This is a genomic window from Acinetobacter calcoaceticus ANC 3811, assembly GCF_000399665.1.
In the GTDB taxonomy this organism is placed as follows: domain Bacteria; phylum Pseudomonadota; class Gammaproteobacteria; order Pseudomonadales; family Moraxellaceae; genus Acinetobacter; species Acinetobacter calcoaceticus_B.
The window spans coordinates 3,205,747-3,263,417 of record NZ_KB976986.1; the positions used below are offsets into that span (position 1 = coordinate 3,205,747).

Consider the following 57,671-nt stretch of genomic DNA (forward strand, 5'->3'; position numbering starts at 1 on the left):
ATGTGAGTCATCATGCCTGTAATCACGAGTTGCTCAATTTGATGTGCTTTTAAAAGTTCATCTAAATTGGTTTCTAAAAAACTGTTTGGATAATGCTTTATCACGATTAATGACTCATCGTGAGCACTAAGTTCAGGGTGAAGTAAAACCCCATCTGTATTTTCTTGGAAGAAACTCGCTTGTGGCGGGTTAATATGTTGTACATAAATAATTGGTAAATTTTTCTCGTTAAAATATTGTTCAAGCTGCTTTATTTTTTCTAACGCTTGCTCTGGTCCAACCAATTCCATTTTGCCATTTTTAAAATAATCATTTTGTACATCGATAACTAATAGTGCTTGTTTCATAAGAATAATCTTGTTGATATGAGATAAAACAAGATTATTATTTACTGGCAAAATCGGCTATAGTCAGCTGAAAGCATTACCGCCAGTTTTCTTTCACCATGAAAAATGAATATTGAATTAGACCCGATTGATCTAAAAATTATTGCATTGCTTAAACAAGATTCTCGACTAACCAATAAAGATATTGGGCAGCGGGTTCACCGGACAGGGCAGGCGGTGGGTGCTCGAATTGCTCAGTTAATGGATGCTGGTGTCATCAAAAACTACACTATTGCCGTGCAGTATTCACATAAACAATTTATTCATTTGCATTTAAATGAACAACGCGCTTTTGAAGAAATTGAAAATTTGGTCAAGCAATATGAACAAATCGATGAATGCTTTAAAGTCATGGGCAATGCGTGCTATATGATCGTAAGCCATTTTGAACCCGCAGCATTAAATGAATTTATCGAGAAACTTTCAAAATGGTGCCGTTACTCGGTTGAAACAGTGATTCGAGAAGTCGAAAAATCTTAAAAAAATAAAGGCTCCAAGCCGAGTCTTGGAGCCAATAAGTCTTTATTTTTAATTTATTGTTTTTATTCTCTTGCGCTGCTTTAAATGAAGTTTTTTAGGCTGATTTGGCTTGAATTTCTATCTCCTTTTCTTGTTGAAGTTCTAATTGGCGAACGAGTGGTAGAACTTTTTCCCCAAAATATTCTACTTCTTCAATGAAATGTAAGAATCCAGAAAGAATCAAATCAACACCGACATCTTTAAGCGCCACAATACGCTCTGCAATTTGCTGGGGTGTACCAATTAAATTGGTTTTAAAGCCATCGTTATATTGCACCAAATCTTCAAAACTTGATTTTGCCCAGTTACCTTGTTGCTCTGGAGAAGCTGCACCTGCTTCACGGGTGGCATCGCCAAAAGCATTTACCGCTTCAGTGTTGGCTTTATCAATAATTTCTTGAAGTACCGCTTTTGCTTCTTCTTCGGTATCTCTGGCAATAATGAACGCATTTACACCAATTTTGACGTGATGGTTATTGGCTTTTGCTTTAGTGCGAATGTCTTCGACTTGTTTTTGAATTTCTTCTACGGTATTGCCATTGGTGAAATACCAATCAGAAACACGAGAAGCCATGTCACGTGCAGCACGTGAGCTGCCGCCTTGAAACACTTCAATATGAGGCTTTTGCAGAGGTTTTGGTTTAAGTGTGTAGTTTTGGAATTGATAGTATTTACCATCGAAACTATAGTTATCGGTGGTCCAAATTCCTTTTAACGTACGAATAAATTCTTCAGAGCGGACGTAGCGTTGATCATGCTCTGGCCATTCTTCACCAATCGCATCAAACTCTCCTCTAAACCAACCACTCACCACATTAATGGCAATACGGCCTTCAGTTAAATAATCAATTGTTGCAAGTTGCTTAGCTGCGAGTACCGGTTTCCAGGGGCCGGGCAGAATAGCAGCAATCACCTTAAGTTTTTCAGTTTTTGCCAGTAATGCATGACTGAAACTTACTGATTCATGCTGGTTTTCTGCCCCATAGCCCGCCGTAAAACGAATTTGGGTGAGCGCATATTCAAAACCATTTTTTTCGGCAGCCTGAGCAAGTCGAACATTGTAGTCGTAACTCCAGTCTGTACGCTGTTCGATGTTACTTACTACAAGGCCACCGCTTACATTTGGTACCCAATAAGCAAATTTAATCGGTTGTTGTAATTGCGTCATGGTGTGCTCTCCCAATTCGTTATTTTTATTTAGGCAACATGCGTTAATGATTTGCCAGACTTGTGATGCAAGCGAGATTCTGCTGCATCAAGATCAGGTACAGCTGCTGAAGGTAATACTTCTTCTTGCTCAATTTGCTTGTTAATACCAAGCTCTTGATTCGCTTGCTGAGTCTTAGATTTGATCACTTCAGCACGTTTACCTTTCGCTGGCGCCCATTCTAAAATTGGTAATGCACGCGCTACTGCTAACGTAATACGATCTGATAATTGCTCGCTTTTCACCGTGTATTCAGGGGTAAAGTCACGATCGGTCGCATATACGCCAATTGGTAAAGTTTGTGCTTGGAAGAAACTGAACAATGGACGAAGTTGATGTTCAAGTACCAGTGCATGACGATCGCTACCGCCTGATGCTGCTAAAAGTACAGGCACATCGACCAATGCAGTTTGTTCAACAAAATCGAAGAAATGTTTGAAAAGGCCCGTAAAAGAAGCGCGGTAAACAGGTGTTCCTACAATTAAAGCATCTGCTGCTTCAACTGCTGCAAGATCATCTTGTACACGCTGTGGAAGTTGGTTGCGATAAAATGCACCGCCTAGTAATGGCCCAATTTCGCTTAATTTAATAAAGTGAACTTTAATATCGGTTGCTTCGGATAACTCATCAAGAATGGCTTGAACCAAACTTTCCGTTTTAGATGGGGTATTTAAGCCACCAGAAACAGCAACAATATTCAAAGGTTTTGGTGATGTGATACCAGTCATAATTTGGTTCCTAAGCCTAAAACAAGAGATTGGACTTATTAATCAACAACGACGGCAAACTGTAAAATAACGAAATTGGTCAACCTTATCAGTTTTAAATATAAAAGATAAATAGTGGATTTTTATCCTTTGTTTATATATTAAGTTGCTGTTTTTATTTTATATAATTATTGGTGATATATTTTTTATAATAAAAAGTAAGCTTATATAAAAAACAGATTAATTTTGATTAAATGTTAAAAAACATCTGAATATTTTAGCTAAGTTCTGCATTTATCAACATTTTGCATAAAAATGGATAAGATGAACGTATCTTTCAACTAAATAGTAGGGTTACAATAGGCCATACTTATGTTCAAGATTACTTTAATCGCTTATGAATATTTTAATCGTTGATGATCATCCTTTGTTTCGTCATGCTTTAATTCAAGCAGTACGTTATAGCCTGCCACAGGCACAAATTCATGAAACAGCTTCGGTTGATGAGTTTTATGAGCGTTTGGAAAATGGGGCAGAACCTGATCTAGTATTACTCGATTTAAATTTGCCGGGTGCTTCAGGCTTTTCTGCTCTAGTCTATGTACGAGCACAGTATCCAGCTATTCCAATTATTGTGGTTTCTGCGCATGAAGAAACTTCAATTATTCAGCGTGCGATTGCACATGGCGCGATGGGTTATATTCCTAAATCTGCTCATCCAAGTCATATTGGTGAAGCGATTCGCCACGTTTTAGAAGGTGAAATCTGGTTACCACCTAACCTGCCATCTAACCTTAATCTTGATCCGAGAGCGGCAGATGAAACTGCTTTAGCTGAACGTATTCAATCTTTAACACCACAACAATTCCGTGTTTTGATGATGGTTGCAGAAGGCTTGTTAAATAAACAGATTGCCTACGAACTCGATGTTTCAGAAGCAACGATTAAAGCGCATGTGACAGCCATCTTTAGAAAGTTAGGTGTACAAAACCGAACACAGGCTGTACTGGCAATTAGTGCATTAAATATTGAAGATAGAAAAATCTAAAAATTAAAAAAAAAGACCTCAATTGAGGCCTTTTTTATATGTGCAACTTAAGCAAGGCAATCTTGCTTTGGTGTTAGGCTGTCGCAGTACAAAGGATTGAGTGCACATTGCAAATCATCAATTTGATCTTGAGTCACATAACCTTTCATTTTTAAATATTCAGCCACGCGGTCATCACGCAAGCTTAAAAACGCTGCATCATAAACGCCTAAATCTACAAAAAGTGCAGCTGTTTCTAGACTATTAAAGCGATCAAGGAAAATATCATTGCCATACATCAAGAAGATATGGTCGAGTTTTGCTTTTTCATCAACATGTAGTCGTTCAGCAAGTTGATCTGGATGAGTTTTAATAAAGAGTAAGTCAGAGAGTTCATCAAACTGAGTCATATCTAACTGATTTTCTCCGTGTTTGACGTGACCAAGCCAAGCTTTGAAAACAAGTACAGCACCACCGCGAAGTAACATGCTCCAGATTTGATGACGTGTGTCATGATCAAGATTTTCACTTTCAGCTGTAAGGACTTGTAAGAACTTTTCTTCTTGTTGACCTAATTTATCAAATAGCCCTAAACCTTGTGGATGGTAGGCTGCTGGAGCAAATACATCAAAATTCAAATCATGAAAAATATTAAGTGCCAAAGGAACAGCACACTGATAAATCGTATTTAATGCCTTGATATGGGCTTCATTCAGTTTGCTATTGGGAAAAATACTTTGCCAATCTAGTTCAGGAAGTAAAGCATTGGCACTGTATTGACGATAAAACTGTTGAGATGAGAGTTGGCCTTGTGGGCTGTTATCAGAAATATTCATGGCAATTGTCCTTTGCATTAATTCGTGAGCAGGGGGGGGGGCTTAATATAGAAATCGGTTAAAAAATGGTTATACATTTATCAAATGCGTTTGGAATAGTTATGTGTCATCAAGAATGCAAGTAGAATACGACTAAAGTCGTATATAGTGGTTTTGAGTGGATAATAATTATAAAAAACAGATATTTGTTAAATTGTAACTAAGTATACAAGTGTTCACTTACAAAAAAGATGAGCTTTGCCATAGAAAAAGGGCTGTTGGAAAGTTTGGCCAATTATTTAATCAACAAAAGTAGACTTTTTGAGCAGTTCTGCCTATTGGCTTAAATTAAACCTATAACTTTTGCCAAAAATCTCTCCCAAACCTATAAAAAGGCTGGGAGATAAAATGTTTAATCTGCCGCGCTGGCAATTTTAAGTCCCGATAACCAAGCTCTTAATGAGGCTGGTTTAAGCGGTTTTTTGAGTAAAACAATGTTCAGTTCTTTCAATTGCTGAGGTAACTCTGGATGAGAGTCCGCTGTAATTAAAGCAACCGGAACATCATGCTGACGATTTTGCAAAATAAAATCGACGCCGAGTTGGTTGTTATTTAAATGCTGATCGATAAGCCAGACCTGAATATTCTCTTTTTGAATAATCTCAAGCGCTTGTTCTGGTTCAGTGGCTTTAAAAACTTGATAGCCCCATCGACCTAGTAAACTACTCATTCCCTCTAAAATAGTTTCATCGTTGTCTAAACACAAAATTCGATAGGCCTTCGTTTTTAATGGCACTGTTTGCACGGTTGGGGTAATCACTTTTGGCGCTTCTACGACTGGAACTTCAATCATAAAGCAGGAGCCTTTATCGAGCTGCGAATAAACATGAACAGGGTAATTCAACAAGCTTGTCATACGCTGCACAATAGCAAGTCCTAAGCCTAGACCTTGCTCACCCCAAGGCGATAAATGTCCACAACGTTCAAACTCTTGAAACAGTTTAATACGTTGTTCTTCGGCAATTCCGGGGCCTGTATCCCACACGCCAATTCGAATATGGTCAGGTTTTTGCGCCGAGCGTAGAACGCCGACAATCACTCTACCTTTGGCTGTATAGCGCAAAGCATTACTCACAAAGTTTTGAATAATACGTCGAATCCACTGTGGATCTGTGTCAATCCAGAACGATACATCGTGAACTTTGAGTGAAATATTTCGCTGAGCAGCAATCGATTTAAACTGTAGTTCAAGATCACTGAGTAAATCATGCAAAGGATAAGGCTGTCTTTTTGGCTGAATGCTACCGCCTTCTAAACGGGCAATATCGAGTAGGGCAGAGAGCATACTTTCTGCACCATACAGCGCACGGTCAAGCTGCTGCAAAGTTTGACGGTCTTCTTCAGTCGCAATGCTTTGTTCAAGAACTGTACTAAAGAGACGAGCAGCATGCATAGGCTGTAATAAGTCATGACTTGCTGCAGCAATAAATCGGCTTTTCGACATATTGGCCATATCAGCTTGTTCACGTGCCAGCTGTTGCTCAGTTAAAGCACCGGCAAGTTGTTGAGTTCGATCTTTTACGCGAGCTTCGAGTATTGCCTCATTTGTACGGAAGGGGGTAATGTCGGCAAATGTCGTTACAAAGCCCCCACCTGAAATAGGGTTGCCACGCATTTGAATAACGCGTCCGTCTTTACGGATTCGTTCAAATTCATGCGCGCTTCCGACTTTCATCCAGTGCAAGCGTTTACGAACATGTTCTTCGACTGAACCGGGGCCGCATTCGCCTCGCTCAGCGTTATAACGAATCAGATCGGCAATTGGACAACCCACATAGACTAAATCTTTTGGGTAGCCAAATAATTTTAAATATTGGTTATTCCAAGCCACCAAACACATATTTTTATCAACCACACTCACCCCTTGGGTCATGTGGTCAATCATGGTCATGAGCAGGTTTTGGTTGAAACGTTGCCACTGTGAGGCTTGGTCTAAAATATTCGCGACTTGTCCTAATGCAAGACCATTATTAATCATTGCTGTAGTGAGCAAAGTACGTGCAGAAGCAGCTCCGATAATGCCCGCGAGATATTGCTCGGTGAACCGCCACCACATGCCGTTGGCGATGCTATTTGGGTTGAGCGTGAGATGATTTTGCTCACAAAAGTTTTCAAATGCTTGTGTTGTGGGTTGTTCACCCGTAATTCTTTTAGCAAGAGCAAACAGGTCGCCTACTTTTAAACGTGCTGCATCGTGTGGTAAATAGGTTAAATCGGTAGAGGTATGCGGTGATGGCAAGGGTTTCGTTTCATAGTAGAAAAAGCTTTCTGCCTGAATTTGCTCAGCCACGCTTGGTCGATAAATTTTTGAAATCCAGATATATAAAACAATATTTAAACCGAGTGACCAAATAACACCATGGGTTAAAGGTGCAAATGATTCAAACCCAAGAAGTGACTCTGGACGTAATGCATTAATTCCTAATGGCCCAAAAAGCAAAATGCTTTGGGCAGTTTCTTGATAGTTTTCGGGTAAACTACGCAAAATCGTTGGACACAGTAAAGTATAACTCCACATTAAAAATCCAATGATGAGGCCAGCATAGACACCTTGACGGCTTCCGCCACGCCAGTACAAACCACCGATCAGCGCAGGGGAAAATTGAGCAACAGCACTAAAAGCCAAGAGGCCGAATACTGAAAGCTGGTTAATATCATTAAAGAAATGGAAGAATAAAAAGCCAAGTAGCATCACTGCAACAATACTAATGCGGCGGCTAAATTTAAGAACTTTAGGTAAATGTTTATCGTGGCGCGAGAGCACTTTAAAACGCCAAAGCGCAGGCATAATTAAGTCGTTACTGAGCATAATAGACAGGGCAACTGACGAAACCAGTAACATGCCTGTCGATGCAGAGAATCCACCTAAAAAAGCCAGTAAAGCCAGCCCTTCTTGGTTATAGCTCAGTGGTAATGACAACACAGCAACATCAGGTACAGTTAAGAACTTCGGTGCTGCATGCAACGCCCAGCTTGCGATCGGAATAATGGCTAAAATCGTTAAAATGAGATAAACCGCAAACCATTTACGCGCACCACGAATATGCTTTTCATCACGCAGCTCGACAACAGCCACATGAAACTGGCGGGGTAAACAGATAATTGCTAAACCTGCCAATAAGGTCTGAATCCAGAAAGTTTCAGGTACTCCAAATAGTTGAACCTCCTGAAAGGTTTGGTTCACATCGGCTGTGACTTGTACAAGATTTGCTGGTGTTTCAAAAATAAAAAATAAAGCGACACAAATCAGAGCGAATAATTTTACAAAAGATTCAAATGCGACGGCCAACATGAGGCCACCATGTTGCTCGGTATTGGCAATTTGTCTTGTACCAAAAATCATGGCCAAAATAGCCAGTACACTAGTTAAAAGCAAAACACTATTGGTGGTTGTATGGATATGAGCATTCTGTTCCATAATGACAGAAGTACTTAAAGCAATCGCACGTAACTGTAAGGCTAGATAGGGAATAATCGCGATTACAGCCAAAATGGTGACCAGTGATGCCAATACCCCACTTTTCCCATAACGTGCCGCAACAAAGTCGGCAATTGATGAGATAGCATGGTGCTGACGTACCCGACCTAAACGTCGCCAAATGTCATAGCCAAACCAGACAAATAAAAGAGGGCCTAAATAAATAGGCAAGAAAATGACACCTTCCCGAACAGCTGCTCCAGTTGCGCCATAAAATGTCCATGATGAACAGTAAACGCCGAGCGTTAAGCTGAACAAGAACATGCGGCCACGTGTACTTAAACGGCTGGCATGCTTTTCACCAAAAAAAGCACAAACAAATAAGAGTGCTATATAAAGGGTGAGTACCCCAATAATCAGCCAGCTGTTCATATGACTCACATGATTAAAACCTTGTGCCTATCATACCCCAAGCAGAAACAAAGCTATAAATTGATTAAATTTTAACGACCAAAGTCTAAGTTACGAATTACACGTAATTTTGCTAACTTTAATCCTGAGAAACTACTATTAAAAAGTGGCCAAGGCTGGGCACAGGGCAAGGAGTTTGGTTATGGATCAGAACCAAGTAGAACAGATTCTACGCAATCCAAAGTTTCAAAAGATGGTCAAGAAAAAAAGTACATTAAGTTGGACGCTCACAATCATCATGTTAGTTCTTTATGTGGGTTTTATGCTGCTTGTAGGCTACAACAAAGAATTTTTAATGAGTTCGTTTAGTGGTGGTGTAACGACATGGGGAATCCCGCTAGGTTTAGGAATTATCGTTTTATCTTTCCTACTATGTGGCGTGTATTCTTTTATCGCAAATAGGACTCTTGACCAGTTGAGTGCAGAAGCGTTGAAGGAAGTTGAAGCCATCACGCATGAGAAAGGACTACACTAATATGAAATGGAATTCATTAAAGGCGAAAGCTTTATTAGCCGCAGCATCGCTATATTCAACAGTGGCTATGGCAAGTCCAGATCTGGGTGAAGCTGAACAACAGGCAACTAACTGGCATGCCATTATTATGTTTGTCATTTTTGTTGGTTTCACTTTGTTCATTACGAAGTGGGCTGCAAAGCAAACCCAATCAACTCAAGATTTCTATACAGCAGGTGGGGGCATCAGCGGTTTCCAGAATGGTCTGGCAATTGCGGGTGACTATATGTCTGCTGCATCTTTCCTTGGTATTTCTGCACTTGTGTTTAGTTCGGGCTTTGATGGCTTACTTTACTCGCTTGGGTTCATGGTAGGTTGGCCAATCGTTTTATTCTTGGTTGCAGAACGTTTACGTAACCTTGGTAAATATAACCTTTCAGATGTGGTTTCATTCCGTCTTGAAGAAAAACCAGTACGTACTTTAGCTGCAATCAGTTCACTTGTTGTTGTGGCATTCTATTTGATTGCTCAAATGGTAGGTGCGGGTCAGCTCATCAAATTACTATTTGGTTTGAACTACAACATTGCAGTCGTCATCGTTGGTCTATTGATGATGGCATACGTAATCTTTGGTGGCATGTTGGCAACGACATGGGTACAAATTATCAAAGCGGTCATGCTACTCAGTGGTGCAACCTTCATGGCATTCATGGTAATGAAAGCAGTTGGTTTCAGCTTCAGCAACATGTTTAGTCAATCAATTGAAGTTTTCAGTAAAGTACATGACATCAGCTTGACCGATGCTGCAAAAATCATGGGGCCGGGTAAACTTGCGGCAAATCCAATTGATGCCTTGTCTCTAGGTTTGGCGTTGATGTTTGGTACAGCAGGTCTTCCACACATCCTGATGCGTTTCTTCACTGTAAAAGATGCAAAAGAAGCTCGTAAATCGGTTGTGGTTGCAACAGGTTTCATTGGTTACTTCTATCTTTTAACTTTTATTATTGGTTTCGGTGCGATCCTTTTCGTATCAAACAATCCGCAATTCATTGATGTTGCAAAAATGGCAGTAACAGGCAAACTTGAGCTTGTTGGTGGTAACAATATGGCAGCCGTGCATTTAAGTGACGCTTTAGGCGGTGACTTATTCATGGGCTTCATTTCAGCAGTAGCGTTCGCAACTATTCTTGCGGTTGTTGCTGGTTTAACACTTTCAGGCGCCTCTGCAATCTCTCATGATTTATACGCTAACGTATTCAAGAAAGGCCAAACAACGCCTGCTTCTGAGCTTCGTATGTCAAAAATTGCGACATTGGGCTTAGCAATCTTCGCAATGGTTTTGGGTATCTTGTTTGAGAAGCAAAACGTAGCATTCATGGTTGGTTTAGCATTCTCTGTAGCTTGTTGTGCAAACTTCCCAGTTCTTGTTCTTTCAATGTTCTGGAAAGGCTTAACAACTCGTGGAGCGGTTATTGGTGGTGTTGTTGGTCTTGTAACAGCAGTAACACTCATTGTTCTTTCTAAAGCAGTTTGGGTAGATACTTTAAAAATCTCTGATACACCAATCAATCCATTCAATGGTCCTGCATTATTTGCTATGCCATTGTCATTCCTTTGCTGTTGGTTATTCTCGGTAACTGACAACTCTGCACGTGCTAAGAAAGAGCGTGCTGCTTTTGATGCTCAATATGTTCGTTCAATGACAGGTATTGGCGCATCTGGTGCATCGGATCACTAAGATCAATATTGCTAGATAATCCTTTAAAAAGCCCTACGGGGCTTTTTTTATACTTATTTTATTTTCAATTTAGAGCTTAGATATTAATAAAGAGCAACTTGTTTGCCTTGTTTTGTGTACAGTATTATTTGTTAACTCTCAAAAAAGCATAATGAAACAAGGAAAATAATAATGCGATCTATTATTGATTTCTGGGCAAGTTTTCGCTTATTGCCTTCTGCATGGCTGCTATTCGTTCAGTTTATTTTATTAATTTTAGCCATGCTGACATTTGATAGTTTGCCTTACCGGACTTTAACCTGGTCATTAGGTGTCCTTGCTTTATTGTTGATTGCTAAAGTTATTCGCCAGACGCCGATGTTTACTTTTTTAGGTTTAACATTTGTGAGCGGTGCAATTCTGTCATCAGTACTTATTGTGTTGGGATATAGCAATTTATATATTCAGCTATTTGCCCATAGCTGTGAAGCTCTGGCCTATTTTTCGGCAGCTTATGGTTTATTTCGTTATATGTTCGCTGACCGATATTTAACAAGAGATGAGCTATTTGCGGCAGCAGCTGTCTTTACACTGATTGCCTGGGGTTTTGCATTTTTATATAACATCTGCCAGCTCGTTTTCCCTTATAGCTTTCAAAATCCAAATAATCCTCATGCTTTACAAACTTGGCTAGATTTACTCTTTCTAAGCTTTAGCTTGCAATCGGCTACAGGCTTATCCGATCTCATGCCAATCACTCCACCAGCGCGCGTTTTAGCCATGCTCCAAATGTTTTGTGGAGTCATGTATTTAGCTTTGATCGTCACCCGCCTAATCGCTTTACAATATATTACCCACCTCCCTAAAAAAAATTCAGATAAATAATGGAGGAGGTGTTTTAATTTATTTACACCTTTGTAACTGCAATATTCTTTAAGTTTATTTAGAGTGTTATCGGCTTTCTCTATTGAAAGCCCTAGCTTTGTTCATTCTATGAATATCTTATCGGCATTTAAGCCTGTCACTCGTCATTAAAATAACATGGAGGATTTATGCCTTCCAAACAGTCCGGTTGGTTCGCAAACGTTAATCCTAACGTATTTTTTGGTACGGTCATTATTATTGCTTTGTTTTTAGCAGTGGTTGTGATTGCTCCGAGTTCTTTTGAGCTTTTAACGCAGCAATTAAAGCAGTGGATCACTGATTCATTTAGCTGGTTCTATGTTTTATCTGTTGCCTTCTTCCTCATCTTATTGATTTACATTGCCTGTTCCTCAATTGGACGCATTAAATTAGGGCCAGATCATAGTCAGCCTGATTATAACAATGGGTCTTGGTTCGCCATGCTGTTTACGGCAGGGATGGGGATTGGGCTGATGTTCTTCGGCGTTGCCGAACCTGTCATGCATTATGTTAATCCACCAAGTGGAGAGGCTCAAACCATTGATGCAGCACAGCAAGCATTAAGAGTTACCTTTTTCCATTGGGGGCTACATGCTTGGGCAATCTACGCTGTAGTTGGGCTAGCTCTGGCTTACTTTGCCTATCGGCACAATTTACCTTTAAAGACTCGGTCTGCACTGTATCCTCTTATTGGGAAGAGGATTTATGGAGTGTGGGGCGATGGTATCGATATATTCGCGACCATTGGAACTGTATTTGGTGTCGCGACATCGCTTGGCTTTGGGGTAACCCAGATCAATTCTGGTTTGCATTATTTATTTGGTGTAGAGCAAAGTACTCATGTACAGGTTTTACTCATTATTTTTGTGAGTATATTAGCTTCCTTATCTGTATTTTTAGGTCTTGATAAGGGCGTAAAACGTTTATCGGAGCTAAATTTAGTCTTAGCTTTAATATTATTAGTTTTTGTTTTTATTGCTGGTCCAAGTATTTATTTACTTCAAACGACGATTCAAAACACTGGACAATATATTTCTAACCTGTTCACTATGACATTCAACTTATATGCCTATCAGCCAAATGGCTGGATTGGTGGTTGGACAATTTTGTACTGGGCTTGGTGGATTTCTTGGTCGCCATTTGTGGGAATGTTTATTGCCAGAGTTTCACGCGGTCGTACCATTCGAGAATTTATTGTTGGGGTTTTACTCATTCCAACAGGCTTTACCATTATCTGGATGGGCTTTTTAGGAAATGCTGCATTATTTAGCATTATTCATGAACACCAAACGACATTAATTCAGGCTGTTCAGCAAGATTCGTCAGTTGCATTATTTGAATTCTTAGGTCACTTACCGTGGTCTGGGGTGATGAATGTCTTGGCAACGATTTTGGTGGTTTTATTTTTTGTCACCTCTGCTGACTCGGGGGCATTAGTCACCGATTACTTAACGGCTAAATCTGAAAACTCACCCACTTGGCAGCGTCTGTTTTGGACGGTACTCATGGCTGTGCTCGCAATTATTTTATTGCTAGTCGGTGGCCTAGCCGCACTTCAGGCTTCCATCATTATGAGTGCATTGCCTTTTACTGTCGTCATGCTCTTAATGAGTTGGGGTTTAATAAAGGCCTTGCATCTTGATGTCACGAAAATGACAGCAATTCAAGAAGCACGCATTACACCACGTGCCATTCATAATCCACGAAGCTGGCAACAGCGTTTAGGGTTAATCATGCACTATCCTCATAATGAAGAAGAGGTTCGTGAATATATTGAGAAACAAGTAGCGGGTGCATTTGAAAATATTCAACATGAATTTAGACGTCGTCATCTTGAGGTTTCAATTAGCCAACTTGAAGATAGTATGCAACTTCGGGTAGACCATCACAATGAAATTAATTTTATTTATAAAGTTGTTCCACGTGAAACAGTACCGCCAAGTTTTTTAATTGGGCGTACTGAAGCCGAAGATGGACAATATTTTCAAGCTGAAGTTTTCTTAAGAGAGGGTGGCCAGAACTATGATGTAATGGATTGGACGCAAGAAGATTTAATTCAAGACATTATTGATCAATATGAACGTCATCTGTATTTCTTGAATGTTGTGCGAAGCTAATATTTAGGTGTAAAAAAAGGACTCAATTGAGTCCTTTTTTAATTCGATTTCTAAATTAAATTAGAAACGGAATTTAGCATTTAAGCCGATAGTTTGTGTATCGTAGCTAGACTTTTTAACGTCAGCTTTCATGTACGATGCACCAACTGCTAAAGCTGGAGTAATGAAGTAGTTTACGTTACCACCCCAAGCTTGACGGAATTCACCAAGGTCATTACCTTTGATGTCAGCTACGCCATCGTTACCGATGAAAGATGCGCCAACACTTAACTTAGGAGTTAAGTAAAGGTCAGTTTTCAAACCGTATTGGTTTTCTTGACCGAAAGCACCAGCAGCTTCAAAACCAATTGCCATGTTAGTTCCATCGATTGGACCTACATATTTAGCACGTGCAGTAATAGCATCTTGGTCATCTTGAATCGCAGCAGTTTGGTTTACAGCAGAGTAGATACCGTTGCTGATGATGCCAAAGTTGTCTAAAGCGAATTGGTTAGCAACACTTGTATAACCAACAGTCATCAAGAAGTTAGGTAACAACATAGCACCAACTTCTAATGCATAACGGTCACCGTTGTCATCTTTAGAGTTGTTGTTTTTACCATCAACATCAGTGTGGTTGTAAGTTGCGCTAGCATATACAGGAAGGTAAGGAGTAGGAACGTAAGCCTCGCCTTTAACACCGTAAGTACCAATGTGGTAGTTTACGTTGCCTTGGTCATACTGTTGGTAGCTATAACCTAAAGATACGCTAGAAGCTTGGTTCAAGAAAGCCGCTTCAGCTAAAGGACCTTTAGTGGTATCAACATTTTTTAAATAGTATGTACCAGCAACGTCACCAGTGAAGTTTTTATCGTTTGCAGTTGTGTCAACATATTCAGATTGACCTTGAACTTCAAATTGATAAGCATGAGCACCGGTCATGGCTAATAATACAGCAGTGGCTAAACCAAGTTTTTTCATAATCATTTCCAGCAATAACAAGAGATAAAGCTGGGGTCATTGTATTGTAACAATTTATGAAGTCAATAATGAAAAAAGAGAATGTTAAAGATATTTGACACTTATGTTAAAATTGGTGAAAAACTAATCAAATGAAAAGTAAATTGTCAACCTGATAAAAAAATGAACATTTACAAGAGGCTAATAATTATATTTCATAGGGAATTTAGTAGTAAATGTTAAAAAATAATTACAATTACAATTGAAAAAATAGATTAATGTAATCGGTTTTAACGTTAAGTAAATTGTAGAGTTGCTTACATGTTGGGTAAAAAACCATCAATTTATTATCGAATTTATAATATTTTGAGGAATAGTTAACAATATTTCGATTAGTTTAACTAAAAAATTTAACTATTTTTAATTATTATATAAGTGAATAAAATAAAAGAAATCTCTATTTTAAGTTGAAAAATCGATTAAATTTTAAATTCTGATTAATTTAATCGACTTTACAAAAGTAGAGATAGGTCACATAATTCAATTGCAAAGTTCACTACCTAACGTTTTTAGGATTTAAAGTGCTTGCCCTAATACGATGTGTGTTGCACATCAGATTTTACGAGCTCAGCTTTCCCCAAGGTTGAGCTTTTTTTTATCTATAAGAAAATCTTAAAATTATAATAATAATTACATGAAATTTATTTAAAAAAATATTAAGCCAAAAAGAACCCAGCTTAAAGCTGGGTAGTGGATGCTGGGAGAAGTGCATCCAAGAGGATAATTAAATATGTTTTAGTATCATCACTAAATTTCTTTCATCTGTAAAATAGAGTTTTTTTATAAAAAACATTCAATTTTTCGATACTAATTATTTAAGCTTACTCAAATGTAGAAGCCGTATAATTATTAAAAGAGAAATGAAGGTTTTATTGATGAAATTCTAGTTATTAAAATGCTAGGATGAATTTAAGCCTAATTTATATCGTATTAAAAATGGCAGGACATTTACGGAGTACCAGCTAGAAATGTCAGGATTACGTTCAGAACATATTAGTAATCGACTGTTCTTTTTCATGCTGGTTATTATTTTGTCTTTATTATTCATGGCAGTACCACTTATTGTGGGAAGCTATCAGGATTATATAAAAACTAGACAGGCCTTAGCCGAAATAAAAAGTTTAAGAGCAGTAGCTGATATTGCCTATAAAATTTCTAAGGAGCGTGCTCCAGCTAATAAAATGATGTCGAGCAGTCCTAGTGATTTATTAAAGAATCAGCAAGAATTAAAAAAATTTCGTTTAACTGTCGATACGCAAATTGATACAAGCATTCTTATTTTAAAACAAGCTGGTTATGTTTCGTTAGCAAACGAGTTGCAAACCAATTTCAAAGAAAATCTTAGACAAGCTCGACGCGTCGTTGATTATTACGGTGAAACTCCCTATGGAGCCAGAACTTCTGTTCAAATGGATAATGCCATTTTGGGAATGTTTGGAGTCTGGGATCAGTGTAGGGAAATACTGCAAAAACTAATGTTGCAGCTAAAAAGTAAAGATAGCCGTATTTCTAATTACTTTACACTCATTATCGTTCTGACGGACATGCGTGATCAAGCGGGACGGATGGCATCTAATATTATTGCTCCTGTGAGCTTTAATGAAGAAATTCCAAGTAATAATCGCGCGCGCTCTCTACAAACTCAGCATCAATCTAGATATTTATGGATTTTGGTTGATACCTTGCAGCCTGAACAGGCAAAGACCCCTGAATACCGTCGGTTATATGCCCGAGTGAAATCAGAATTTATAGATAAGGGTATTCCGATAGTACAAAACTTATTAGAAGAAAGCCAAAAAGGGGAGCCATATGATTTAAATGGCACTCAATTGACAGAAGCAATCGTGGGTAAATTTACCACTGTGGTTGATTTACAAAGTTATATTCTTGATGAAAGTGTCGTGATTGCAACTCAAGAAAATATAATTGCTCGAAATGGTTTTCTTTTAACTTTATTAATTTCTTTAATTTCTTTAGCCACAGCGTTACTTACGCTTAATTATGCGCAAAGAAGGGTATTTTCTCCCTTAATAAAAGCAAGAACTTTAATTTTAGATTTATCGCGTAGTTCTAATCATTGGACAGATGAGATGAATATGACAACAAAAGGTGAATTCCTTTCCCTTTTTGAAGCGATTGATCGATTACAGCGTATGTTGCAGCAGCGCGATGCTTTTGAATTTCAATTAAAGAATATTGCCAATACAGACCCATTAACTGGTGTGTCTAACCGTTTAGCTTTATCTGAATATTTAAAAATTGTTGAAAGTTATCCTCAAAAATTTACGCAGACTTGTTTAATGATTATAGATATTGATCGTTTTAAACAGGTGAATGACCAATATGGGCATATTGTGGGTGACCATGTCATTGTCAGTATTGCCGAGCAATTAAAGCAGAATATTCGAAGTTCGGATTTAATTGTTCGTTATGGTGGAGATGAGTTTTTAATATTATTAGAACAGGTGCAATTTGTAGATGCCCGTCTTTTAGCAGAGAAAATTCGGATTGCGATTTCTTTAGAAGAGATCTGTTTATCTGGTTCAGATGAAAAATTGCATGTGTCTGTGAGTATTGGTTTTGCCATAGGTGCGGCGAGTTGGATAGAGCTTTTAGAGAAAGCCGACCGTTCACTATTAAGAGCTAAAGCTCGAGGACGAAATGCAGTTGAGGGGTAAAAAAGCCGGAAATGATTTCCGGCTTTTTATTTAATAAATTACTTCAACATCGGCTTTAAGAAGCGCCCAGTGTGGGAAATCTCAACCTCGGCCACTTGTTCAGGCGTACCTTCAGCAATGATCATGCCACCACCTGAACCACCTTCTGGACCTAAGTCCACAACCCAGTCCGCTGTTTTAATGACATCAAGGTTATGTTCAATCACAACAATGGTATTACCCTTGTTACGTAGCTCATGCAAAATGTCGAGTAACTTAGCAATATCATGGAAATGTAGACCTGTTGTTGGTTCATCCAAGATATATAAAGTTTTACCCGTATCTCGTTTTGCTAACTCACGTGCCAGTTTTACACGTTGTGCTTCACCACCAGATAAGGTCGTAGCAGCTTGACCTAAACGAATATAGCCTAAGCCCACCTGAGTTAAGGTTTCTAAGCGGCGATGGATAACTGGAATTGCACTAAAGAATTCAGCAGCATCTTCAACAGTCATTTCTAAAACATCAGAAATGTTTTTGCCTTTATAGCCCACTTCTAGCGTTTCACGGTTATAACGTTTGCCATGACATGCATCGCAAGGCACATACATATCTGGTAAGAAGTGCATTGCAACTTTAATCATGCCGTCGCCTTCACAGGCTTCACAGCGTCCGCCTTTTACGTTGAACGAGAAACGACCAGCGCTATAACCACGCGCTTTTGCCTCTGGCGTTTGAGAAAATAACTCACGGATTGGCGTAAATAAGCCTGTATACGTTGCAGGATTAGAGCGTGGTGTACGTCCAATCGGGCTTTGGTCAATATCAACCACTTTATCTAGATGTTGAAGACCATCGATTGAATCAAACTTCTCGGCTGTTAATGTGGTTGCACCATTGAGCTGTGTAGCTGCTAATGGAAGCAAAGTACGGTTAATCAGCGTCGATTTTCCTGAACCTGAAACGCCAGTCACACAAGTCATAATGCCGAGCGGAATGGTTAAATCGACATTTTTTAAGTTATGACCTGCTGCACCTGAAAGTTTAATGAACTCATCTGGGCGTGGTGATTGAGTCCGTTGTTTTGGTATCTCAATTTTGCGTTTGCCCGAAAGGTACTGGCCTGTGAGTGAATCAGCATGGTTGGCCAATTCATCATAAGTTCCTTCGGCAATAATCACGCCACCATGTATTCCAGCTCCCGGACCGATATCAATAATATGGTCGGCCGCACGAATTGCATCCTCATCGTGTTCAACGACTAACACCGTATTACCTAAATCACGTAAGCGAATCAGCGTTTGTAATAGGCGATCATTATCGCGTTGATGTAAGCCAATCGATGGTTCATCAAGGACATACATTACGCCCATTAAACCTGCACCAATTTGTGAGGCTAAACGGATACGCTGTGCTTCACCGCCCGATAAGGTTTCGGCAGAACGAGCTAAACTTAAATAGTTCAGTCCAACACTCACCAAGAAATGTAAACGCTCTCGAATCTCTTTAAAGATTTTATCGGCAATTTCACCTTTAGCACCTTCAAGGTTCAAGTCTTGATAATAATTTTCGGCATCACCAATCGACATGCGGGTAATGTCGGCAATCGTTTTATCTTTAACGCGAACATGACGTGAAATTTCATTTAGACGTGAGCCATCACATGCATCACACGCTGCATTAGAAAGGTATTGAGCTAAATCATCTCGTACATAGTTACTTTCAGTTTCACGATAACGACGTTCAAGGTGCGGTAAAATTCCTTCAAACGGTTGTACGCGTGTATGTTTACGACCGCGCTCATCGATATAACTTAAATCGACTTTTTCTTTGCCAGTGCCTTGTAAGAATTTCTTTTGAGTATCTTTATCTAACTGATTCCAAGGCGTATCAAGTTGAAAACCAAAATGATCGGCAACTTTTTGTAGCATCGAATAGTAATACGGACGCTGACGATCCCACCCACGGATAGCACCTTCACTAACCGCAAGATCAGGATTTGGAATGAGCTTTTCAGAGCTAAAATGACTGCGTGTACCTAAACCATCACAAACAGGGCAGGCACCGAACGGATTGTTAAATGAAAACAAACGTGGCTCAAGCTCTGCGACTGCGCGATCACACTCAGGGCATGAATGCTTCGCAGAAAAAACGCGATCTGGGTGTTCACCGTTCATCCATGACAAAACAGCAATATCGCCACCTAAACGTAATGCAGTTTCAAATGATTCCGCAATACGGTTGCCTAAGTCTTCACGTACTTTAAAACGGTCAACCACAACTTCGATGGTGTGCTTTTTCTTTTTGTCGAGTTCGGGTGGCGTATCAATATCAATGATTTCACCATCAACACGGGCACGAACAAAACCTTGACCTTGCAGTTGTTCGAACAGGTTACTGTATTCACCTTTACGCTCGCGAACCACAGGGGCAAGCAACATGAGTGCTGTGCCTTCTTCAAGTGTTTTTACCGCATCGACCATTTCAGAAATAGTTTGCGCAACCATCGGTAAGTCGTGTTCAGGGCAATATGGCGTACCGACACGTGCATAAAGCAAACGCAAATAGTCATAAATTTCGGTAATCGTACCAACCGTTGAACGTGGGTTATGACTCGTTGATTTTTGCTCAATGGCAATCGCTGGAGATAAACCTTCAATCGAATCGACTTCTGGCTTTTCCATTTGCGATAAAAACTGGCGAGCATAGGCCGAAAGCGATTCGACGTAACGGCGTTGTCCTTCGGCGTAAAGGGTATCGAAGGCAAGAGAAGATTTTCCTGAACCTGATAACCCCGTAATTACCACAAACTTATCGCGTGGAATATCGAGAGACACATTTTTTAAATTATGGGTACGTGCGCCTCGAATACGGATATGACTTTGGCTCATAAAACATCTCAATTATGTATTAATGAAAATTTAGGTGTTGTTTTGATTAGCACAGGGAGATGTGGCTATTTATAAACAACAGACCCTATATATGATAACGATTTAAAATTGTTCAAGTGCTACAAAATGATTTAAAGCGACAAATTGTGACGGTTAAACGACAATCGACAAAATTTGTTTAAATAAGCAGGTTGTATTTTTACCATTCCTCTCTTTTGATTTCTACTTCTTAGCAAATTTTATTGAGCAACATAATTTTACTAGACGACTGGTCTAATAGTGGAGTATGGTGTTTACATGAAACGATTAAATAAAAGCGAAACCACGCGACAACATATTTTGGATACGAGCTTTGAACTGGTATTACACAAAGGATTTGTCGGTGTTGGTTTGCAAGAAATTTTAAAGACGTGTGACGTACCTAAAGGTTCGTTCTATCACTACTTTGCTTCGAAAGAGGCATTTGGTTGTGCCTTGCTAGAGCAATATATGGCCAACTATAAAGTTCGTATGGAACAGCTTTGGCAGCACAGTGAACAAAGTGCCCATGCTCGTTTAATGGCGTTGTGGCAGGCGTGGATTGATGATCCAGTATATGGCAGCTGGGCTGAAAATTGCCTGATTGTGAAGTTAGCGGCAGAGGTTTCTGACTTGTCAGAAGATATGCGCCAAATTCTGAATGACGGTGTGTACAAATTAACGCAGCGTCTGGCTTTGCTACTCAAAGAAGGGCAACAAGAAGGATCAATTCCAAAACATATTGAACCTTTGAAAACTGCGCAAGTCATGTATCAGTTATGGTTAGGTGCAGCTTTACTCACAAAATTGTCGCAAGACAAAGCACATCTACATCTAGCTTTAGAAACGACCCAACAACTCTTAAAACCGATAGAGGAATAAATAATGCGAAGTATTATCCATGGTAATTTTGGCGAACCTGTAGACGTTTTAGAGCAGGCGGATATGCCAAAGCCAGAACCAAAAGCAGGCGAAGTACGTATTAAAACCATCATGTCTCCAATCCATAATCATGATGTATGGACAGTACGTGGAAGCTATGGCTACAAGCCAACTTTACCTGCGATTGGTGGTAGTGAAGCCGTTGGTGTTGTAGATGCGTTAGGTGAAGGCGTTACTCATGTACAAATAGGGCAACGTATCGCAGTGGCAGCTGTGCATGGCAGTTGGGCTGAATACTTTATTGCACCAGCTCAAGGGCTTATTCCACTCAATAATGAAATTGATGATGAGACAGCAGCGCAGTTGATTGGTATGCCAATTAGTGCCCTTATGCTACTCGACTTTGTTAGCGTTCAACCGGGTCAATGGCTCATTCAAAACACAGCGAACGGTGCAGTAGGTAAAACAGTTGCGATGATTGCTCAGGCACGTGGTTTACCAGTGATTAATCTGGTTCGTCGTACTGACGCAATTGCTGAGATGCAAGCATTAGGCATTCAACATGTAGTTGCGACTGATCAGCCAAACTGGAAAGAGCAAGTTAAACAGATTCACGGTGACCAACCTCTCATTGCCGGCGTGGACTCGATTGGTGGAAGCGCAAGTGGTGAAATGCTGAATTTGCTCAGTGAAAATAGCCTATTGGTTTCGTTTGGTAGTATGACTGGTGAAACCATGCAAATTTCATCGGGCGATTTGATTTTCAAACAAGCAACAGTAAAAGGTTTCTGGGCGAGTGTAGTCAACAAAGAAATGCCAGCAGAACGTAAAAAAGAACTGATTGTTGAGCTATTGACGTTGGCAACTCAGAAAAAATTAATCCTTCCTGTAGAAGGTGTGTTTAGTTTTGATGAGATTAAAACAGCTGCACAAAGAGCAACGCAAGGTGCTCGCCAAGGCAAAGTATTGTTAAAGCCGTAACACACTAAAAGATCAGTCGAGAGACTGATCTTTTTTCATATCTTTAAAATAAAAAGGAAAACTATATGATCGGACAAATATTCATTGCGCTTATCGCCATATTACATGTCTACATTTTGGTGTTAGAGATGTTTTTGTGGGACAAGCCTTATGGCATGAAAGCCTTTGGAAATAATGCAGAAAAAGCAAAACTCACCAAGGTGATGGCACAAAACCAAGGTCTTTATAATGGTTTTTTAGCGGCGGGGTTATTCTGGTCTTTATTGGCTGATGCACCGTTTGCAACATCAATCGCTAATTTCTTTTTAGGCAGTGTACTCATTGCAGGTATCTATGGTGGTCTGACTGCCAGTAAAAAGATTATTTATATTCAGGCAGTTCCAGCACTGATTGCTTTGGTCGCTGTTAATTTTCTCTGAAAAGCGCACAATACAGCGTTTTGATATGGAAATGATCAGGTAGGATCAGCGCATGTGGGCGTTATTTTTAAAGTGTATGTTGGGGGCAGGGGTTGTCCTCATCATTTCGATTTTATCGAAAAGTAAGGCATTTTATATTGCGGGTTTAGTCCCGCTTTTTCCTACATTCGCCTTGATTGCTCATGTGATTGTCTATCAGCAAAAAGGGGCAGAGGCGTTACAAAAGACGGCTCTGTTTGGTCTATGGTCACTTATTCCCTATGCCATTTATTTAGTAGCCGTCTATGTGCTGGCAACGCGTTTGTCGATGTGGTCTTGTCTAGGACTGGCAACCCTATGTTGGGTCGTGGCTGCGGCAGGTTTGATTTACGGTTGGCAACTGTTTCAGCATTAAAAGATTAAGAGAAATCTCTTAATCTTTTAAATTGAACTATTTTTATGAAGGTTCAACAACACGGGTTTTGAGCATACCTTCAACTAAATTAATCATCTTTTTGCGAGAAAGAATTCGAGGCAATTGAGAGGTTAGATAGTTGCTACATCCCACTACAACCGTTGCTTTATTCTTATCTAATGCTTTAACTGTTGCAGACACAACGTCCTCAACTGTAGAGCTTTTCATACCGCTGGTGTCAGCATTTGCGACCTGAGTAAAATTAGTTTCCGTATTGCCCGGACAAACTGCCAGAAATTTAACACCCGAAGAGCTATATTCCCCTGCAAGGGCTTCAGTAAATTGCAATACGTAAGATTTACTAGCACCATAAACGGCAATATAGGGTAACGGCTGGAATGCACCTGTCGATGAAATATTAATCATGATGCCTTTTTTGTTCGCAAGCATGTGGGGCAAAAATAGATAACATAAAGACGTTACGCTGCTGATATTAAGCGTGATCATTTCTTGATAGATAGATACGGACTGATCTAGAAATTTAGTCCATTTCCCAAATCCTGCGTTGTTAATTAAAATCTCTACCGATAAGTTTCTAGCTTGTACTTCATCAAATAAGGTTTGAGCTGAATTGGCTTGAGCTAAATCTAAAACGATCACCTCAACATTCACGTTATATTTTTTTCTGAGTTCATCGGCTAAATCATTCAGTTTCTGTTCAGAGCGCGCCGTTAAAATTAAATGAATTCCTAAAGATGCAAGTTCTTGAGCATAGGCTTTGCCTATTCCTGAAGATGCGCCTGTAATTAATGCTGTTGAATTTTTAAATAAAGAAAGATGAGCACTCATTTTATTGGTCCGTAATAAAAGAAGTCATTACGATAAACCTTGTCCCTAAGGGTAGAGTCAAGCACTCATTTTGAAAGCTATTTCCACATTTTAATAAGTTGTTTTAGGCAGAAATCTTATTGGTAATATAAGTCTGAATAATCTCATCTTCCAGTTGCTTTAAATCTTCTTGTAAACGATTTAACGCTTTTTTTTGCTCAATAATTTGTTGATTCTTTTTTTGAATAAGTTGCTGTGCAACTTCTACAGGAAAGCGATTATTTTTATATTTTAAAGCTGACAAGTCATAAAGCTCTGAAAGGCTAAACCCAACAGCTTGTGCAAGGCGAATCATTTTGACTGATTGGACGTCAATCTCTTCATAAATACGATAATTGCCTTTTCTTTTTGCGACTGGGAGCAAGCCTAATTTCTCATAATGCCGAATGGCTTTAGGAGTGGCTCCCGTTAAAGACGCTAATTCACCGATATACATATCTGTCTCGCATTTTATTGAAAATCGGTCAGCGTATTGAACCATCTGACCGATTTTTTGAAGTTTTAAATAGGGTCTAAACCTAACCATTGTCTTTGGTGGTAGGCGCTATCCCAAAATAACCATTCCAGTTTTGCACCCATGGTGTACGCGGCATGCATTTTTTCTAAAGTGTCTGCATCACAACGTGCGGCAACTTTATCTACGGTCGCAATCACATTACGCACGGCTATATGAAACTCTTCGCCTGCATAGGTATCAATCCATGCTTGATAAGGGTTATTAGGAATTGATTTGTCTACAATGTCTTTACCAACTTCGGCATAAATCCAGAAGCAAGGTAACAGTGCAGCGAGTACGACAGGGTAGCTTTCAGACCAAGCTGTTGCGGTTAAAAATGAAGTGTAATGATGGCCTGCTAAAGTTAATGGCGTATTTTTAAATTCTTCTTTGGTTACCCCAAAGTTTTTCATGAAGTCATCATGCAAGCTACGTTCAACCACAATTGCAATTTTAGCGGCATCTGAGAATTGCATAATATCGTCGGCCTCGAACGCTTTTGCTGCCGCAACAGCAAGTACACGGCCATAAGCTACTAAATATTGGGCGTCTTGGATGACATAATGACAAAAAGCTTCTTTATCTAAAGTACCGTTAGCAAGTTCCTGATTAAAAGGCAGGTCGAGAATTTTTTGATATAAATTTAAATTACGTTGCCAAAGTTCTTGAGAAAAAAGCATAAAATCATTCCATTTAAAATAAGACAGCTGAACCGGATTTTAAATCAATTTTAAAATACAAAAATAATAATGATGGATATATCGCAAGAAAATATTTAATACGATTAATAAATTAATTAAAAATTATAAATTTCTTTATTAAACATAGAGATAAAGTAACGGGAATAACGGCACAAAACAACATCGTTTTGTGGTTAATTATCGATATAATAGCCGCGGTTTTAAGAAAGATTAAATTTAGTTCTTGGTATAGGTCTGATCCATGAAGCATTTCCGATTTTCGATATTTTTTACGGTGGTGTGTTTAGCACTATCCGCGTATTGGGGTTTTACCCATGGACCTGAAGCTGGCGTGTCTACCATGCTTAAAGCTTTAACGATTACAGCCATTTTAGCTGTAATGGAGGTCTCTTTATCTTTTGACAATGCTGTCGTGAATGCATCGGTTCTACGTAATTGGGATCCGTTCTGGAAAATGATCTTTTTAACGGTAGGTATTTTAATCGCCGTTTTTGGTATGCGTCTGATTTTCCCTGTCGTGATTGTTGCTGTAACCGCTGATATGGGTGTTATTGAAGTGGCAAAATTGGCACTCAATGATCCGAAAACTTATTCTGAGCGCTTAATGGCACACCATGCTGAAATTTCAGCTTTTGGTGGAACATTCCTATTATTGGTTTTCTTAAACTTCTTCTTTGATGATGAAAAAGAAACCCATTGGTTCAGATGGCTTGAATCTAAACTTTCAAGTTTAGCTAGCGTACCAGCAATGTCTGTATTCCTTGCTTTGATCGCTTTAATTGTGATGGCTGGTTATGTAGATGACCACCAACGTTTAGCAGTGACCATGGCCGGTATTTGGGGCATTGTGGTTTATATTGGCGTTGAAGTTTTAAGTCATTTGTTAGGTGGTGAACCTGAAATTGATGAAAATGGTAATGCTGTATTACAAGATGGCTCGGGTGCTGCATCAGGTGTAGTTAAAGCTGGTTTAGGTGGTTTCTTATATCTTGAAGTATTAGATGCATCATTTAGTTTTGATGGTGTGATTGGTGCATTTGCAATTACTAGCGACGTTGTTGTGATTATGCTAGGTCTTGCAATCGGTGCTATTTTTGTCCGTTCAATGACAGTTTACCTTGTTGAAAAAGGCACGCTAGATGCTTACGTGTTCTTGGAACATGGTGCGCATTATGCGATTGGTGCTTTAGCATTCATTATGATTGCAAGTGGTACAGGCGTACATGTACCTGAAGTTGTGACAGGTTTAATTGGTGTAGCGTTTATTGTGTGGGCTATTATTGCTTCAATTCAATATTCGAAGCGCGAGCAACAGTCGCCTTAAGCTAATTTTCAGTAAAGTTCGATACTATAAAGAGGCTAAATGCCTCTTTATTTTTTTAAGCCGAAATCGTTATTTTAAATCATCTCTCCCGTATTTTTAGAAACGAATCGGCTTATAATTTGCCTAGTTTGATAAACGTGTATTGATATGATGAATGCTTTGGAACGCCGCTCAACTTTTGCTTTAAGTAGTATTTTTGCGCTACGCATGTTGGGTTTGTTCATGATTATTCCTGTCTTTTCTGTAGTCGGGCAGTCATATCAATATGCGACTCCAGCACTCATTGGTTTGGCTGTGGGTGTCTATGGTTTAAGTCAGGCTATTTTACAAATTCCATTTAGCTTGCTGGCTGACCGTTTTAGCCGTAAACCTCTCGTGGTGCTTGGCTTATTGCTCTTTGCTATTGGCGGTGCAATTGCGGGTTTATCTGACACGATTTATGGCGTGATTATTGGCCGCGCCATAGCTGGTGCTGGTGCAGTTTCAGCAGTCGTGATGGCGCTTTTAGCTGATGTGACGCGTGAAGAGCAACGTACTAAAGCCATGGCCGCGATGGGTATGAGTATTGGTCTGTCTTTTGTAGTTGCGTTTAGTCTTGGACCTTGGCTTACAAGTCTTGTCGGCATTTCTGGTTTGTTCTTTGTTACGACCATTATGGGCTTAATCGCGATTTCGATGTTATTGCTTGTGCCTAAAGTGACCCGCCATCATCGTAATTATCAGCAAGGCTACATGGCGCAGCTTAAGCAAGTCATTCAAATGGGTGATTTAAACCGTTTACATGTTTCGGTTTTTGCATTGCATTTATTGCTCACTGCCATGTTTATTTATGTGCCTTCACAGCTTATCGAGTTTGCACATATTCCTTTGGCGAGCCATGGTCTGGTGTATCTGCCGTTATTAGTCATTAGCCTGTTTTTTGCATTTCCAAGCATTATTGTGGCTGAAAAATATCGCAAAATGCGAGGCATTTTCTTAACGGCAATTACAGGGATTATTGCAGGTTTGCTGCTCCTCATATTTGGTTATCAATCAAAATATGTATTACTCGCAGGCCTAGGTATTTTCTTCATTGCCTTTAATGTGATGGAAGCTTTATTACCATCGTGGTTATCAAAATGTGCGCCAATCCAGTCAAAAGCAACTGCTATGGGCGTAAATGCCAGTAGCCAGTTTTTAGGTGCTTTTTTCGGCGGCACACTAGGTGGTCAATTATTGATGTTACATAATACTGCGATTGGATGGAGTGTCTTAACAGGGATTGCTATAATATGGTTGCTAATTAGTTTTGGTTTAGCTCAGCCGCGGTATTTGTCATCGATTGTGTTGCCATTGCCGCAAGTGCAACAGGTAAATGAGTGGACCACACAGCTATTGGCAATTCGTGGTATAGAAGAAGTTGTGGTGATGCCTGACCAGCAAGTTGCTTATATTAAAGTCGATAAACAGACTCTTGATGAGGCTGCGCGACGTGATTTAACGCAGTTGTTCGGTAAAGAGGTAGCCATTTAAGCATAACTCTTATAAAGTAAAACATAGAAATGTATAGGATGAAGACAGCTAATGCGTGGTGTAAATAAGGTTATTTTGGTTGGTACTTTGGGTCGTGATCCTGAAACAAAAACTTTTCCAAATGGGGGTTCGTTGACTCAGTTTTCAATCGCGACAAGTGAAGCTTGGACCGATAAAACTTCAGGTGAGCGTAAAGAACAAACTGAATGGCACCGTATTGTTTTGCATAACCGTTTAGGGGAAATTGCTCAGCAGTTCCTACGTAAAGGTTCTAAGGTTTATATTGAAGGTTCATTACGCACGCGTCAGTGGACTGATCAAAATGGCCAAGAGCGCTATACAACAGAAATTCGTGGCGAACAGATGCAAATGTTAGATGGTCGTCAACAAGGTGAACAAGGGTTCGCTGGCGGTAATGATTTTAATCAACCACGTTTTAACGCACCTCAACAAGGTGGTAATGGTTATCAAAACAATAATAACAACCAAGGTGGTGGTTATAACCAAAATAGTGGTGGCGGCTATGGCAGCAACCCAGCTGGTTTTGGTAATGGTGGCAACAGCCCGCAAGGTGGTGGCTTTGCTCCTAAAGCACCACAACAGCCTGCGTCTGCACCAGCAGATTTAGACGATGATTTACCGTTCTAAACAAAATTTTAAAAAAGGCGAGTTTATCTCGCCTTTTTTATTACTCAATTCCAAGCAAACGTATCAGGGCCGTACCAGCCGCTGCTAAGCAAATCACTAATAAAAGCGGTACTTTTTTCCAGACCAAGAAAAGCGCTAGTCCAACACCAAATATACGTGCGAAACCTGCGAAATGTTGGCCTTCAAAAAATGTCGTCGTGACAGCAATTGCGCACAGTAAAACCGTTGCGCCGTTTGAGAGTAAAACTTGGTATTTTTCAGAAAAAGTAAACTTGGCACCTAAGTGAAAACCAGCAAAACGAATCCCATATGTTCCAAGTGCTAGCAAGCCTATGCCCAAAATAATGAGTAATTGTTGATTCATTTTTTTCTACCAAATATTAAGCCAAAAAGTGAAATCAGAATTGGAAGTCCTGAGGCCAAAAAAGGTGTGGTAATCAGTGCCAAAGTTGATCCAGCAAATGCAGCTTTTCGAGTAGATTTATTCTTTAAAGCATTAAAAGTAAGTGCAATTAAAATGGCAGGGAAAATGGCATCTAGACCAAATGTTTTTGGGTCTGGAATGGCACTGCCAATAAAATAACCAGCCGTTACACCAAGTGGCCAAGTCAGCATGATGCCTATACCACATAGCCAGTAAGCGGCTTTTTTTGTCTCGAAATCGGGCTGTGCCATACCAAATAAAACGCTTTCATCGTTCATGATATGAGCACCGAAATATCGAGAGAATTTACCTCTGATTAATTCATTGACCGCAATACCAAAAGGCAGATGTCTTAAATTGACGAGTAGTCCTGCAATCGCAGCAGCAATTGGGCTACCACCTACAGCCAAGAATCCAATAAAAATAAATTCAGCAGTTCCTGCGAGCACAAATACAGATAAGCAAAGCGGGATCCAGAGCGCTAAGCCATAGCTTGCGGCGAGTGAACCTAAAGACATACCGACAACACTGGTTGCTAGACAGACAAAGAAAATCGAGCGGGTGGTGTCTTTACTAAGTTTCTTAATGAGAGAGTATGTAGACATAGCATGATATAACGAACGATTTTCCATTATAATGAATAAGTCTGATTGTTTTGTCAAAACGAACGATCGTTTTTTTTATAGAACGGATGTGGTGAATGTCTCAGCCAATTGAAATTATTGCCAAAGGTTTAAATCGTGAACGTCAAAGAGCAGGGCTTTCTTTGGCAGAGGTTGCTCGTCGTGCAGGCGTTGCAAAGTCTACACTTTCACAATTAGAGGCTGGCCAAGGTAACCCAAGCATTGAAACTTTATGGGCACTTTGTGTAGCTTTAAATATTCCATTTGCACGTTTGATGGAAGAACCGAGCAATCAAGTACAAGTCATTCGCTGTGGCGATGGGCCAACAGTGAGTTCAGAGATTGCTAATTATAAGGCAATTTTGCTGGCGACTTGTCCACCGCATGCACGCCGCGATGTGTATTTATTGATTGTTGAGCCGGGTGAAGACCGTCTTTCAGAACCTCATCCAGTTGGTTCTGTGGAACACATTATTGTGGTCGAAGGTAAAGCTTTGGTGGGTTTAATTGATGAAGCTGTTGAACTCGGTGTTGGAGACTATATTTGTTACCCTGCTGACCAAAAACATATCTTTAGAGCCTTGGAAACAGGCACAAAAGCGTTATTAATCTCTGAACAAAACTAAAGACTTCTAAACTGATTAAATTAAAACTTATTTATTTTCATAATAAAAACTTAAAACCATTTACCCCCATCCAATATAAAAAGAGCCAATTTTGCGTATAAATTTTGCAATTGGCTCTCTCTTTTATTCCAAAAATGGCTCTCGTTTCTTGACTGCCGAAACGACAAATTAAAGCCATTGGAAGTATGCATACGGAAGCGCCGGATAAGCTCAGTGATTTTTCTGTTTTAGGAATTGGGCAGAACGGCTAAATTTTTAGGGGATATTTTTTGGCTTCGGAGGTTTTCCGAGACTAGCCGATATCCTCCATATATTAAGGAAAATGATATGGCAGCTCATCAAAATGGTTCTGAAGCCAATCACTCCCAAAGTTTAAAACATGGACTCAAATCACGCCACTTAACGATGATCTCGATTGCAGGGGTAATTGGTGGCTCTTTATTCGTGGGCTCGGGCAGTATTATTTACAATACGGGACCTGTAGTTTTTCTAACCTATGCTTTGGGTGGTCTACTCGTTTGGTTCATCATGCGTATGTTAGGCGAGATGGCCGTTTTAAACCCTGATAGTGGCTCTTTTTCAACATATGCTGACCGTGCGATTGGTCGTTGGGCAGGTTTCTCAATTGGCTGGTTATACTGGTGTACGCTCGCAATGCTCATGGGATGGGAAGCCTATGTGGCGGGTAAAATTCTAAATAATTGGTTCCCATTTATACCGATCTGGGCCTATATGGTTGTCGTGATTGGTGCATTGGTCGCAGTCAATTTACAAAACGTGAAAAACTATGGCGAGTTTGAGTTCTGGTTTGCACTCATCAAAGTCATTGCGATTGTTATCTTCTTGGTGATTGGCAGTTTAGCCATCATGCATTTGTGGCCTTGGGGCAATCCAGCTGCTTCAGGTATTAGTAATCTAACCTCTCAAGGCTTTATGCCAAATGGAGGATCCTCCGTTATTACCGCCTTGCTTGGGGTCATGTTTGCCTATATTGGTGCTGAAATTGTCACTGTAGCGGCAGCAGAATCGGCAAATCCATCGAAAGAAATTCGTAAAGCATCGAACTCGGTGGTTTGGCGAATTATTTTATTCTATGTAGGCTCAATGTTCGTTGCGGTATGTTTGATTCCTCACAACAATGAACTTTTGAAAGATTCGACTTGGGGAACCTATAGCGTGACTTTGTCAGCGCTTGGTATTCCGGGGGCACGTCATATCGTAAATTTTGTGGTTCTAACTTCGGTATGTAGTTGTTTTAACTCTGCACTTTACACATGTTCACGTATGTTATTTTCGTTGGCTAAACGCGGTGATGCACCAAAAAGTTTTGGCTCTGTAAACAGCAAAAGCAGTCCGTGGATTGGTGTGATTGTGTCATGTTTCTTCTCTGTGATTGCCGTGGTTTTAACTGCAACTAAGAGTATGGATGTTTATGACTTTTTCATGCTAACGACGGGTGCAGCAACATTGTATGTGTACCTGACGATTGCTTATTCTCAGCTCCGTATGCGTAAAAAACTCGAAGCTGAAGGCGTTAAAATTGACTTTAAAATGTGGATGTTCCCTTACTTAACTTATGTAGTGATCTTTGCAATTATTGGTGCAATTCTGACCATGTTGATTGAAGGTACATATTTTAAAGAAGTGATTTACACCACAGCATTGTTCGGCATTATTGTGTTTTTTGGAATATTGTCGGAAAAACTAGGGTGGGGTAAAGAGCGTAGAACAACCCATCTCACTCATACTCAAGAAGAAAATTTAGTTTAGTCTTTTTAGAATAAAAAAAGAGCCTCATTGTGAGGCTCTTTTTTATTGATTGGGGGAAAAACAGACTTAATTAATTGTTTGTACACCCGCTTCACGTAAGCACTGGAGCAACACACCAAAAGCCATCACCATGTCTTTTTCATTTACACAGGCAAAGCCCATGAGTAAGCCGCGCTCTGCATGTGCATGCGACTGCATGTAGTATTGTGAAAGTGGGCGAACTTTGACACCACGTTCGAGTGCGGTTGCTGCAATCGCGACATCATCGCAAGAGTTTGGCAATTTTAAAACTAAGTGTAATCCTGCTGCTTCGTCATATTCATGAATAAATTCGGGGCCAAGATAGCGTTTAATCAGACTGACTAAGTAATCGCGTCTTTTGCCATAAAGTAAACGCATACGACGAATATGCGCTTCGTAATGACCTTCACGAATAAATTCTGCTAGGGCCTTTTGCTCAAGTAAATGTCCACCACGATACAGTTCAGCTGCCACAATACGTAGCGGTGAAAAGAGGGGTTTAGGCACCACTAGATATCCAATTCTTAAAGATGGATAAATGGTTTTACTAAACGTACCCATGTACAGCACAGGTGCATCATTCTCTAAACCTTGTAAGGATGGATAAGGTTGGCCTGAGAAACGGAATTCACTGTCGTAATCATCTTCTACAATCCAGCTATTGTGCTGGCGGGCAATTTCAATCAATTTACGTCGACGATCTAGGCTTAAATGTGAACCTAATGGATATTGGTGTGATGGTGTGACAAAAATTAATTTGGGTGGTTTTGCTGGATTTTCTTCGGGAATAATGCCTTCGGCATCGACTGGCATGGGTTGAATATCTACGCCATTAATACGTAGCATGTTGCGCATTCCCCAATAGCCTGGATCTTCAATCCAGATGCGATCACCAATATCGCTAAGTGCACGCGAAACTAAGTCAATCGCTTGGTGAATACCTTCGGTAATAATAATCTGGTCAGCGTCACACTGAACTGAACGTGCAACGCGTAAGTAATCTGCCAACGCACTTCGAAGCTCAATACAGCCACCAGCATTACTGTAAATTAAACGGTTAATGTCAGGCTCTCGGCTTAAACGCGCCTGAATACGACTAAAAATATGATGTGGAAACTCTGTTACATCGGGTGCGCCTGGCACGAAAGCTCCCCATTGATGTGGCGAGGCTGCGGCATAGCCTAATAAGTTTGAGCCACGGTTGGAGAGCGCATAAGAGTTTTGAACTTTCGGACTTGAAGCTGCTTTTTTCTTATTTTGTGTATTTAAAAAACTCTCTGGTAGTTTTTCAGCAACCCATGTGCCATGACCTGTACGTGCTTCTAAATAGCCTTCAGCCTGTAGCTGTTCGTAGGCAGTAAGAACTGTATTTCTGGAAACATGAATTTCACTAGCTAAGTCACGGGAAGCGGGCAAGCGAGTTTTAGGCTGAACGACGCCATCAATAATGGCACCACGCAGACAACGGAAAAGACGTTGATGTAGTTTACCTTCGGTGTCCTGTTGGAGCCGTTGTAATAAATGATCTCCAAGCAAACTACGCAATTGGCTCTCTCCTACAGTTAAAAAATGGCTCTCGTCAGTTGCCGCCAGACGAGCGAAATTACATGCATAGGCAGTTGTTGTAAAGCACCCTGAAAATTAAGCGCAGGATGTAAGACCAAAGCTGCAACTGATGATGAAAAATATGAGGGAATCAAATGGATAATCAACATTCTGCACTTAACGCACGTAAACAGCAAGCAACTCCACGTGGTGTAGGCGTGATGTGTCAGTGGTATGCGGAAAAAGCTGAAAACGCGACACTTTGGGACAAGGAAGGCAACCAATTTATCGACTTTGCTGGTGGTATTGCGGTTTTAAATACAGGCCATCGCCACCCTAAAGTGATTGCAGCGGTGACTGAACAACTCACTAAATTTACTCATACTGCCTATCAAGTAACACCTTATGAAAGCTATGTGGCCTTAGCTGAGCGTATTAATGAGCGTGCGCCAATTGCTGGTCCTGCGAAGTCAGCTTTTTTCACAACAGGTGCAGAAGCTGTTGAAAATGCAGTAAAGATTGCTCGTTGTTATACAGGCCGTCACGGCATTATCACGTTTGGTAACGGTTTCCACGGTCGTTCATTTATGACCATGGCAATGACAGGTAAAACTGCACCTTACAAACGTGATTTCGGTGTGATGCCAGCGGGTGTGTTCCACGCACGTTACCCTGTACCAGCTAAAGGTATTTCAGTAGACGCGGCAATTGAAAGCGTTGAAGATATCTTCAGTGAAGATATTGCACCACACGATGTTGCAGCAATTGTGCTTGAGCCAGTGCAAGGTGAAGGTGGTTTTCATGTTGTACCAGCCGAATTCTTAAAACGTTTACGTTCAATTTGCGACAAGCACGGCATTTTATTGGTTGCTGACGAAGTGCAATCTGGCTTTGCTCGTACAGGTAAATTGTTTGCGATGAATCATTTTGAGACTAAAGCAGACCTCATCACTATGGCAAAAAGCTTGGGTGGTGGTTTTCCAATTTCAGGTGTTGTTGGCCGTGCAGAAGTCATGGATGCACCAAACCCAGGCGGACTAGGCGGTACTTACGCAGGTAGCCCGATTGCGGTTGCTGCTGCGCACGCGGTTATTGATGCGATTGAAGAAGAAAACTTATGTGAACGTGCAAATGAACTAGGTGCTGAGTTAGTTGTTGCGCTTAAAGATATTCAACAAGCAACAGGCGATATTGTCACTGATATTCGTGCATTAGGTTCAATGGTTGCAGTAGAGCTTGAAACGGCTGAGCAAGCAAAAGTTGTACAAAACTATGCAATGGAAAACGGGTTGTTACTTCTTACTTGTGGTAAATACGGTAATGTAATTCGTTTCCTATATCCATTAACCATTCCTGCTGAGCAATTCCGTCAAGGCCTTGATATCCTGAAACAAGGTTTTGCGACACTCAAAGCAGGTAGTGCAAAAGCGATGGAGCAATCTGCATGATTCAAAATAATTTGCAGTATTTATTAAGACATCCTGATATTTCATTAGAGGCACCTGCATCAAATGATTATATCGAAGTTAATGATGCTGCTACGGGTGAAACTTTGGCATGGGTAAAAACCTATGACCGCGCAGGGGTTGAAGCCGCAATTAATCGTTCAGCAAAAGCGCAGGCTGCTTGGAAAAAGCAAACTGCCTTGGCTCGTGCTGATGTGTTATTGGCATGGTACAACCTCATGCTTGAGCACAAAGAAAATATTGCTCAGATTTTAACGGCTGAGCAAGGTAAACCATTGGCAGAAGCACGTGGTGAAATTGGTTATGCAGCATCATTCATCCGTTGGTTTGCTGAGCAAGCCCGCCGTGTTGATGGTGAAGTGTTGACGCCAACTTTACCAAACCAACGCTTGCTCGTGATTAAACAAGCGATTGGGGTAACTGCTGCAATTACGCCGTGGAACTTCCCCGCTGCTATGATTACGCGTAAAGCGGGTCCGGCAATTGCTGCGGGTTGTTCAATGTTGGTTAAACCAGCAGAGCAAACGCCGTTAACAGCATATGCACTTGAAGTATTGGCGTTACAGGCAGGTTTACCAGCTGATGTTTTAATTAACATTAGTGGTGATGCGGTTGAAGTGGGTAAAACACTATGCGAAAGCGATATTGTTCGTAAGTTAAGCTTCACAGGTTCAACCCAAGTGGGTCGTATCTTGATGCAACAATGTGCGCCAACCATTAAGAAACTTTCACTTGAACTTGGTGGTAACGCGCCAGTTGTGGTATTTGACGATGCCAATCTTGAACAAGCTGTTCAGGGCATTATGGCAAGTAAATACCGCAACAGTGGCCAGACTTGTGTTTGTGCTAACCGTATTTATGTTCAAGACGGTATTTACGATGCGTTGGCAGACCGTTTGGTTGAAGCCGTGTCTAAATTGAAAGTTGGCGATGGCCGTCAAGAAGGTTCAACTCAAGGACCTTTAATTGATGAAGATGCGATTGCAAAAGTTCAGTCTCATATTGCAGATGCAACTGAGAAAGGCGCGACAATTCGTATTGGTGGTCAGCGTTCAGCACTTGGCGGTACATTCTTTGAACCAACTGTGTTAACTGGCGTAACGCAAGACATGAAAGTGTCTAAAGAAGAAACTTTTGGTCCGCTTGCACCACTATTCCGCTTTAAAACTGAAGACGAAGCAGTGGCAATGGCGAACGATACCGAGTTTGGTTTAGCTGCTTATTTATTTACTCAAAGCACAGCTCGTCAATGGCGAGTGGGTGAAGCACTTGAGTACGGTATGGTCGGCATTAACACGGGTGCGATTTCAAATGAAGTTGCTCCGTTTGGTGGCGTAAAACAATCAGGTCTAGGTCGTGAAGGTTCAAAATTCGGCATCGAAGAATATGTTGAAATGAAATACCTATGCGTAGACTTATCTGAGTAAGGAACAAAGCGAGTTCGTTTTGTTCTGAACGAAAACATGCAGTTATGCTGTATGTGATGTTTCACAAAAACCGGTCATGCCCATTCATGACCGGTTTTTTATTTAAGTTGGCAGATATCCTTCATGGCTTTCCGGTAAACGTCTGAGTTCTTCAATCAGTGTTTCAATGAGTTTCTCGACCACAAGGCGTTGGCCTTTTCTAGATACATAAACCAGTTGAAGCATGCCAATATTCGATTTCCAGTCAGGAAGAATATGAACAAGTGTGCCTTTACGAATTTCAGATTCGACAGTTAAAAAGGGAAGGTCGGCAATGCCTAACCCGTCCATCACTGCATAGTAAACACCTGCCAAGTCATTACTTTTTATTCGTGGTTGATAAGGCACATCAACCGATTCACCATTTCGAATATTGCATAAATGCCAAATAGGGTTTTGTTTTTGAGTGCCTAAGCTGATACTTGGAAAGTCTTGTAATTCGGAATAATGCTCAATAGTACGGCCTTGAAGTAATTCGGGCGAAGCCACTAGACAGTGGTCGGTTTTAATCACATCACGAACAATTAAATTCGAATCTTCATTGGGTTCGAAATTGGTTCGAATAGCAAGGTCGATATCATCATGCAAAATATCTACCCGACGGCTTGTCAGCTCGAGTGCAATCTCAACTTTGGGATAGGTTTTTAAAAACTGATTTAAAATTTTTCTAATTTGAAAATGCATCATAAGCGGTGGGCAGCTTATTTTTACTAAACCTTGAGGTTCACTTTTTTGCTTTAACAAAACGTTTTCTGCACATTCAACTTGAGCTATAACTTTGCAGCATTCTTCATAGAACTCTTGACCTAAATCGGTCACTTTAAAATGACGGGTTGTTCTTTGAATGAGGCTGACATTAAATTTACTTTCAAGGTCAATAATGCGTCGGCTGAGCTTGGACTTACTAATATTCTCAGCTTCACTGGCCGCACTAAAACCGCCGTATTTCACGACCAAATAGAAATAATAAAAATCATCAAAAGAACTTATCAATGCCAGATCAATCCATTTAAATTCAAGATTAGAGCGCTTAAGCACTCTAATCTTGGCAATAGAATTTATTTTTGCGATGTATTAAAGCTGTAGCTAGTCATGAGGTTGCGATAATCAGGAATATGATTTGAGAAGAGTGCACCTAGACCTTCCACATCATTACGCCAGTCACGGTGTAACTCACATGCCATACCGAACCAAGTCATAAGCTGAGCGCCTGCTTTAGACATACGGTCCCAAGCAGCATCACGCGTTAATTCATTGAAAGTACCAGAAGCATCAGTAATCACAAACACTTCAAAGCCTTCAGCGAGTGCAGATAAAGCAGGGAATGCCACACAAACTTCAGTGACCACACCCGCAATAATCAGTTGTTTTTTACCTGTCGCTTTTACAGCTTTTACGAAATCTTCATTGTCCCATGCATTGATTTGACCAGGACGTGGAATAAATGGTGCATCTGGAAAAAGTTCTTTTAACTCTGGAACTAAAGGGCCATTTGGACCGTTTTCAAAACTCGTGGTAAGAATAGTCGGCAAATTAAAATACTTCGCCGCATCTGCAAGCGCTAATACATTATTTTTAAATTTATCTGGATCGATATCTCGAACTAAAGAAAGTAAACCTGCTTGGTGGTCAACTAAAAGAACCGCAGCATTATCCTTGTCTAAACGCACGTAATCTTGAGCCATTTTTATTTCCTCGTGTTATCAAAATGAATAATTAAAAATTATTAAGTTAGGTCATCATTGCCTAAAATTATGCTAATTGAGTTTTATGTTGTGATTAAGTCTAAAAAATAGGATTAAGAATTTTAAAAATAGGACGATCTTAAAAAGAGCACCTCAAACTTTATGATTGTCTCATAGATGAAATAATGTGTTGCTAATCCTGATCTATAAACTGCAATTATTGAGGCGTAAAATCAATCCCAGTTCAAGAAAATCCTACATATATAGGAGAGATCAGATGAAGAAATTTCTTGGTGCATATCAAAATAACCAGATGCATTGGGTGGGTGATGGTTTCCCTGTATATAACCTATTCTCTTATGACCGTTTAGGCCAAACCCTAAGCCCATTCTTACTACTAGATTATGCAGCGCCTTATACTTTCTCACCAACCAACGAACAGCAAGGTGTAGGCTCGCATCCACACCGTGGCTTTGAAACAGTGACAATCGCCTACCAAGGTGAAGTGACTCATAAAGACTCGAGCGGTGGCGGCGGAACCATTAAAACTGGTGATGTGCAATGGATGACTGCGGGTGCAGGCGTGTTACATGAAGAGTTCCATTCTCCTGAATTTGCAGAGCATGGCGGTCTTTTTGAAATGGTGCAATTGTGGGTAAATTTACCTGCTCATTCAAAAATGACACCTGGAAAATATCAAGCAATTGAAGCCAAAGATATTCCAGACATTGCACTCGACGAGCATGGTAGCCATTTGCGCGTGATTGCTGGTGAATATGCAGATGCAAAAGGTGCTGCAACGACATTTAGTCCATTAAATGTGTGGGACGGTAAATTGGCTAAAGGTCAAAAACATACCCTCTATGTACCTGAAGGTCACACCACGCTTGTTGTGGTATTAGATGGTGCAGTTGTGGTCAATGATGCGAATCGTCTTGAGGGTAAAACCGTTGCGATTTTGTCTCGTGAAGGTGTTGAGTTTAGCTTAAATGCAGAAGAAGACACTAAATTCTTAGTGTTGACTGGTCAACCACTTAATGAACCAATCGAAGGTTATGGTCCATTCGTAATGAATACCAAAGCCGAAATTATGGAAGCGATTAATGATTTTAATCGTGGAAAATTCGGTTCACTCATGCAATAAGCATAAATTGTTTAATTGCGCTTAATTCGCTATTAAAGCAAAGTAATAAAAAGCCCGCTATCAAGTGTGAATAGCGGGCTTTTTCGCTGTAAAGGTTCTGTTTTTATGATGGTTTTCATTGTTGTTTCGGCATTGTTTTGTGTGATTTGGTTCTCATTATTGTGGCTCTATGATATCTCAAAAAAAGGCAGTTGTAAAACAGATGATATAAATACAGTTAAATTATCTTATTTTATTTAAAAGATTTTTTTTAAATTTATAAAAAATATCAGTTTTTATGAGGCTGTCTTTTTTTGTAAAAAAATATAAAAAATTAGCCGACTCGGTAGTTAAATATTTTCTATATAAATTGATGCAAAAAATAAAAATCTGGTAGTTTTTAATACGGTGTTTTTTGGGGGTATGAGTGATAATCAAAAAAATTCTCTAAAAATGGGACATCATTTTGAATATCGCAATTATTGGCAGTGGAATGGCAGGTCTTGCGGCAGCAAGAATTCTGAAAGATGCAGGACATACGATCACGATATTTGAAGCACTTCCTGGCCGGGGAATGGATAGCCATAGTGTTGAGTTCGATGGTGGAATTATTGATGCACCATTGCGTGTGATGAATCCACATTTGTGGAAAAACACGCTCAGCCTTGCTGCTCATTTAGGTATTAAAACCTTTCCGGTTCGTACTTATATGTCATGTAGCTGGTTATTTGAAGACCGTACTGAAACATGGTTAACCACATCTCGTAGCCGTATTGGTAATTTCCCGATTATCAATAACCGTAAAGGCATCCAGCAATATGGCTGGCGCCTTGTGAAAGGGATGTTGCAATTAAAAACTGCAATCCACCAGTTTTTCAAATCTAAAAATCAAGATATTACCCTTGCTGAATTTATTAATCAGAATGATATAGAAGAAGTATTCTGGCATGGTGTGGTAATGCCAGTGCTCTATACCATTTGTACGTGTAACCCAAAAACAATTGGTGACTGGCCTGCAAAAAATTTACTTGAGTTTTTACGTCACTTAACTGATGGCGACATGCTATTGCGCATGAAAGGTGGCACACCTGCATTTGTAGACAGCTTAATTAAAGATATCGACATTCATAGCGGATCAGCAATTAAGAACGTTGAATTACAAGGCGAGAAAGTACTGGTTGAAAACAGCCAAGGTGAAAAGAACTTATTTGATCGAGTAATTGTTGCAACGCCAACGTCTAAAATTGATGAGTTTTTAAATCCTGAACAATTTGCTGAAGATATGAATTTGCTTAAGCAATTCCGTTTTGAGCAAGGTGATCTTGTCATTCATACAGATGCAACAGTAATGCCGCCGCGCCGTAAAGACTGGTCAGTGCTGAGCTATATGATGGATCGTAAGTTTACGCGTCAGCAATTCACAGTGTGGATGAATGCGGTTGAGCCTACGCTCGTGGGTAAAAATCCAGTGTTCCAGACTTGGCGTCCAGTGACTGATATTGACCCTAAAAAAGTCATTTCAAAAGTGACCTTAACGCGTGCAGTCGTTGACTCACAAACAATTGCTCTAAATAAAGAATTGCAACAACGCCATTTAGACTTAAACCGTAAAGTATTTTACTGTGGTTCATGGTCTTGTGATGGTTTACCAATTTTAGAGTCAGCAGTTACTTCCGCGATGCATATCGCTGAAATTTTAGGTGCTCCTTTACCATTTGTAGGTTTAAAGCCTCAGGTTGAAGTTGCCCCAGAACTCGGTTACTAAAATTGTGAAAATAAAAGTCCGAGCGGCTCTTTCTAGACTCATTCCCCATAAATATGCAATTGATGCATCAAGTTTGGGAGATGACGAAGAGCTTGCTTGGACAAATTTGGGTTTTTGGAAAAATACCCAAAACTACCGTGAAGCTTGTTGCCAATTGGCAGATCATTTGGCACAAGCTGTCAATTTAAATTCAAAAGATCATTTCTTAGATTTAGGTTGTGGGCGAGGCGCAAGTTTATTGCACTGGCTACAGCACTATCAGCCCAAAAGCCTTAGTGCAGTTGACCTACAAGCTGAATGTGTGAATAAAATTCAAAGACTTATCCCCGAGATAAGCCAGATTTTTTGTGGTTCATTTTTAAATTTAAAACAATTTGAATTTAAACAATGCTTCGATGCGGTGTTGTGTATTGATGCGGCTTATCACAGTCATTTAAATTCATTTCTAGATTCAGTCACTCCAGTTTTAAATTCAAAAGGCCGATTAGGTTTTCATTACTTAATGCGTGCCGACTCATGTCAAAACATGACCGTCTTGCAAGAACAAAAGCATCGTTATTTACTCAAAGCAGCAAATGTCGCTTGGGATGCTGTACCAACTGAAAAAATATTAAGAACGACTTTAGAACAACAAGGTTTTGTCGATATTCAAATTGAAGATTTATCCGAGCCTGTATTACTCGGTTTTTCGCAGTATATTCAAAATCAGCGAGGACAAAATCAAAGCCGAGGATTGGCAAATTTTAAAATTCAAATGACTGCAAAGTTATGCCAACAACTCTATCAAAATGGCTATGTACGTTATATTCAAATCACAGCAATAAAAAAATAGGATGAGCCATGTCAGTCAAATATCAAGGATCGTGTTTATGTGGAGCTGTGAGCTACCAAAGCGAAGCGGAGCCACGTTATAGCTTTAATTGCCATTGTCGAGATTGCCAGAAGGCAACAGGTTCAGCATATGCACCAATTGCTTTTTTTCACCAATCTGAATTGAAAGTGAATGGTGAACTTAAATATTTTGAGACTTTAGGATCTTCTGGCCGACCTATTAAAAGAGCATTTTGCCCGACTTGTGGTTCTCAGCTTTTTGGCTTACCTGAAATTGCCCCTGAAATGATTTCAATACGTGCAGGTACGCTTGATGACCCGAGTCTCTATCAGCCTAGAGCAGAGGTGTTTGTGAGCCAAGCCTACGCTTGGGATACGTTGAATCCGAACCTTAGACACTTTGAAAAAATGATAGAGAAGAAGAAAGAAGGATAGAGGCATTCTGACAAGCTCGTAAGCTTTTTCTTACATAGATTCGGGAAATTGGCGTCTTTTTACAACTCTGTAAATTACCTATGATGAACTCATCAGGAACAGGAAGTTCCGAAACGTAAAACAACAACAATAAGTTTAAGCATCAGGATGTGAGGTATTACAGGAAGTGTACCTAGTAACGAAATACGAAAAAAGCCCAACAGGATGTTGGGCTTTTTTCATTTTGTATTAATAAATTTGTTTGCCGCCTAATGCTGTGCAATCAACTGGCGTATTCCATTTCACGGCAGTTCCTGTAAGTACAGGACGAACAATACGCCACGGCCAGAAACCAAATCTTTGGCTTTGATGATAATTAATCACCACATCTGCGCCGTATTTACGAGCAACGATCGCTAATTTAGGTTTTACTTCTTCAAAACCACCATAGGTTCCTTTCGCGGCTTTAATACGTTTAATAGATTTATAGTGCTCTGCTGAAGGAGTACCCTCAATTAAGCAAATAGGTGGGTTTGCAGTAGTTTGCATCTGAGGCTGAGATGTGGTGTCTTGAGCATATGTTGTTAAAGGCAACGTTAGAAATAAAGCAGGTAAAATAAAACAAAGTTTCATACTTTTCCGTATTGGTATCTTAATGAATTAAAGTTTATAAAATAGGTCTTATTCATATGACCTTATTTGGGGGCGCATTATAATCGTATCTTTTTAATATTTCTTATTTTAATTATATATTTTTAATAAATTAGCAGCATCCTATTTTACTTGTTTAAAGAATAAATTCGTTTTATAAATTTATTTTGAAGCTTAAGTTTATAATAAATATTTATCGAATTAAAAAAACATAGTTTTAAACAAGAGCTTTTTATCGAAAAGATATTCTTTAAAATATTCTTAATATGTTTTGCTATAAAACTATAGCGAAAGCAAAAGAGATGATTATTGAATTAGAGAAATATGAAAAATAATTTGAAGGATGTAGATCAATAGGTCTGCACTCAATTTTTTGGTAATAATTATAAATAGTTAAGTATTTCAAAACCTATAGGCAACAAAAAACCCCATAAATCAAATATTCATGAGGTTTAATGATGGTGCCGACACACGGATTCGAACTGTGGACCTACTGATTACAAGTCAGTTGCTCTACCAACTGAGCTATGTCGGCGACGTGGAATGAATTTTACAGTTTCTTTAAAAAAATACAAGCCAAAAAATGACCACTTAAATTTTTTCTATCAATTTTTAAATGTTTATGTGCTTGAGCTTTAGAAATAACCTAAGACTTCAACACATAAATAAAAGAATCAACATGTTCGCCACTATTTAAAGTGACCTGTACAGGTACTCTTTCGTATTCTTCACCTTCAAAGTCATCAAGTAATTTCCAGTTTGCATTTAAATGTTCTGAGCTAAAAACAAAACCTTGAACTTGATTGGTACTTTCATCCAGCTCAATTCCCGGATAGCCTAAATCTGCTCCCCAACCTTCATTATGTAAGGTTCCGTTGACCCAACCTTCTGCCCATTGTCCGCCAATATTTTCAAGTATATGGGCATTAGGACGACCTGGGCCTAAAGTGCCATAAACAAATAAACTCGACATGTGATTTTCCTTTCATTTAAAAATTATTGAGCTTTTGCGTGTGATGTATAAACGACTAAAAATATTCCAAGTAACGACAGTACAACGGTTAAGCCTACAATCGCACTCCAGCCGCCGTGTAACCAGAACCAGCCACCTGCTGAGCCGACAATACTCGAACCCATGTAATAAAACAGTAAGTACAGCGAGCTAGCGTGGGCTTTGGCTTGTTTGCTTTCAGCACCAACGGAACTACTGGTGAGTGAGTGGGTAATAAAAAAACCTGTGGTAATAAATGCAATGCCAATAATAATGCCGAAAAGTGAGCTGAGTAGTGTCATGAGGCTACCCACAATCATTAAGGCAAAGCCGCTCATCATCATGGTTTTTTTACCGAAGCGATCGGCTAGCGTACCCGCCAATGATGAAGATACCATACCAAAGCTATATGACAGAAAAATAAGGCTGATTTGAGTCTGACTCAGCGAATAAGGCGCTCCACTTAAACGGAAAGTAGCGTAGTTAAACAAGGTCACAAACACACTCGTGAGCAAGAAACCAATGGCAAACAGGCGTAATAATTTAGTATTACTTAAATGGGTCCGCCACATTTGCAGGTGAAAATCTAAATTCAAACCTTTTTTCTGTACGAAATTACGCGAAGCAGGAAGTAAATTCAAAAAGGCAATTGAGCAAATAAAACAGATTGCGCCAAGTAAGCCTAAGGCTGTGCGCCAAGAAAAATATTCAATCAAAATGCCCATGCCGACACGGCCCATCATTCCACCAAAGGCCGTACCTGCAATATACAAACCCATGGTTTTACCCAAGTGTTCAGGTGCGATTTCTTCGGCAATCCAAGCCATAGTTACGGCTGGTACACCGCCAAGCAATAGGCCCTCTAGTGCTCGTGCTATGAGTAAGCTATGCCAGTTAGGTGTAAACATAGCCACAATATTAAGAATAGCTGCACACAGCATTGAGCTGAAGATGACACCACGACGACCAATCGCTTGTGAAAAAGCACTAGATAACACAATCGAAATAGCTAAAAAGGCAGTGGTTAAAGACAGGGTAAGAGAGCTGCTCGCAGGGCTAATTTGGAAGCTTTGACTGAATGCTGGCAGGAGTGGCTGTACACAATAAATCAGAGAGAAACTGGCAAATCCTACGAGGAATAAAGCGAAACCTGCATGTTTATAGGCTTTAGTCCCTTTGTGAATCCATTCGCGGGAAAGAACAGAAGTTGCCTCAGTGCTTAAGGTACTGGGTGTAGATGAAGAGTTCATATCATGACCATGACAGAAAGAAATAGCAGTGCTTGTGAGGCATGCTGCATCGAGAAAATTCGATAAATTAAAATTAGCAATTTAGAAGGTATTTTTCTAATATATTTAACAATAGGTCATGATATGTTTTATATATAGCGATGGAACTCAGGCATATACGCTACTTTTTAGCAGTAGCAGAAGAAAAAAACTTTACCAGAGCGGCGCAACGCTTAAACATGAGTCAGCCGCCTTTAAGCATGCAAATAAGGGACTTAGAGGAAGAGCTAGGCGCAGATTTATTTATTCGTTCTCCGCATGGGGTGGAGCTGACCGAAGCTGGGCTTGCCTTTTTAAATGCGATTCAGCCTGTACAGCAGCGTGTAGAAGATGCTGCTAACTTGGTTAAACAGGTGGCAAATGGTGAAGTAGGTCAATTACGATTGGGTTTTACAGGCACCTCAATGTTGAATCCTCTAATTCCAAAATGCGTTCGTTATTTCCAACAGCAATATCCTAAAGTGGATTTAAAACTTGAAGAGGCGAACACCTTATTGCTCATCGATTTATTACTCGAAGACCGTTTAGATGTCGCCATTATTCGGTCACCTCGCAATATTCCAGACAGCTTAATTATTCAAGAGTTATTGGCTGAACCGTTAATTGCTGCTTTGCCTTCTGAGTCTTTAAGTCTAGACGATTCATCACCAGAAATTGATTTAACGGCACTCCGAGAACTTGATTTTATTGTCTCGCCACCTTCAATTAGCGCAGGGCTTTTCGATGCAATTAAACAAGCCTGTCATGAGCGTGGTTTTGAACCAAAAATTGGACAAAATGCCCCGCAAATTGTGTCAATTTTATCGTTAGTCTCTGCAAATTTAGGTGTGTCTTTGGTGCCGGAGTCGACCAAACAATTGCAAATACAGGGCGTGGCTTATCGTTCTTTGAAAGCACCTGTACCTACGGTGGGTTTAGGGCTTGCTTATAAAAAACATGCCCCTTCACAAATGGCAATTAATTTTGCCAGCGTGGTGCAAGTGGCTTGTCACCATGCAGAAGAATATCAATGAAATTGGTTTATGCTTTAGGCGCTTTATTAATTAAAACAATGCCTGAAATAATGAAAATTGCGCCATATAAAAACGATAAGGTCGGCTGTTCATGAATGAAAACCCAAGCCATCAGTGCTGCAAAAATGGGTTCGGAAAGTTCGGTCACTTGTACTTTCGAGGCGGGTAGATATGTTAACGCTTTGGTTGTGCAATAAAATCCAAGAATGGTCGGCAGAACAGCCAAGCCAATTAAACCTAAAATAATATTGGTGTTAAAAGTAATGCTATGGAAGTTAATTAAAAAGGGAACTGCAAGATAAACACTACCAAAAAGTAATAAATACTTAGTTAGAAATAACCCACCGTTTAATCTGAATTTTTTAATTAATACTGAAAATAAGCCATATCCAATACCTGCAATAGAGGCATTGATAAGCATTAATAAACTATTTTCACCTTTCCATGAAATTAAACTAATACCTGCTACAGCTAGTAATGTTCCAGCAATAGAATGAATATAAATACTTTCTTTTAAAACTAATCTACCAAAAAATAAAGCTGAAATAGCGGCTGAAGCCATGAGTACCACAACGACATTGGCTGCTGCACCATGGTTATAGGCAATAGTTTCGAAAAAGAACAGTGAAAAAATACCCAAAAAAGCACATATCGCAATTTGGATAAAAACACTCAGTTTGCTTGGAGTACTGCTAATAAAAGCAATTTTTTGGCTAACAGGGACTTTAAATAAAAACACACTTAAAAAGAAGAACGCGATAATTGTTTTTAGAAAGGCAATGTCTTGTGGGTTTAAACCACTGTGCATAAGTAATTTACTAATGACACCAATAGATGCATTTAAAGCCGCTGCACAAAGTGCAAATAGCGTTCCAATAACTAGATTATTCACTCTTATAATTCTTCCAAATCTTAAACCACATAGAGTCTACATTATTTCTGGAAAAAAATATTCCACCAAAATCATTGTTTAAAGCTCGATACTCTTTATCTTCTAATAAAACTTTATGAGCCTCGTTAAGTCTCCAGAAAGGAATGGCAGGAAATAAATGATGTATTAGATGGTAGTTTTCACTATGCATGCCAGTTAAAAAATGTTCAATTGGATGGCTGAATCGATTTCTACTAGCACTAATATTAACTCGTGCAGATTTAATCATAGGATAGTGTTCAGCAAGTTCAATAAACCAAGTAATGAGTTGAAATGTAGTTAAATAAGGTAATAGCCAATAAAGAAAATAGAATTTATACCCAAAAAAATATGAACCAATACTAATAAAGGTAAAATTTATAAATAGCATTTTAATAAATTCAATTTTAGTGGATGCACTCATTAGTCGATGTTTAATAAGATAAACTAAACTGGATTTTATATTTAAAAATAATAATTTTGACCAAAAGAACTTCCATAAGTAAGATGACTTTGAATAATTTTTAAATATTCCAGATTTCTTATAATAATTAAAATCTGGATCTGCATCACTACCAAGTTTAATGTGATGATCTTTTACATGTGATTTAAAATAACTATCCCAACTTTGGAAAATTAAATAACCTGAAAAGTAAGTCCCTAATATCTTTCCAAATTTTTTATTTTTAGTTAATGCTGAATGGGATGCCTCATGTAAAATTGTTGCTAAAGCTCTTTGTCTACTACCAATGACTAAAATAGTTATTGGTAAAAACCAAGAAGAATATTCACTTAACAGGATAAAAATAATGATAATGAAATAGTCAGTAATTAAGGCAAGGGGGCCATGCCAATTATCATAGCTATATAGCTTCTTTATATCTTGCAATATAGATTTATCAAATTTCTTTTTTTCCATGAGTTTAAAGTTATTGAGATTATAATGGCATGGGATATTAATTTAAACTTATTTGGTTTTGATAAAATAATTGTTATTCAATTGTTAATTATTTTTTTAATATTTCGTTTTATTATTTTAATTAGAATTTCTAAAAAATAAGATAATATTTTTAATTTGTAGGGTGTATTGGAGCATAGTGTTTTTTATCTTAAGTTTAGTTAATAATTATATTAAATATTGCTAAATAATTTTTAATATATAGTTTGCAAAGCGCAATTTGTCAAAATCATCATTCTAATTTGAGTCTGAGTGAATCTTCTTAGTTGAGATTTGGCTAAATTCTAAAAATCAAAAGGCTTGGACTTAAAGTGTTCAGGCCTTTTTAAATGGCGTAATGAAAGTGCCTAATTTAAATAGTATTGTAAGGGACTTTTGTTTCAGAGAATTGTGATTTATAGAACTAACTCATATTATATAATTAGTTAATTATTAAAGAATTTTAAAAATGATTAAATCTATTATTTCAGGTTGCGCGGTTCTGACACTTTCGGCTTTGGCGGTCACGCATGCAGAGTTTTCTTTTGAACAAGAGCTACAGCAAAGCTGTAATAAAGTGAAGCAATACGCGAGCTTGGGTAAGAAAAACTACGACCAAAAACAATATAAAAAGGCGCTCGAAAATTTCCAGAACCAAGCCTCTTGGACTGCATTTTGTAAGGCCAATGCAGATGAAACGACAGTTAAATTTACCGACCGTGATGTGGAAGTTGCCAACAATAATGTGGGCTTAGCCTATGCCAAATTGGGTCAGCCACTTTGGGCAAGGTCGTGGTTTATGCTCGATGAAAAATCAAAATCGAGCCAGTTTAACCTTAAGCAATTACCAACACCTAAAGCCTCAAATGATTTGTCAGGCGAATATGTGCGTTACTCAGGTTTTGGTGAGTGGGATCACATCACGGTAAAACGTGAGAAGGGCCAATATGCAATCAGCTATGCTGGTTTATATATGGGACTTAGAAGCTTAATTTATGGTCCAAATATGGGTGAGTTCGATACCAAAATGCCGAGTAGTAAAAAGCAAACAGTCTATAAAAATGAAGACTGCCGAATTCAGCTCGATTTTAAAACCAACGCGAAATTAGGAAATTATATTCAAGCCAAACAAAATGAAGGTGAGTCAGGTTGTGGCTTTGGACATAACGTTTATGCAGACGGAACTTATTTAAAAGTTGAGTCTGGAAAATAAAACTAAAAAACAGGGAATTGAATGATGAATATATTTGCACGGTTGCTACTCGTTTTTACAATTGCGATTTCATCTCAAATTTACGCCGAGCCAACCAGTACATGCAAAGAAGTGAAATTCCAAAAAGCCGATGAGGCGTGGAGTGGGCACTATTATTTAAATGGCGTGATGGAGGTTGGTTCGGAACTTTTACTTCAGCCAGACGGTAAGTTTAAATGGATGTTGGCTTATGGCGCTTTAGACCAATATGCCGAAGGGACTTGGTGGAAAAATGGTGACTGTATTGGTTTAAAACCAGATCCGAAATTTAAAAAGGATTTAAGTATATTTCCAGAAAGTCTGACGATTTCGGACAAATCGCTGGACGTGACTTGGAATGATGGTCGTCAGCAGGGCAGTTATAGCAAAGACTAAATTAAAAAAGTCCGACACTGAGTCGGACTTTTTTATGACTTATATTTTAGTGATTCACCGCAGCAAGTTGCTCGGCGTTATAGCGCGCACCCATGTTTGGATATCTTGCAATAATCGTGTCGATTTCTGCCAAATCTGCGGCTGTTAATTCAAGGTCTACAGCACCCGCATTTTCAACAAGACGTTCGATTTTACGCGTACCCGGAATTGGAATAATGTCGTCACCTTGCGCCAAGATCCAAGCCAAAGCCAGTTGAGCCGCTGTTGCATTTTTGCTTTGAGCAAAGTCGCTAAATGCTTGCGCCAAGCTTTGGTTATTTTTCCAGTTATCGCCTTGATAGCGTGGTAACTGACGACGGAAATCACTTTCGTCTAGGCTGCTCACATCAAGCGTATTGGTGATTAAACCACGCGATAACGGAGAATACGGCACTAGGCTAATACCTAACTCACGAATGGTTTGAAAGTGAGTATCTTCCAGCTCGCGAGTAAGCAATGAATATTCATGTTGAACCGCTGCAATCGGGTGAATCGCATGCGCTTTACGAATGGTTTCAGCCGATGCTTCACTGAGTCCTAAATAACGAACTTTACCTTGTTTCACCAAGTCAGCCATTGCGCCAATGGTGTCTTCAACTGGAATATTTGGATCAATGCGGTGTGCATAATACAAATCAATTACGTCTGTATTTAAGCGTTTTAAACTGTTTTCGACCGCAACTTTAATCCACTCTGGCGAACCATCGATATAAGACTCTAAAGAGTTTTGTGGGTTAAGGTTGTCTTCTTTATAACGAAAGCCAAATTTGGTCGCCAAGAACACTTTGTCGCGATGTTTTTCTAAAACTTTTGAGAGCAACACTTCATTTGCGCCGTTGCCGTACATGTCGGCGGTGTCCCAAAAGTTAATGCCGAGGTCTAATGACTTTTCTAGAGTGGCAATGCTTTGTGTGTCGTCTGAGGCACCATAGGCAAAGCTCATTCCCATGCAACCTAAACCAAGTGCTGATACTTTTTCGCCTGTTTGTCCTAAAGTTCTATATTTCATTTTTCACACTCTTTTTGCAAAATCACTTGAGTAGAAAAACTATAAAATGCTTTGGCTCAAACTGACGTATAACATTCAAACCAATAATTATAAAATTCAAACAATCTGTTTTTAGGCCACACAATCTTCTCGGAACTTCTTAGGCGAAAAACCCGTATTTTTCTTAAAGAAGTTGGTGAAATACGCTGAATATTCAAAGCCTAAGCTATAGGCAACTTCAGAAATATTCCAACTGGTGTGTTGTAGCAGCGCTTTGGCTTCTTGCGTAATGCGCGAGCTAATATGCTCAGAGGTGGTTTTTCCTGTAGCTTCTTTTACCGCTCGGTTTAAATGGTTTACATGCACTGACAAGCCATAGGCATAGTCATTTGCAGTTTTGAGTTTAAGCTGAAAATGGGGCGAGTCGATGGGGAACTGGCGCTCTAATAATTCAAAGAACAAATGGCAAATCCGAACCGCAGCATTACTATGTTTTTCAAACTGTTGGGTCGGTTGCATTTTCATGGCTTCATGCACAATCAGGTGCAAATAGTTTCTTAAAACATTGTATTTATGAATATAGTCTGAATTTATTTCAGTCATCATCTTTTTGAAAATAAATGAAATTTCTTCAACTTGTTGGTCGTTTAAAAAATATAGCGGGTCGCCGTCGACTTTAAAAAGCGGCGAGTCTTTTAAAAAGCTTTGTCTCGATTCTTGGTTTACAAACTCTTCGGTAAATAGACAAAACCAGCCTGCCTGTTCGGGCGAATTAATTTCCCAAGCGTAGGGAACCATCGGGTTTGAAAACAGTAAAGCAGGGCGGTCTACCCGAATCCAGCGGTTAGCATAATGAAGTTCGCCTGTGCCTAAAACCAGTGAAATTTTATAATAATCGCGGCGGCTATAAGGCGTGAGAAACGAGCAGGCATCACGTTGGAACACGTTAAAATGTCCAAACGAAGTCGATGGAACCGAGTAATCGCTATCTCTGGTTAAAGAAAAGCGTCGATAAAAATCATGTATGATTTCCATGTCTTTGCCTGCATGCGTCATTAATTTGTTTAAAGTTATAAAATTCAAACTTTATTTACTGTAGCTTTTATTTATGGCGGGATCAATCGGGTCATTTAAACAGTTTTGAAAATGAATGATAAATTAATAATGAAATAACCAGACAAACTAAACTTTAAGAAAATATATTCTTTAATCACTATGCCAATGAAAAATAAAAATAATCATTTATGAATGAATAGCCAATATCACATTGACACTCAAAAACGTGCGGATTATCCTTTGCCTGCTGGCCTACATTGCCAGTCGGTCTTAGCAGGCCGCGGTACAGATTACATCAGATTTATTCCTTCTGAGGGAGAGGTCTGTTTGTATTCAACTCGTCTCCCTCACGTTGCGGTAGGGCGGAGGGGGGACACCTTCGGGTGTGCTGGTTCTGTACCCAGTCTGCTAACCCCCTTTCGTTCTGCCACCATCTTTTAGCAGAGATAGGCAGAATCCTTATTTGTACAGGAATCCGTCATATGCGTACTATTTCATCTCTCTCATTGGCAACCATTGCCAAAATCTTTGACTCGATACTCAACTGGTCTTTAAAACGGTTTAACCGACTCTAGGTCTTAAGCCATAGGTCATTACGACTAAAAAATCATAGCAACAATAAAACCTGAGATAGGCGAGCACACCATTTTTGTGCGGCTTTTGCATGCCTGTATTTAGCGCTCAATTTAAGAGTGACGGCATTTCTATCTCTTTTACATACAACAAAAAATTATTTTAAACGGTATAAAAATGCCAAATTTAGAAGCTTCATTTAGAGCATTAAGCGTGCTCCACACAGCAAAAGGTTTATTTAAACAACATGGGTTTCATATCGGTATAGATCGAATTATTGAGGAAGCCAAAATTCCCAAAGCCACTTTTTATAACTATTTTCACTCAAAAGAAAGGCTCATTCAGATGAGCTTAACTTTTCAAATAGATGCCTTAAAACATGAGGTGTTTTCAATTATTCATTCGTACCATGAACTCATGGCATTCGATAAGCTCAAGAAAATTTACCTCTTACATGCAAAATTAGAGGGCTTTTATCGTTTGCCATTTAAAGCCATTTTTGAAATTGAAAAGATCTATCCAGCAGCTTATAAACTCGTCATTGACTATCGAAACTGGTTCATTAAAGAAATTCTTAAACTGCTTTTAACTGTAAAAACGACTGCTACAGTTGAAGACGCACACATGTTTTTATTTGTGATTGATGGGGCCATGGTTCAGCTTTTGGGGACCAATAACACCGATGAAAGGGATGCATTACTCGAATATTTTTTAAGTCGGGTTTGATGGGGGGAAGGCCTGACGGGAGTTAGGCTTTTTTAGTAAAAGATTCATCTGAAAATTGAAATTAAATGATTATTGAATGGAAAGCTTATCCATTGTTCTACATGGACGTATTAAGAAATCAGTCATTCCTTTATTCTTTAAGATTTCTTGCCGAGTATATGGATATATTCTTACGTTAAATTTTATATTTTTACCTTTTAGAGGACATAGTACATAAATTTTATTTGGCTCAGTATTAAACTGAGGTAATTTAAAGGTTATCTCTTCTATTCTAAGGAGATTTATATTTGGTATATAACCTTTAATAATTAATATATAAGTAGTGATATTTTGTTCTCCTGGTAATACTTGAAGCATATATTTGCTACCGAAGGTTGGTACTCTTTCAGCTACTTTTATATTGTTTATTTCAGTAATTTCGGTTTGTCCTACTTTTTTATATGTTTGTGCTGTTTCCATCCAATCAATATAAATTAGTGAAAAATCAGATTCATCTTTATTTTCATTTCCTGAATACATCTTAGTTGGTCTAAATTGAGGTTTAAAACCACACCCACAAAGTAAAACTATTAAAAATATATAGGTTGAAAATTTCATATTTATTAATATCATAATGTTAATATTTTATAGTTTATCAGAGATAATTAAATTATTTTATATTTAAGTTTTTAATTCAGATATTCTATTTTTTATCAAAACTAAGATGATTTATAAGAAATCAAAGACTATCCTTTTTCTGATAGTCTTTGATGCTAATTTTTAGCTTTCACTCAAAACCAACTCTTTAATTTTTACTGCCTTCTCGAAGTGATCTAGCTTATGGTCAATAATCCACCAATGCGCTGCTTCCATCAGTAACTCAGGGTTATCATTTTTATTTTTAAAAAAAGCGTAAAAAGACAGACCAACATTGTCTCCCTTCTTTTCAATTTTATCGTCGCATCCCTTAATAAACATTTCTCTTAATTCATTTCTCATATTTAGTATCACTTCAAGTCTATAAAACTAAGACGATTTATTACGCTCGCCCCAATCGCACATTATATCTAACAATGGAATTAAAGATTGGCCTCTTTCCGAAAGGCGATACTCAACCTTTGGCGGAATTTGAGGATATTCCTTGCGAATAATAAGCTGGTCTCTTTCCAATTCTTTAAGTGTATTGCTGAGTGTTCTAAATGAAATATTGCCAATGCAGCGTTGCATCTCATTAAAACGCATGACATTTTTTTCATACAGCCAATACATAATAATCATTTTATATTTGCCATTAATTAAAGAAAGAGTGTAGCCAAAACCTGTCTCTTCTAATGGCGTATGTGATGGAACGCATTCAGTCATTTTTAAAATCTACACTATCTTTTAGTATAGTATATAACATAAATTACCGTACTTATATTTAGGAAAGCACACTTCTATAATCGATTTATCTACTTTCCGATAAGAGTGTTTTCATAATGAAAAAGACATTAGTCATTGTTACCCATCCCCACATAGACCAGTCTGTTGTAAATAAAAGATGGGTAGAGGAACTAGAAAAATATCCAGACCAATTTACAGTTCACCAAATTTATCAAGCCTACCCAGATGGGGTAATTGATGTTGCCAAAGAGCAAGCACTGGTCGAAGAACACGAAAATTTAGTATTCCAATTCCCTGTGTATTGGTTTAACTGCCCGCCACTTTTGAAACAATGGCTTGATGAGGTTTTGACTTATGGTTGGGCGTATGGCTCAAAAGGCGACAAGCTTAAAAATAAAAAGTTTATATTGGCTGTATCTGCTGGTGTGAAAGAAAAGGTTTATTCAGAGTATGGTGGATATAACCTTTCTTTAGAGCAGATTTTTACTCCATTTAAGCTAACAGCTTTATATGTTGGGGCGGACTATCAACCACTTCATGCATTTTATGGTTTAGACACAAACCCTTCAGAAGATGACGATGTTCCGACTCACCAAGACATAGCGGATAATGCGGTGCAGTATGTTCAGAAGTTATTAGCGTTGTCTGAGTAGGTTTAAAGAAGGAAGGCCTGAACGTAAGGTTTGGGTCTTTAATAATTCTATTTCTAAGAGAAGTTGGACATTTTAGGTAAGAATAGTAGAGTAGATTTTTAACATATTATTTTAGTTATTTATTTAACACAGCATTTTAAAATTAGAAAGGGAGCCAAATGCTAAAGTCTAGAATCTTTATAATTATTGGACTGCTTCTTGCTGGACTATGTTTATTTGCAGCCTTTGAAGCATACGAGAAAAAGGTTAATTCTGAAAAAGAACAGGCTAGGAAAACTGTCATTTCCTTTTTTAATTCACTTTCTAATGGAGATTCAGCCACAGCATATAAATATGTTTGGTCAGGCGAGAAATCAAACATTCGAAGTGATGAAATAGCTTATGTCTATAAAGACTCCAAAGTTCTAGAAGTGCTAAAAGTTCGTTACGACTCACCAAAAAATAGACCTGACTACTATCAACAATTTTATAAAATGATTTCAGTCGCCATAAAGATAAAAACAGTACATGCGGAAGTTGCTGGTGATCCTACGGGAAACTATATTTTGTTTGTAACTGTTGTACAAAAAGATCCGAAATCTAATTGGCTCATTACTGAGTTCGGCAGCGGGCCTTAAGAGGAAATATTTCTAAATCATTTGCAAAAACCAATTTTATCTATAAGTTGAAAATACAATAATACGTCTTTGGAAAAAATTATGAATATCGCGCCTTTTCCATTTCAAATTACAAACTGGGAAGAAGTTGAAGTCACTGAATATAGCGGTGAAACTGGAAAAGCTTATTGGAAAACTCAATTTTTTGGTGAAGAAACAAATAAAATTAGAGTAAGACTTGTCGAGTACTCAGCGAATTACTTAGCGGACCATTGGTGTGAAAAAGGGCACATATTATTTTGCCTAGAAGGGGAGCTAGAAAGTAGATTGAAAGATGGTCGAACATTTACTTTAACTTCAGGAATGAGTTATCAAGTAGGAGATAATTCCGAGCCACATCAGTCTTTTAGCCTAAATGGTGCGAAGTTACTTATAGTTGATTAGATTGATTTTATTTAGATTTGATGTAAGAAACTCAATAAAAGATAGGGATAGAAATTTCTATCCCGAATCCAACACCTTAATTTGCCAAAGTTATCATGGCATTAACTAAACTTTTAATTCCTAAAAAAACATCCTTTAAACCAGCTTGATCATCCATATAGGCAGGCGTAGTAACAAATAAGTTTTGTTTATCGACCACGCAGTTTGAGGTTTGACAAACATGATGAATTGAACCAGTTTTTTCAATTTCTTTAGCAGTGTTAACGTCAGACCCCAAAGTGATATTTGGGTGTAAGTCTCCAAAAGTAAGTGCTAATAGTGCAGGGGATATGCAAATTGCTCCGATCGGTTTCTTACTTTGATGAAAGGCTTTTAAAATTGAGGCAACTGTAGAATGTACTCTTGCTTCTGCTCCTTTAAAGGCAAAAGTTGATAAATTTTTTGCGACTCCGAATCCACCCGGAAGAAGAAGGCCATCAAATTCATTTTCATTAAGTTGATCGAGTGAGGAAATTTCACCTCGGGCAATTCGTCCTGCTTCTTGTAAAATATTTCTCTGCTCAGTCATGTTTATTTCGCCACTCACATGGTCGATAACATGAAACAAAGGCTCATCAGGTGCAAAAATTTGATATTCAATATTGGCTGTATCTAAAGCTAATAGGGTTAAAACTGATTCTCTAATTTCAGAACCATCCAAATAACCACAACCTGATAAAATGACTGCTACTTTTTTCATCTGCTTTCTTAAGTATCTTTTGTAAATGTCCAAAAGATTTTAAGTTCTATTTTAAAAATTCTTTATACGCTGATTTGCCATAAATTCGCCTTAATTAAGCATTTTAGTTTTTCGTAGCTCACGTGGAGTAATACCAAATAAATTTTTAAATTGTTCAGTAAATCTCGATTGAGATTGATAGCCACATTCAAAGGCAATATTGCCAATACTGGCGTTGGTGGTTTGAATTAAATGTAATCCATGCCCCAGCCTTACTCTATTACGAATATCTTGAATGCTATTTCCCTCACTTTTTAGCTTTCTTCTTAGCGTCGATGAACTCATAAAAAGTTGGGATGCTATAAATTCAGCTGTAAGTTCTGTAGATAGATGATCAGAAATTAATGCCTGAACTTTTTCACTCAAGCTTGTAGTCATGTTTAGGCTAGAGATGTCGGTGTAACCAGAATGATAAATAAGCTCTAAAAGCTCTCTTCTTCTAAATTTAAAAATAGAAGACGGGGCAATGAGAGAAAAATCTATAAATTGAGAAAGTGCATTTTCTAGTAAGGCGGTGAGTTGGCCTTGTACAAATTTTTTAGAAGTTCCTGATGGATTTGGGAGGTCTTTAAAATCATCAAAGTCGAACTCGATGAGGAGTGCAAAATATTCTTCTTGATTTGGAATATTGCGCATATCAATGCTGGCGCTATTTGATAAAAATATAA

55 protein-coding genes, 1 tRNA gene and 1 pseudogene (2 of these 57 only partly in view) are annotated in these 57,671 nt (G+C 38.9%); 29 read left to right on the forward strand and 28 right to left on the reverse strand.

Annotated features, from left to right (window positions below):
• A protein-coding gene (locus F935_RS16260) for a cysteine hydrolase family protein (RefSeq protein ID WP_016139883.1) crosses the window boundary here: on the reverse strand, positions 1–347 show its 5' portion. Its footprint begins 196 nt before the window's first position; the window shows 347 of its 543 coding nt (coding positions 1–347); its start codon is at positions 345–347; its stop codon lies off the left edge, out of view.
• A gap of 105 nt (positions 348–452) precedes the next feature.
• On the opposite strand from F935_RS16260, the gene F935_RS16265 reads away from it, so the two are divergent.
• Positions 453–866 (forward strand): Lrp/AsnC family transcriptional regulator, encoded by a 414-nt coding sequence (locus F935_RS16265; RefSeq protein WP_014207916.1) that lies wholly within the window; start codon positions 453–455, stop codon positions 864–866.
• Between the two features lie 94 nt (positions 867–960).
• Here the strand turns inward: F935_RS16265 and sfnG are convergent, their stop codons facing one another.
• Positions 961–2,073, reverse strand: a complete 1,113-nt coding sequence (gene sfnG, locus F935_RS16270) for a dimethylsulfone monooxygenase SfnG (RefSeq protein WP_016139884.1) — start codon at positions 2,071–2,073, stop codon at positions 961–963.
• Between the two features lie 29 nt (positions 2,074–2,102).
• Complete coding sequence (gene msuE, locus F935_RS16275; RefSeq protein ID WP_016139885.1) at positions 2,103–2,840, reverse strand: FMN reductase; 738 nt, start codon at positions 2,838–2,840, stop codon at positions 2,103–2,105.
• Positions 2,841–3,216: 376 nt separating this feature from the next.
• Between msuE and F935_RS16280 the strand changes: the two genes are divergently transcribed.
• The gene (locus F935_RS16280) at positions 3,217–3,867 is read left to right on the forward strand and encodes a response regulator (protein ID WP_016139886.1); all 651 of its coding nucleotides are present in this window, start codon (positions 3,217–3,219) and stop codon (positions 3,865–3,867) included.
• 47 nt (positions 3,868–3,914) lie between these two features.
• Here F935_RS16280 and F935_RS16285 read toward each other — a convergent pair whose 3' ends face one another.
• Together F935_RS16285 and F935_RS16290 are read right to left on the reverse strand one after the other, a co-directional pair.
• Positions 3,915–4,682 carry a hypothetical protein gene (locus tag F935_RS16285; RefSeq protein ID WP_016139887.1) on the reverse strand — a complete coding sequence of 256 codons (768 nt, stop codon included), beginning with the start codon at positions 4,680–4,682 and terminating at the stop codon, positions 3,915–3,917.
• A 391-nt stretch (positions 4,683–5,073) separates the two neighbouring features.
• Positions 5,074–8,571 (reverse strand): hybrid sensor histidine kinase/response regulator, encoded by a 3,498-nt coding sequence (locus F935_RS16290; RefSeq protein ID WP_035366371.1) that lies wholly within the window; start codon positions 8,569–8,571, stop codon positions 5,074–5,076.
• Between the two features lie 181 nt (positions 8,572–8,752).
• Between F935_RS16290 and F935_RS16295 the strand changes: the two genes are divergently transcribed.
• The 4 genes from F935_RS16295 to F935_RS16310 all read left to right on the forward strand — a co-directional run bounded on the left by F935_RS16295 (position 8,753) and on the right by F935_RS16310 (position 13,801).
• Positions 8,753–9,085, forward strand: coding sequence for a DUF485 domain-containing protein (locus tag F935_RS16295; protein WP_016139889.1), 333 nt, complete (start codon positions 8,753–8,755; stop codon positions 9,083–9,085).
• Between the two features lies 1 nt (position 9,086).
• The gene (locus F935_RS16300) at positions 9,087–10,802 is read left to right on the forward strand and encodes a cation acetate symporter (protein ID WP_016139890.1); all 1,716 of its coding nucleotides are present in this window, start codon (positions 9,087–9,089) and stop codon (positions 10,800–10,802) included.
• Between the two features lie 171 nt (positions 10,803–10,973).
• Positions 10,974–11,666: an ion channel gene (locus tag F935_RS16305; protein ID WP_016139891.1), complete on the forward strand. Its 693-nt coding sequence runs from the start codon at positions 10,974–10,976 to the stop codon at positions 11,664–11,666.
• A 167-nt stretch (positions 11,667–11,833) separates the two neighbouring features.
• On the forward strand, positions 11,834–13,801 hold the full coding sequence (locus F935_RS16310; protein WP_016139892.1) for a BCCT family transporter: 1,968 nt from the start codon (positions 11,834–11,836) through the stop codon (positions 13,799–13,801).
• Between the two features lie 60 nt (positions 13,802–13,861).
• On the opposite strand, the gene omp33-36 is transcribed toward F935_RS16310, so the two are convergent.
• The gene (gene omp33-36, locus F935_RS16315) at positions 13,862–14,761 is read right to left on the reverse strand and encodes a porin Omp33-36 (protein ID WP_016139893.1); all 900 of its coding nucleotides are present in this window, start codon (positions 14,759–14,761) and stop codon (positions 13,862–13,864) included.
• A gap of 1,007 nt (positions 14,762–15,768) precedes the next feature.
• Between omp33-36 and F935_RS16320 the strand changes: the two genes are divergently transcribed.
• The gene (locus F935_RS16320; RefSeq protein ID WP_016139894.1) at positions 15,769–17,478 is read left to right on the forward strand and encodes a GGDEF domain-containing protein; all 1,710 of its coding nucleotides are present in this window, start codon (positions 15,769–15,771) and stop codon (positions 17,476–17,478) included.
• A gap of 38 nt (positions 17,479–17,516) precedes the next feature.
• Here F935_RS16320 and uvrA read toward each other — a convergent pair whose 3' ends face one another.
• Positions 17,517–20,348 (reverse strand): excinuclease ABC subunit UvrA, encoded by a 2,832-nt coding sequence (gene uvrA, locus F935_RS16325; protein ID WP_016139895.1) that lies wholly within the window; start codon positions 20,346–20,348, stop codon positions 17,517–17,519.
• A 297-nt stretch (positions 20,349–20,645) separates the two neighbouring features.
• On the opposite strand from uvrA, the gene F935_RS16330 reads away from it, so the two are divergent.
• From F935_RS16330 to F935_RS16345, 4 genes are all read left to right on the forward strand, one after another.
• On the forward strand, positions 20,646–21,248 hold the full coding sequence (locus F935_RS16330) for a TetR/AcrR family transcriptional regulator (protein ID WP_016139896.1): 603 nt from the start codon (positions 20,646–20,648) through the stop codon (positions 21,246–21,248).
• A gap of 3 nt (positions 21,249–21,251) precedes the next feature.
• Positions 21,252–22,229, forward strand: a complete 978-nt coding sequence (locus F935_RS16335; RefSeq protein WP_016139897.1) for a zinc-binding dehydrogenase — start codon at positions 21,252–21,254, stop codon at positions 22,227–22,229.
• A 65-nt stretch (positions 22,230–22,294) separates the two neighbouring features.
• Positions 22,295–22,648: a DUF1304 domain-containing protein gene (locus F935_RS16340; protein ID WP_016139898.1), complete on the forward strand. Its 354-nt coding sequence runs from the start codon at positions 22,295–22,297 to the stop codon at positions 22,646–22,648.
• A 52-nt stretch (positions 22,649–22,700) separates the two neighbouring features.
• Positions 22,701–23,042 carry a GlpM family protein gene (locus F935_RS16345; RefSeq protein WP_004639912.1) on the forward strand — a complete coding sequence of 114 codons (342 nt, stop codon included), beginning with the start codon at positions 22,701–22,703 and terminating at the stop codon, positions 23,040–23,042.
• Between the two features lie 42 nt (positions 23,043–23,084).
• On the opposite strand, the gene F935_RS16350 is transcribed toward F935_RS16345, so the two are convergent.
• From F935_RS16350 to tenA, 3 genes are all read right to left on the reverse strand, one after another.
• The gene (locus tag F935_RS16350) at positions 23,085–23,891 is read right to left on the reverse strand and encodes an SDR family NAD(P)-dependent oxidoreductase (RefSeq protein WP_016139899.1); all 807 of its coding nucleotides are present in this window, start codon (positions 23,889–23,891) and stop codon (positions 23,085–23,087) included.
• 103 nt (positions 23,892–23,994) lie between these two features.
• Positions 23,995–24,366 carry a MerR family transcriptional regulator gene (locus F935_RS16355; protein WP_016139900.1) on the reverse strand — a complete coding sequence of 124 codons (372 nt, stop codon included), beginning with the start codon at positions 24,364–24,366 and terminating at the stop codon, positions 23,995–23,997.
• Between the two features lie 65 nt (positions 24,367–24,431).
• The gene (gene tenA, locus F935_RS16360) at positions 24,432–25,106 is read right to left on the reverse strand and encodes a thiaminase II (RefSeq protein ID WP_016139901.1); all 675 of its coding nucleotides are present in this window, start codon (positions 25,104–25,106) and stop codon (positions 24,432–24,434) included.
• Positions 25,107–25,368: 262 nt separating this feature from the next.
• Here tenA and F935_RS16365 point away from each other — a divergent pair, with 262 nt between their 5' ends.
• From F935_RS16365 to ssb, 3 genes are all read left to right on the forward strand, one after another.
• A complete protein-coding gene (locus tag F935_RS16365) occupies positions 25,369–26,451 on the forward strand; it encodes a DUF475 domain-containing protein (protein ID WP_016139902.1) in 1,083 nt (360 codons plus the stop codon).
• 147 nt (positions 26,452–26,598) lie between these two features.
• Entirely contained in the window at positions 26,599–27,963 is a 1,365-nt protein-coding gene (locus F935_RS16370; RefSeq protein ID WP_016139903.1) for an MFS transporter, read from the forward strand.
• A gap of 51 nt (positions 27,964–28,014) precedes the next feature.
• Positions 28,015–28,611: a single-stranded DNA-binding protein gene (ssb, locus tag F935_RS16375; protein ID WP_016139904.1), complete on the forward strand. Its 597-nt coding sequence runs from the start codon at positions 28,015–28,017 to the stop codon at positions 28,609–28,611.
• A gap of 40 nt (positions 28,612–28,651) precedes the next feature.
• Here ssb and F935_RS16380 read toward each other — a convergent pair whose 3' ends face one another.
• The gene (locus tag F935_RS16380) at positions 28,652–28,975 is read right to left on the reverse strand and encodes an AzlD domain-containing protein (RefSeq protein WP_016139905.1); all 324 of its coding nucleotides are present in this window, start codon (positions 28,973–28,975) and stop codon (positions 28,652–28,654) included.
• A complete protein-coding gene (locus F935_RS16385) occupies positions 28,972–29,667 on the reverse strand; it encodes an AzlC family ABC transporter permease (protein WP_016139906.1) in 696 nt (231 codons plus the stop codon). Before F935_RS16385 ends, F935_RS16380 begins: the two co-directional genes overlap by 4 nt.
• A gap of 68 nt (positions 29,668–29,735) precedes the next feature.
• Between F935_RS16385 and F935_RS16390 the strand changes: the two genes are divergently transcribed.
• Together F935_RS16390 and F935_RS16395 are read left to right on the forward strand one after the other, a co-directional pair.
• Complete coding sequence (locus F935_RS16390; protein WP_004789974.1) at positions 29,736–30,284, forward strand: helix-turn-helix domain-containing protein; 549 nt, start codon at positions 29,736–29,738, stop codon at positions 30,282–30,284.
• Between the two features lie 327 nt (positions 30,285–30,611).
• Positions 30,612–32,054: an amino acid permease gene (locus tag F935_RS16395; RefSeq protein ID WP_016139907.1), complete on the forward strand. Its 1,443-nt coding sequence runs from the start codon at positions 30,612–30,614 to the stop codon at positions 32,052–32,054.
• Positions 32,055–32,120: 66 nt separating this feature from the next.
• Here F935_RS16395 and F935_RS16400 read toward each other — a convergent pair whose 3' ends face one another.
• Positions 32,121–33,620: a MocR-like pyridoxine biosynthesis transcription factor PdxR gene (locus tag F935_RS16400; RefSeq protein ID WP_016139908.1), complete on the reverse strand. Its 1,500-nt coding sequence runs from the start codon at positions 33,618–33,620 to the stop codon at positions 32,121–32,123.
• 155 nt (positions 33,621–33,775) lie between these two features.
• Between F935_RS16400 and gabT the strand changes: the two genes are divergently transcribed.
• Together gabT and F935_RS16410 are read left to right on the forward strand one after the other, a co-directional pair.
• Positions 33,776–35,068, forward strand: a complete 1,293-nt coding sequence (gene gabT / locus F935_RS16405; protein WP_016139909.1) for a 4-aminobutyrate--2-oxoglutarate transaminase — start codon at positions 33,776–33,778, stop codon at positions 35,066–35,068.
• The gene (locus tag F935_RS16410; RefSeq protein WP_016139910.1) at positions 35,065–36,513 is read left to right on the forward strand and encodes an NAD-dependent succinate-semialdehyde dehydrogenase; all 1,449 of its coding nucleotides are present in this window, start codon (positions 35,065–35,067) and stop codon (positions 36,511–36,513) included. Before gabT ends, F935_RS16410 begins: the two co-directional genes overlap by 4 nt.
• 102 nt (positions 36,514–36,615) lie before the next feature.
• Here the strand turns inward: F935_RS16410 and F935_RS16415 are convergent, their stop codons facing one another.
• Both F935_RS16415 and ycaC read right to left on the reverse strand, forming a co-directional pair.
• The gene (locus F935_RS16415) at positions 36,616–37,590 is read right to left on the reverse strand and encodes a LysR substrate-binding domain-containing protein (protein ID WP_016139911.1); all 975 of its coding nucleotides are present in this window, start codon (positions 37,588–37,590) and stop codon (positions 36,616–36,618) included.
• A gap of 20 nt (positions 37,591–37,610) precedes the next feature.
• Positions 37,611–38,237, reverse strand: a complete 627-nt coding sequence (gene ycaC, locus F935_RS16420) for an isochorismate family cysteine hydrolase YcaC (protein ID WP_002052204.1) — start codon at positions 38,235–38,237, stop codon at positions 37,611–37,613.
• A gap of 277 nt (positions 38,238–38,514) precedes the next feature.
• Between ycaC and F935_RS16425 the strand changes: the two genes are divergently transcribed.
• From F935_RS16425 to F935_RS16440, 4 genes are all read left to right on the forward strand, one after another.
• Positions 38,515–39,381, forward strand: a complete 867-nt coding sequence (locus F935_RS16425) for a pirin family protein (protein WP_016139912.1) — start codon at positions 38,515–38,517, stop codon at positions 39,379–39,381.
• Between the two features lie 445 nt (positions 39,382–39,826).
• Positions 39,827–41,125 (forward strand): FAD-dependent oxidoreductase, encoded by a 1,299-nt coding sequence (locus F935_RS16430; RefSeq protein ID WP_016139913.1) that lies wholly within the window; start codon positions 39,827–39,829, stop codon positions 41,123–41,125.
• 4 nt (positions 41,126–41,129) lie between these two features.
• Positions 41,130–41,957 carry an SAM-dependent methyltransferase gene (locus tag F935_RS16435; protein ID WP_035366373.1) on the forward strand — a complete coding sequence of 276 codons (828 nt, stop codon included), beginning with the start codon at positions 41,130–41,132 and terminating at the stop codon, positions 41,955–41,957.
• An 8-nt stretch (positions 41,958–41,965) separates the two neighbouring features.
• Entirely contained in the window at positions 41,966–42,391 is a 426-nt protein-coding gene (locus F935_RS16440) for a GFA family protein (protein ID WP_016139915.1), read from the forward strand.
• Positions 42,392–42,619: 228 nt separating this feature from the next.
• Here the strand turns inward: F935_RS16440 and F935_RS16445 are convergent, their stop codons facing one another.
• The 4 genes from F935_RS16445 to sxtP all read right to left on the reverse strand — a co-directional run bounded on the left by F935_RS16445 (position 42,620) and on the right by sxtP (position 45,262).
• The gene (locus F935_RS16445; RefSeq protein WP_016139916.1) at positions 42,620–43,003 is read right to left on the reverse strand and encodes a hypothetical protein; all 384 of its coding nucleotides are present in this window, start codon (positions 43,001–43,003) and stop codon (positions 42,620–42,622) included.
• Positions 43,004–43,480: 477 nt separating this feature from the next.
• Positions 43,481–43,556, reverse strand: a tRNA-Thr gene (locus tag F935_RS16450).
• Between the two features lie 111 nt (positions 43,557–43,667).
• Entirely contained in the window at positions 43,668–43,994 is a 327-nt protein-coding gene (locus F935_RS16455) for a gamma-glutamylcyclotransferase family protein (protein ID WP_016139917.1), read from the reverse strand.
• 23 nt (positions 43,995–44,017) lie between these two features.
• Positions 44,018–45,262 carry a multidrug efflux MFS transporter SxtP gene (gene sxtP, locus F935_RS16460; RefSeq protein WP_016139918.1) on the reverse strand — a complete coding sequence of 415 codons (1,245 nt, stop codon included), beginning with the start codon at positions 45,260–45,262 and terminating at the stop codon, positions 44,018–44,020.
• A gap of 140 nt (positions 45,263–45,402) precedes the next feature.
• Between sxtP and sxtR the strand changes: the two are divergent.
• Positions 45,403–46,348: pseudogene (gene sxtR / locus F935_RS16465) on the forward strand (multidrug efflux pump transcriptional activator SxtR).
• On the opposite strand, the gene F935_RS16470 reads toward sxtR, so the two are convergent.
• Positions 46,322–47,206, reverse strand: coding sequence for a DMT family transporter (locus tag F935_RS16470; RefSeq protein ID WP_016139920.1), 885 nt, complete (start codon positions 47,204–47,206; stop codon positions 46,322–46,324). The pseudogene sxtR and the gene F935_RS16470 overlap by 27 nt on opposite strands.
• Positions 47,199–48,143 carry a guanitoxin biosynthesis L-arginine gamma (S) hydroxylase gene (gene gntB / locus F935_RS16475; RefSeq protein ID WP_016139921.1) on the reverse strand — a complete coding sequence of 315 codons (945 nt, stop codon included), beginning with the start codon at positions 48,141–48,143 and terminating at the stop codon, positions 47,199–47,201. The genes F935_RS16470 and gntB overlap by 8 nt, the downstream gene beginning before the upstream one ends.
• Before the next feature lie 487 nt (positions 48,144–48,630).
• Between gntB and F935_RS16480 the strand changes: the two genes are divergently transcribed.
• Complete coding sequence (locus F935_RS16480; RefSeq protein ID WP_016139923.1) at positions 48,631–49,374, forward strand: hypothetical protein; 744 nt, start codon at positions 48,631–48,633, stop codon at positions 49,372–49,374.
• 21 nt (positions 49,375–49,395) lie between these two features.
• The gene (locus tag F935_RS16485; protein ID WP_016139924.1) at positions 49,396–49,788 is read left to right on the forward strand and encodes a hypothetical protein; all 393 of its coding nucleotides are present in this window, start codon (positions 49,396–49,398) and stop codon (positions 49,786–49,788) included.
• A gap of 46 nt (positions 49,789–49,834) precedes the next feature.
• Here the strand turns inward: F935_RS16485 and F935_RS16490 are convergent, their stop codons facing one another.
• Both F935_RS16490 and F935_RS16495 read right to left on the reverse strand, forming a co-directional pair.
• Positions 49,835–50,836 carry an aldo/keto reductase gene (locus F935_RS16490; protein ID WP_016139925.1) on the reverse strand — a complete coding sequence of 334 codons (1,002 nt, stop codon included), beginning with the start codon at positions 50,834–50,836 and terminating at the stop codon, positions 49,835–49,837.
• A gap of 111 nt (positions 50,837–50,947) precedes the next feature.
• Positions 50,948–51,850: a helix-turn-helix domain-containing protein gene (locus F935_RS16495; protein WP_016139926.1), complete on the reverse strand. Its 903-nt coding sequence runs from the start codon at positions 51,848–51,850 to the stop codon at positions 50,948–50,950.
• A gap of 771 nt (positions 51,851–52,621) precedes the next feature.
• On the opposite strand from F935_RS16495, the gene F935_RS16500 reads away from it, so the two are divergent.
• Positions 52,622–53,170, forward strand: coding sequence for a TetR/AcrR family transcriptional regulator (locus F935_RS16500; RefSeq protein WP_016139928.1), 549 nt, complete (start codon positions 52,622–52,624; stop codon positions 53,168–53,170).
• A gap of 69 nt (positions 53,171–53,239) precedes the next feature.
• Here F935_RS16500 and F935_RS16505 read toward each other — a convergent pair whose 3' ends face one another.
• The 3 genes from F935_RS16505 to F935_RS16515 form a co-directional block, all read right to left on the reverse strand.
• Positions 53,240–53,767 (reverse strand): hypothetical protein, encoded by a 528-nt coding sequence (locus F935_RS16505; RefSeq protein ID WP_016139929.1) that lies wholly within the window; start codon positions 53,765–53,767, stop codon positions 53,240–53,242.
• A gap of 162 nt (positions 53,768–53,929) precedes the next feature.
• Entirely contained in the window at positions 53,930–54,148 is a 219-nt protein-coding gene (locus F935_RS16510; RefSeq protein WP_016139930.1) for a DUF6500 family protein, read from the reverse strand.
• A gap of 27 nt (positions 54,149–54,175) precedes the next feature.
• Positions 54,176–54,511, reverse strand: coding sequence for a winged helix-turn-helix transcriptional regulator (locus tag F935_RS16515; protein WP_016139931.1), 336 nt, complete (start codon positions 54,509–54,511; stop codon positions 54,176–54,178).
• A gap of 116 nt (positions 54,512–54,627) precedes the next feature.
• On the opposite strand from F935_RS16515, the gene F935_RS16520 reads away from it, so the two are divergent.
• The 3 genes from F935_RS16520 (at position 54,628) to F935_RS16530 (ending at position 56,225) form a co-directional block, all read left to right on the forward strand.
• A complete protein-coding gene (locus F935_RS16520) occupies positions 54,628–55,185 on the forward strand; it encodes an NAD(P)H-dependent oxidoreductase (RefSeq protein ID WP_016139932.1) in 558 nt (185 codons plus the stop codon).
• 158 nt (positions 55,186–55,343) lie between these two features.
• The gene (locus tag F935_RS16525; RefSeq protein WP_016139933.1) at positions 55,344–55,802 is read left to right on the forward strand and encodes a hypothetical protein; all 459 of its coding nucleotides are present in this window, start codon (positions 55,344–55,346) and stop codon (positions 55,800–55,802) included.
• A gap of 81 nt (positions 55,803–55,883) precedes the next feature.
• Positions 55,884–56,225, forward strand: a complete 342-nt coding sequence (locus F935_RS16530; RefSeq protein WP_016139934.1) for a DHCW motif cupin fold protein — start codon at positions 55,884–55,886, stop codon at positions 56,223–56,225.
• 76 nt (positions 56,226–56,301) lie between these two features.
• On the opposite strand, the gene elbB is transcribed toward F935_RS16530, so the two are convergent.
• Positions 56,302–56,964, reverse strand: coding sequence for an isoprenoid biosynthesis glyoxalase ElbB (gene elbB / locus F935_RS16535; RefSeq protein ID WP_016139935.1), 663 nt, complete (start codon positions 56,962–56,964; stop codon positions 56,302–56,304).
• A gap of 90 nt (positions 56,965–57,054) precedes the next feature.
• Positions 57,055–57,671, reverse strand: partial view of a helix-turn-helix transcriptional regulator gene (locus tag F935_RS16540; RefSeq protein WP_016139936.1) — the 3' portion only. It continues 196 nt past the right edge of the window; only the last 617 of its 813 coding nucleotides appear in the window; its start codon lies beyond the right edge, outside the window — the gene reads right to left on this strand; its stop codon occupies positions 57,055–57,057.

Coding starts and splice junctions, on each gene's coding strand:
- F935_RS16365 (WP_016139902.1), top strand. CDS start 25,369: ATGAAGCATTTCCGATTTTCGATATTTTTTACGGTGGTGTGTTTAGCA.
- uvrA (WP_016139895.1), bottom strand. CDS start 20,348: ATGAGCCAAAGTCATATCCGTATTCGAGGCGCACGTACCCATAATTTA.
- tenA (WP_016139901.1), bottom strand. CDS start 25,106: ATGCTTTTTTCTCAAGAACTTTGGCAACGTAATTTAAATTTATATCAA.
- F935_RS16480 (WP_016139923.1), top strand. CDS start 48,631: ATGATTAAATCTATTATTTCAGGTTGCGCGGTTCTGACACTTTCGGCT.
- F935_RS16525 (WP_016139933.1), top strand. CDS start 55,344: ATGCTAAAGTCTAGAATCTTTATAATTATTGGACTGCTTCTTGCTGGA.
- F935_RS16385 (WP_016139906.1), bottom strand. CDS start 29,667: ATGGAAAATCGTTCGTTATATCATGCTATGTCTACATACTCTCTCATT.
- elbB (WP_016139935.1), bottom strand. CDS start 56,964: ATGAAAAAAGTAGCAGTCATTTTATCAGGTTGTGGTTATTTGGATGGT.
- F935_RS16490 (WP_016139925.1), bottom strand. CDS start 50,836: ATGAAATATAGAACTTTAGGACAAACAGGCGAAAAAGTATCAGCACTT.
- F935_RS16290 (WP_035366371.1), bottom strand. CDS start 8,571: ATGAACAGCTGGCTGATTATTGGGGTACTCACCCTTTATATAGCACTC.
- F935_RS16350 (WP_016139899.1), bottom strand. CDS start 23,891: ATGAGTGCTCATCTTTCTTTATTTAAAAATTCAACAGCATTAATTACA.
- F935_RS16380 (WP_016139905.1), bottom strand. CDS start 28,975: ATGAATCAACAATTACTCATTATTTTGGGCATAGGCTTGCTAGCACTT.
- F935_RS16280 (WP_016139886.1), top strand. CDS start 3,217: ATGAATATTTTAATCGTTGATGATCATCCTTTGTTTCGTCATGCTTTA.
- F935_RS16495 (WP_016139926.1), bottom strand. CDS start 51,850: ATGGAAATCATACATGATTTTTATCGACGCTTTTCTTTAACCAGAGAT.
- omp33-36 (WP_016139893.1), bottom strand. CDS start 14,761: ATGAAAAAACTTGGTTTAGCCACTGCTGTATTATTAGCCATGACCGGT.
- F935_RS16355 (WP_016139900.1), bottom strand. CDS start 24,366: ATGTATATCGGTGAATTAGCGTCTTTAACGGGAGCCACTCCTAAAGCC.
- F935_RS16505 (WP_016139929.1), bottom strand. CDS start 53,767: ATGAAATTTTCAACCTATATATTTTTAATAGTTTTACTTTGTGGGTGT.
- F935_RS16530 (WP_016139934.1), top strand. CDS start 55,884: ATGAATATCGCGCCTTTTCCATTTCAAATTACAAACTGGGAAGAAGTT.
- F935_RS16330 (WP_016139896.1), top strand. CDS start 20,646: ATGAAACGATTAAATAAAAGCGAAACCACGCGACAACATATTTTGGAT.
- sxtP (WP_016139918.1), bottom strand. CDS start 45,262: ATGAACTCTTCATCTACACCCAGTACCTTAAGCACTGAGGCAACTTCT.
- F935_RS16370 (WP_016139903.1), top strand. CDS start 26,599: ATGATGAATGCTTTGGAACGCCGCTCAACTTTTGCTTTAAGTAGTATT.
- F935_RS16265 (WP_014207916.1), top strand. CDS start 453: ATGAATATTGAATTAGACCCGATTGATCTAAAAATTATTGCATTGCTT.
- F935_RS16300 (WP_016139890.1), top strand. CDS start 9,087: ATGAAATGGAATTCATTAAAGGCGAAAGCTTTATTAGCCGCAGCATCG.
- F935_RS16510 (WP_016139930.1), bottom strand. CDS start 54,148: ATGAGAAATGAATTAAGAGAAATGTTTATTAAGGGATGCGACGATAAA.
- F935_RS16305 (WP_016139891.1), top strand. CDS start 10,974: ATGCGATCTATTATTGATTTCTGGGCAAGTTTTCGCTTATTGCCTTCT.
- F935_RS16335 (WP_016139897.1), top strand. CDS start 21,252: ATGCGAAGTATTATCCATGGTAATTTTGGCGAACCTGTAGACGTTTTA.
- F935_RS16285 (WP_016139887.1), bottom strand. CDS start 4,682: ATGAATATTTCTGATAACAGCCCACAAGGCCAACTCTCATCTCAACAG.
- F935_RS16390 (WP_004789974.1), top strand. CDS start 29,736: ATGTCTCAGCCAATTGAAATTATTGCCAAAGGTTTAAATCGTGAACGT.
- F935_RS16345 (WP_004639912.1), top strand. CDS start 22,701: ATGTGGGCGTTATTTTTAAAGTGTATGTTGGGGGCAGGGGTTGTCCTC.
- F935_RS16340 (WP_016139898.1), top strand. CDS start 22,295: ATGATCGGACAAATATTCATTGCGCTTATCGCCATATTACATGTCTAC.
- F935_RS16520 (WP_016139932.1), top strand. CDS start 54,628: ATGAAAAAGACATTAGTCATTGTTACCCATCCCCACATAGACCAGTCT.
- F935_RS16295 (WP_016139889.1), top strand. CDS start 8,753: ATGGATCAGAACCAAGTAGAACAGATTCTACGCAATCCAAAGTTTCAA.
- ssb (WP_016139904.1), top strand. CDS start 28,015: ATGCGTGGTGTAAATAAGGTTATTTTGGTTGGTACTTTGGGTCGTGAT.
- gabT (WP_016139909.1), top strand. CDS start 33,776: ATGGATAATCAACATTCTGCACTTAACGCACGTAAACAGCAAGCAACT.
- F935_RS16500 (WP_016139928.1), top strand. CDS start 52,622: ATGCCAAATTTAGAAGCTTCATTTAGAGCATTAAGCGTGCTCCACACA.
- ycaC (WP_002052204.1), bottom strand. CDS start 38,237: ATGGCTCAAGATTACGTGCGTTTAGACAAGGATAATGCTGCGGTTCTT.
- sfnG (WP_016139884.1), bottom strand. CDS start 2,073: ATGACGCAATTACAACAACCGATTAAATTTGCTTATTGGGTACCAAAT.
- F935_RS16395 (WP_016139907.1), top strand. CDS start 30,612: ATGGCAGCTCATCAAAATGGTTCTGAAGCCAATCACTCCCAAAGTTTA.
- F935_RS16320 (WP_016139894.1), top strand. CDS start 15,769: ATGTCAGGATTACGTTCAGAACATATTAGTAATCGACTGTTCTTTTTC.
- F935_RS16310 (WP_016139892.1), top strand. CDS start 11,834: ATGCCTTCCAAACAGTCCGGTTGGTTCGCAAACGTTAATCCTAACGTA.
- gntB (WP_016139921.1), bottom strand. CDS start 48,143: ATGGAAAAAAAGAAATTTGATAAATCTATATTGCAAGATATAAAGAAG.
- F935_RS16485 (WP_016139924.1), top strand. CDS start 49,396: ATGATGAATATATTTGCACGGTTGCTACTCGTTTTTACAATTGCGATT.
- F935_RS16445 (WP_016139916.1), bottom strand. CDS start 43,003: ATGAAACTTTGTTTTATTTTACCTGCTTTATTTCTAACGTTGCCTTTA.
- F935_RS16425 (WP_016139912.1), top strand. CDS start 38,515: ATGAAGAAATTTCTTGGTGCATATCAAAATAACCAGATGCATTGGGTG.
- msuE (WP_016139885.1), bottom strand. CDS start 2,840: ATGACTGGTATCACATCACCAAAACCTTTGAATATTGTTGCTGTTTCT.
- F935_RS16455 (WP_016139917.1), bottom strand. CDS start 43,994: ATGTCGAGTTTATTTGTTTATGGCACTTTAGGCCCAGGTCGTCCTAAT.
- F935_RS16410 (WP_016139910.1), top strand. CDS start 35,065: ATGATTCAAAATAATTTGCAGTATTTATTAAGACATCCTGATATTTCA.
- F935_RS16515 (WP_016139931.1), bottom strand. CDS start 54,511: ATGACTGAATGCGTTCCATCACATACGCCATTAGAAGAGACAGGTTTT.
- F935_RS16440 (WP_016139915.1), top strand. CDS start 41,966: ATGTCAGTCAAATATCAAGGATCGTGTTTATGTGGAGCTGTGAGCTAC.